The sequence below is a fragment of the Agathobaculum sp. genome, assembly GCF_022775115.1.
GTDB lineage: Bacteria > Bacillota > Clostridia > Oscillospirales > Butyricicoccaceae > Agathobaculum.
On sequence record NZ_JALFLA010000016.1, the window covers coordinates 1 to 49,878 of the forward strand.

Sequence of the window (49,878 nt, forward strand, 5' to 3'; positions counted from 1 at the left end):
GAAGTGCATTGAAAGCCTGAAAGCCAAGAAAGAAGAAGTCCTGAACCCCAAGGTTTCCCCCAAGCAGCAGTTGAAGGCTGTTCTGGCTAAGGCTGAGGAAAGTGGCCTTTCTCCTGAGGATATTGCTAAGAAGCTGGGCATTAGCCTGTAAGCTACCCTTGGGGGTATATCACCAAATCACACAATTTCACCCTACCCTATGAAGATACCGGGGGCCATCAGCCCCCGGTATCGTTTTGCAGTTGATTTTGATGTGATGATTTCAAAATGGAGTGAAATCGGCTACTCTTGGGAAAGGTCTTAAACCCTGTACCCATTGTGTCCCAAGGGTTTCAGGGCAACTCAAGGGAAAAGCACTCAAGGGAAAGGATTTTTTAGGGGTAAAATCGAAGTTTTTTCCCATGGATTTCCCTTGAGATTTTCAAAAATATGTTTTGAGAATGTGTTGAGATGACAACATTTTAGTCTTTTAGTTTCGTGTCTGAAAATTAGAAACCCCCTTGACGATGGGGTGTTTCCTATCGTCAAGGGGTTTAAAATGTTGCTATTTCAGCGAATTAGAAGTAACGCTTCAGCAGGCCAGCAAATGCCTTGCCGTGGCGAGCCTCGTCCTTAGCCATCTCATGAACGGTGTCATGGATCGCATCCAGATTGTGCTCCTTGGCGCGCTTGGCCAGATCGAACTTGCCGGCGGTAGCACCGTTCTCAGCCTCGACACGCATCTCGAGGTTCTTCTTGGTCGAGTTGGTCACGACCTCACCGAGCAGCTCAGCGAACTTGGAAGCGTGCTCAGCCTCCTCGAAAGCGGCCTTCTCCCAGTACAGGCCGATCTCCGGATAGCCCTCACGATGAGCAACGCGGGACATCGCCAGATACATGCCAACCTCGGTGCACTCGCCCTCGAAGTTCATGCGCAGATCCTTCATGATGTCCTCGGGAGCGCCCTGCGCCACACCGACAACGTGCTCGCAAGCCCAAGTTCTCTCGCCAGACTGCTCCTGGAACTTAGCCGCGGGAGCGTGGCAGATGGGGCACTCAGCCGGAGCGGAGTCGCCTTCATGTACATAACCGCAAACGGTGCAAACAAACTTCTTCATGGTTTTCTTCCTCCTAAAATAAATAGTTGAACTTATTAGTTATCAGCCGGAACAAAGCGGTCCATCGTAATGGCCATCAGCTGATCGCGCAGAGAACGGTTGATTTTGCCGAACACACGGTGAAAATCACACTCCTGCCGACTACCTACGCAAGTACATTGAAACTCATTGGACAGACAGTGATTGATTGCAATCGGTCCATCTATGCATTCAATGATCTCGCCCAGACTGATATCCGCAGGGGCACGCATAAGCTCATAACCACCTGACACACCCTTGTAGGATTTCGTGATGCCGGCCTTGGTCAGCTTGCGCAGAATCTTCAAAGCAAAGCGCAGCGTAATGCCGGTCGACTCTGAAATATCCTTTGCGCACTGTTTTTCTCCGGTCACAGCCAGATAGTATGTCACGCGAATCGCGTAATCCGCTTCGTGCGTGATTCTCACTTTGTTCCTCCCCTTCTCTAACTGGAACATCTTTAGTATAATCGTGTTCCACACAAAAGTCAATATATTTTCAGAAAAATAGATAAAAATTTTTAATTGATAACAGTTACTATTTGCATCCATGTACGACACTTTTTATGTGTACATTTTTCGCTATGCCCCGGTATATGTTACCAGTATACCACAGCCGTTTCACAAAGTCTACTCATTTTGGTTTATTTTGCCGCATTCAGTCAAAAGAATGTATCGTTCCGCTCATAGCTGCCCAGCCGCCTGCAAAATCAGCGCCAGCGCCGCGTCGATTCCCAGACGGCTGGTGCATAGCGTCAGATCGAAGCTGGTCGCGTCCGCGTAGTGGTGGCCGGTGTAGCGGGTGCAGTAGGCCTTGCGGGCTTTGTCCGCCGCGCGGATATTTGCCCGCAGCTTTTCAGGGCTGACGTCATGCATCAGGCCGCTCATCCGCTCGACGCGCCACTCAAAATCCGCGTGGATGAACACCCGCAGACAGTGGTCAAACTCCCGCAGGATATAATCCGCGTTGCGTCCGACGATCACGCAGCTCTCCCGGTCGGCGATCTCACGGATCGCCTTGACCTGCGCCTCCCACAACTTGTCGCTCAGTGGGCGGTTGTAAAAATCAAACAGGCTCTGCGTCAGGCCAAAATCCGTCGGCACACGCTCGTCCCACTGGCGCACCTGCGCGGGCGAGAGCCCGACCGAAGCCTTGGCAGTGCGCAGGATCAGATCCTTGTTATAAAACGGAATCCCCAGCGCGTCCGCGACACGCCGGCCGATCTCGCCGCCGCCCGCACCAAATTGCCGGCCGATGGTAATGATCTTTCTCATTTATTTGTCCTCCTGTTACCCTGTTTATTCATTATAACCGACTGGTGCGGCAAACGCAAGCGCAGCCACCCACCGATAGAAAGAAAGGCGGAAGCCAGCCGCCTCCGCCTCTGTCCACCGTATTGTCCTGTCACAATACCTTACTCAAAAAGTCGATCGTGCGCTGCTCACGCGGGTGGTTGATGACCTCGTCCGGCGTGCCCTCCTCCACGATATAGCCGCCCTCCATAAAAATCACGCGGCTGGCGACCTCACGGGCAAAACCGATCTCATGGGTGACGACCACCATCGTCATACCCTCCTGCGCAAGATTCTGCATGACCTGAAGCACCTCGCCGACCATCTCCGGATCGAGCGCCGAGGTCGGCTCGTCAAACAGCAGGATGTCAGGATTCATGGCCAGCGCGCGGGCGATAGCAACGCGCTGCTTCTGCCCGCCGGAGAGCTGCGCAGGAAAGGCCTCTGCCTTGTCCGACAGACCGACGCGCCGGAGCAGCCGCATCGCATTTTCCCGCGCCTCGGCCTTGGTGGCCTTTTTCAGCTCGGTGGGCGCAAGCACCATATTGCCCATCACATCCAGATTATTAAACAGGTTGAAATGCTGGAACACCATGCCCACGTTTTCCCGCACCTTGTTCATGTCGGTGTGCTTGTCGGTAATGTCATAGCCGTCGACCACGACCGTGCCGCTGGTGATATCCTCCAGCCGGTTCAGGCAGCGCAGAAAGGTTGACTTGCCACTGCCCGAGGGGCCTAAAATAACGACCACCTCGCCCTCGTAGATGTCGATGGAGACATCCTTGAGCACCTCCAGCGCACCGAAGCTTTTTTTCAAATGGGAAACATGGATCTTTGCGTTTTGCTTATTCGCGGCCACGGTTGATCCTCCTCTCCATCGCCTTGGCAAACCGGGACAGAATCGTGATAACGATCAGATACATCACGCCCACGATGAACCATACCTCAAACGAGCGCATCGTATTGGCTACCACGTTTTTTGCGGTATTGACCAGCTCGGGAAAGCCGATGATCGACAGGATAGAGGTGTCCTTGAGCGTAATGATGAACTGGTTGATGATCGAGGGGATCATGGTGCGGATGGCCTGCGGCAGCACGACCTTCTGCATGGCCTTCCAGTAAGGCAGACCCAGACTGCGTGCGGCCTCCATCTGTCCCTTGTCCACGCTCTGGATGCCGGCGCGGATGATCTCGGCCATATACGCGCCGCAGTTGAGCGCCAGCGCGATCGTACCCGCTTGCAGAGCGGAGAGCATCATGGGAATGCGCAAAATGCTGTTGAACAACTGCGGCACGCCAAAGTAAATAAAGAACGCCAGCACGATCATCGGCTCGCCGCGGATCACATCCACAAAAATGGTGGAGATCGCATTACACACGCGGCTTTTCAGCACGCTCAGCAGGCCGAAGATCAGACCCAAAATGCAGGCAAAAAACAGGCCGCACAACGCCAGCAGCAGCGTTTGACCCATTGCACGCAGCAGCAAAGACCCGTAGGTGGTGATGATTTGAACAATCACGGGGCGCAACTCCTTTCTAAAAAAACTCTGTTAGCCATGTGTGCTGATACAAATACTGTATGCTTTATTGTCGATAATACCCGCCGCAGCGGATATATTGTTTTTTTGCTATGCTGTTTTCCGCGAGCAGAAAGCCAGCCTTATCAGCACACAGCGCCAACAGAGCCTTATAAAGACAGGGGGCGCCGGAACGAACCAGTGCCCCCTGAAACCTTCTTGCTTGCTGTCAGCCCAGATACTTGGCGATGATCTCATCATACTTGCCGTTGGCCTTGATGTTGGCCAGACCGGCGTTGAACATGTCGATCAGTTCCTGATTGTCAGCGTTGAAGATGGCAAAGCCATAGGGAGCACCCTCATTCTCCGTGCCGTCCACGATCCGCAACGCCAAGCCGCCCTCCTTGATGGACGCAGCCATGATGGGCGTATCCTCAAAGCAGGCGACCGCCTGACCGCCCATCACCGCCTGATACATCGTGGGGGAGTCCTCAAAGTAGGTGATGCTGAAGCCGTATTCGTCCTTCAGGCTCTCCGCGTAGGCAGCACCCTGTGTACCGGTCTTGACGGCAACAGTCTTGCCGCTCAGGTCGGCAAAACCGGCGATATCCGAGCCTTCGGCCACGGTCATGCACTGGGTGGCGGTGTAGTAGCCGTCAGAGAAGATCCAGCCGCTCTGCTTGCGCTCCTCGGTGATGGAAGCGCCCGCGATCATGCCGTCCGCCTGACCGGCTTGGCAGGCCGCAATGGCGGCGTCCCAGCCAAGGCTTCTCATCTCATACTGAAAGCCCTGATCCTCGGCCACAGCCGCGACGATGTCCACGTCAATACCGACAAAGTTGCCCGAAGCATCGGTGTACTCAAAGGGCTTGAACACCGTATCCGAAGCGATGACCCAGACCTTGCCTCCGTCCGCTGCGCCGACGGGCGCATTGTTGCCTGCCGCCGTGCCGGAGGAGTTGTTGCCGCAGGCGGCCAGCCCCAAAGCCAGACCGGCAGCGACAAGCAGGGAAAGTGCTTTTTTCATGTTGTGATTCTCCTTACTTTCATTTGGCGGGCCGCGGCGCCGCATCCCCACGGCGGCTTCCGCACACGCGGAAAAGCGACCCTAAAACGCAACAAGCGACAGCAGTATCCAGATCACCGCCATCGCTTATGATGCCTGTTGCAATTTTAACACAGAACAGCCGCTCCGTCAAGCATTTCGCTCCACTTTTCTTTTTTGTACATAACTATTCAGATAAAGCTTTCTTTCTATGCTCCGCTATACTACCGTCAAGATGTCCGCCGCGCGGCATCTGTTTTCAAAAACGGGGTTTGCTCTCGCCCCTTGCAGCAAACCAACGATTTGCCCGCCTGCTGCATTCTCTTTCATGGCCGCAGGCGTGTCCGGCTAAAAACGGAGCGGCACCGCTGATGCTGCACCACTCCGCTTAAAACAATATATCTCCTATGCAGGGGCACCCTGTGCCGCTCACACAATTTGGGGCGGTTCATGCCGCGGATACCGCCAGAAGGCCCTTGCTTTGTGCCTGCGCAGACAAAGTACGTCAGCCCTCGCTGCGCTTGATGAATTTACTGCGCGGCGCGCGGCAGATCGGGCAGATGAAGTCGTCCGGGATATCCTCGGACAAGCGGACATAGCCGCAAACCGTGCACTTCCAACCCGCGTCCGCGTCCAACTCGTGGTAAACCGGCGCGACGGGCGGCACATCCTCGCCCCGCTTTTCAAAATCGCGCACGGTCAGGCATTCGCCGGCGGACAGCACCTCGGCGTCAAGCAGGTCGCAGATAAACAGCGTGTACGAGCCGATCGAGACCGTTTCGCTGACCTTGAAGCTCAGGCGGGAGAGCATCCCTTCCCGCAGGTAGGGGCAGCCCTTGGCGTCCGTCTCAAAGGGGAAAGCAGCGAATTTATCGACCGCACGGCCGGATTTGTAGCCAAATTCGTTGACCACGCGGTCGGGCGCATCGGAGGCCAGCAGGGTGGCGGCGCACACGCCGCTCTGCTTGAGCGCGGCGCAGGTGGCCGAATCGTTGTTCATCGACAGCGTAAAGCGCGGCGGACGGGACGAGGTGACCTGATGCAGCGAGTTGATGATGCAGCCGAAATTGCGGCCGTCGGCCACGGTGGATACGAGCGCAAGGCTGTAATTGATTTTTTTGTAAACGGCGTTGTTCATGGGTAAGCTCCTCCTCATAATGATAACAAATATCAATTGCAAATAAATATTAACATATGGAGCAGAAAAAAGCAACCGTCAAATCGCGCAAAAGCGCAGCAATTTTTTTGGCGTTTACAGCAGGTTCATGATGCTGGGCTTCTCCAGTTCGGGCAGGTGTCGCAGCTGAGAGAGCAGTTCGGCGCGGTCGACGCGCAGATCGTCCTCCAGCCCGGCGGCCTGTGCTGCACGCAGCCGCGCGAACAGCAAATTGGCCTGATCCAGCTCATCGTGCAGCAACAGCGCGCCGAATTTGCTCTGCGCGCGCATCCAAAGCGCGTAGGCTTGCTCCAGCTCATCGGCTTCCAGCGCCGCCACGACCTCATTTACCGTGCGCTCGACCGTGCTGCTGCTCCACAGGCTGCCCCAGAGCAGCAGAGCCAGCACGACGAAAGCGATCAACAGGCGCCGCATATCAGGCTCCCTCCTTTCGCTGTATGAAGGTGTTGCCGCAGTCGTCAAGCGTCATCAGAAAGACATCCCGCAGGGCGATGCTTTGGTTTTTCAGCCGGTTTTCAACAGCCTTGCCGTCCAGCCGGAGCAGGTCGAGCGAGCGCTGCACCAGCTTGCCGTCCGACACCACGACGAGCGGCAGGCCGGTGTCCTTGGGCGTCAGGCCGAGCATTTCCGCGGTGACCGGCTGCTGCGGCTGCTTGAGGATGACGGACAGCGTGCCGTCTGGCTCGATTACGCCATATTTCACATCGGACACCGAGGTGACGTTCTGCTTGCGCAGGTTTTCCACGACCTCGTCGGTCGTCAGGCGCATCTGGCGCAGCTTGCGGATATCGAGCATCCCGCCGCGGATAATAATGGCCGGCTGGCCGTTGAGCAGGCGGCGAAAGGCGCGGCTTTTGAGCGCGATATGGCTCAGCAGGATTTCCAGCGCGATCAGCGTGGCGATCGGCACAAGGCCGGCGAACATCGGAATGCCGAGATCCTGCATGGGGATGGCGGCCAGATCGGAGATCAGAATGGTAACGACCAGCTCGCCGGGGTTAAGCTCACCGATCTGCCGTTTGCCCATCAAGCGCACGGCCGCAACGACGGCGAGATACAGGATCAGCGTGCGCAGCAAAGGTACGGACATGGTTATAGCCTCTTTTCCAAGTGGAATCATCCATAGTATGGACGGGCAGCAAGGGGATTATTCCCACGGCAGGAAGAAAGCCGTCGCGGCGAGTGCGGAGAGCAGCCACCGCGCAAATGACGAAAAGCTGTTGACAACCGCGAAAGAGCGCCGTATAATAAAACAGTACACTTCCAATATCAAAACAGGCGATGACCGGAAAAGTAGCTTCCCCAATCCATGCAGAGAGCCGTCGGACGGTGCAAGACGGCGGAAGAAGGATGCGCGAAAGTCCTCCGTGAGCCGAGCGGCTGAAAAGGGATGAAACAAGGCCCTGTGTAGGTCGTTCCGCGTGATTCGCGTTACAGGATCGGGTGAGTGGCCGCGCGGCTTAGGCGTGCGGCAAAAAGAGTGGTACCGCAGAGTGTAGTCTTTGTCTCTTTGAGGGGACAGGGACTTTTTTATTTTCTGTACAAACGACAAGGAGAAGAAAGGAGGCGGTTTTCATGGTAAAGAACGGCTCGGAAATATTGGTGGATGTGCTGGTAGAGCAGGGTGTTGATACGATCTTCGGCTATCCCGGCGGCGCAGTCCTCAATATTTATGACGCGCTTTACAAAAACAGCGACCGCATTCGACATATTTTGACCGCTCATGAACAGGGCGCGTCCCACGCCGCCGACGGCTACGCGAGAGCCACCGGCAAGGTGGGCGTGTGCCTTGCAACGTCCGGCCCGGGCGCGACCAATCTGGTCACGGGCATCGCCACCGCTTATATGGACTCTATCCCGATGGTCGCCATCACGGGCAACGTCGGCACGGCGTTGATCGGCAGAGATTCTTTTCAGGAGGTCTACATCGCCGGCATTACCATGCCGATCACCAAGCACAATTTCGTCGTGCGCCGGGTGGAGGAGCTTGCGGACACCATCCGCGCTGCATTCCGCATCGCCGCAAGCGGGCGGCCCGGCCCGGTGCTGGTCGATATCCCCAAGGATGTCACCGCCGCGATGGGTGAGTATCACCCGCAGGCCAAGGTCAGCGTGACAGAGGGCTATGTCATTCCCGAGGAGCAGCTGCAAACCGTGGCTGAAATGTTGGCCAAGGCCGAGCGCCCTGTCATTTACTACGGCGGCGGCGTCGGGCTATCGGATGCCGGTGGCGATCTGCTGGCGCTGATGCACAAGGCCGGTATCCCGGCGGTGCATACACTCATGGCGATCGGCGCCGTGCCGGACGATCCGCTCGAACTGGGCTGGGTCGGTATGCACGGCAAGGTATCCAACGCTTGGGCGGTGGACAAATGCGACCTGCTGCTCTCGATCGGCGCGCGCTTTTCCGACCGCGTGGCGACCGATGCGAGCCGTTTTGCGACCGGAGCGCAGATCGTCCACGTCGATATCGACGCGGCGGAGATCAATAAAAACGTCGGCGCGACCTATTCGATCGTCAGCGATGCGCGCAGCTTTTTGCAGCAGTTTTTACCGTATGTCAAGCCGGCAAAGCACGATGCATGGCTCGAGCAGATACATCAGTGGCGGGTCAAGCTCGATTATGTGCCTAAGGATGATGAAAGCGTGCTCCGTCCGCACCAGCTGATGCAGGTGATCGACGAGCTGACCGATTCCGAGACCATCATTGCGACCGATGTCGGCCAGCACCAGATGTGGGCGGCGCAGTACAGCGGCCGCAAGCATCCGCGCCGGTTTTTGACCTCGGGCGGCCTTGGCACAATGGGCTTTGGCTATGGCGCGGCGATGGGCGCGCAGGTCGCTTTCCCGGAGCGGACAGTCGTACACATCACGGGCGATGCATCCTTCCATATGAACCTCAACGAGATTTGCACGGCGGTGTCCTACGGTCTGCCGGTCATCACAGTCATCATGAACAATCAGGTGCTGGGCATGGTGCGCCAGTGGCAGACCATGTTTTACGAAAAGCGGTATTCGCAGACCGACCCGTACCGCAAGACCGACTATGTCAAGCTGGCCGAGGCCTTTGGCGCGCGCGGCTACCGCGCGTCCAATTTGGCCGAGTTCCGAGAGGCGTTCGCCGCGGCGCTGCAGCGCACCGGTCCAGTGCTGATCGACTGCCTGATCGACAAGGATGAGCGCGTGCTGCCCATGATCCCGGCGGGCGGCGCGGTGGCCGATATGGTAGCCGAGTGACGGAAGGAGAAGAAAAATGATGAAACATATCCTTTCCGTGCTGGTACAGAATAATTCGGGCGTGCTTGCCCGCGTATCCAGCCTGTTTGGCCGCCGCGGGTTCAACATCGAATCTCTGACCGTTTCGGCCACCACCAACCCCGCCATCTCGCGTATGTCGATCATCGTCACCGGCGATGAGCCGACGCTCGAGCAGATCATCAAGCAGGTATCCAAGCTGGAGGAGACCATATGGGTGCGGCACTTACAGGAGGACGACTCCTATTGCCGCGAGCTGGTATTCGTCAAGCTGCTGACCGACAGCAGCGACGTGCGCGAGGCCATCCGCCAGATCGCTGACCTGTACGGCGCACGCATCGTCGAGTCGACCGGCAACACGATCATCGTCGAGCTGACCGAGGTGCCCAGCCGCATTGATGCCTTCCTTGACGTCATATCGAACTTCGAGGTGCTGGAAATGTGCCGCTCGGGCGTGACAGCCATTCAGAAATAAGCCCTTTGATTGCTATTAAAATTAGGAGGAAATAAAAATGGTAAAGATGTTCTATGATGCGGACTGCAACCTGTCCCTGCTGGACGGCAAGACGGTCGCGGTGCTCGGCTTCGGCTCGCAGGGTCACGCGCACGCGATGAACCTGAAGGATTCGGGCGTGCACGTTGTCGTCGGCCTGCGTCCCGGCTCTGGACACGCGGAGAAGGCCAAGTCCTACGGTCTTGAGGTGCTGACCCCGGCCGAGGCCGCCGCCGCGGGCGACATCATCATGATGCTCGTGCCCGACGAGAAGCAGGCCGACATCTACAAGGAGGTAGTCGAGCCCAACCTCAAGCCCGGCAATGTGCTGGCCTTCGCGCATGGCTTCAACATCCACTACAAGCAGATCGTCCCGCCGACTGATGTGGACGTTATCATGGTCGCGCCCAAGGGGCCGGGTCACACCGTCCGTTCGCAGTTTGTCGAGGGCGCAGGCGTGCCCGATCTGGTCTGCGTACATCAGGACGCTTCCGGCAAGGCGCTGGATATCGCGCTGGCTTACGCTGCGGGCATCGGCGGCGGCCGTGCGGGCATTCTGGAGTCTACCTTCAAAACCGAGACCGAGACCGACCTGTTCGGCGAGCAGGCCGTGCTCTGCGGCGGTGTGTGCGAGTTGATGAAGGCCGGCTTTGAGACGCTGGTCGAGGCCGGTTATGCGCCCGAGAACGCCTATTTCGAGTGTGTGCATGAGATGAAACTGATTGTTGACCTGATCAACGAGGGCGGCTTCGCCAAGATGCGCTACTCGATCTCCGATACTGCTGAGTACGGTGATTACCGCACCGGCAAGCGCATCATCACCGAGGAGACCCGCAAGGAGATGAAGAAGATCCTGCGCGAGATTCAGGACGGTACCTTCGCGTCTGAGTGGATTCAGGAGAACCGCGCGGGCGGCCGCGCGCACTTCCTCGCCTCCCGCGCGCTCGAGGCCGACACCCAGCTCGAGGAGACCGGCAAGAAGCTGCGCAGCATGATGAGCTGGCTGAAAAAATAAACGATTTGAACCGTACAGGTTCAAATGAGATGGACGCGCCGCGCTTTGCGCGGACACGTCTGGGACTGCGAAAAGTTCCGACAAGCGAAACTTTTCTCCGTTCTTGTATCAAAAGCACGAGTAAAGCCCGCACTTTTGATGGATATAAACCATAATATAACATCGCGCCCGGTGCGGCGCGACGAGTGAAACAAGCGCACAGGCGGGCGGGCTTCCGTCCGCCTGCTTTGCAAAAGGAGGAAAAGCTGTGCCCAAAAGAAGCGACAATATCACCGCGGGCGCGGAGCGGATGCCCAACCGTTCGCTGCTGCGCGCCTGCGGCTTGACCGAGGAGGAGATGAAACGCCCGCTCATCGGCGTTGTCTCGGCCTATACCGAGATCATCCCGGGACATATCAACCTTGACAAGATCACCGACGCAGCCAAGGCAGGCGTGCGCATCGCAGGCGGCACGCCGGTGATGGTGCCCGCCATCGGCGTGTGCGACGGCATTGCCATGGGTCATATCGGCATGAAGTATTCGCTGCCCAGCCGCGAGCTGATCGCGGACAGCGTGGAAACGCTGGCGCAGGCGCACCAGTTCGACGGCCTTGTGCTGATCCCAAACTGCGACAAGATCGTACCCGGCATGATGATGGCGGCGGCACGGATCAACATTCCGTCGATCGTCATCTCCGGCGGGCCGATGCTGGCTGGCAAGTACGACGGCGAGGAGATATCGCTCTCCAAAACCTTTGAGACGGTCGGCGCATACAAGGCCGGCCTGATTGACGACGAGAAGCTGCTCGAGTGCGAGTGCGGCTCGTGCCCGGGGTGCGGCTCGTGCTCGGGTATGTACACCGCAAATTCGATGAACTGCCTGTCCGAGGCCATCGGTATGGCGCTGCCCGGCAATGGCACCATTCCGGCCGTGCACGCGGCGCGTATCCATCTGGCAAAGCGCGCCGGTATGCAGATCATGGAGCTGGTCGCGCGCGATATCAAGCCGCGCGATATCCTGACGCCTGCGGCCTTCCGCAACGCGCTGACCTGCGAAATGGCCATCGGCTGCTCGACCAACTCGGTGCTGCACCTGCTGGCGCTGGCCAATGAAGCGGGCGTACCGCTCGACCTGCAAATGCTCAATGAGCTGTCCGCCAAGGTGCCCAATCTCTGCCATCTGGCGCCCGCAGGGCCGCACCATATCGAGGAGCTGGATCTGGCGGGCGGCGTGCCTGCCATCATGAAGGAGTTGACGGGGCGTGACCTGCTCGACCTGTCGCTCATCACCGTGACCGGCAGAACGGTCGGCGAAAATCTGGCGGGTGTGGTCAACCAGAATCCCGAGATCATTCGCCCGATTGAAGAGCCGTACTCCGAGACTGGCGGCATCGCCGTGCTGTGGGGCAACATCGCAAAGGATGGCTGCGTGGTCAAGCGCAGCGCGGTCGCGCCCGAAATGATGGTGCACGAGGGGCCGGCGCGCGTGTTTGATTCCGAGGATGAGGCGATCGCGGCCATCTATGCGGGCAAGATCAACAAGGGTGACGTGGTGGTCATCCGCTACGAAGGCCCGAAGGGCGGACCCGGCATGCGCGAGATGCTCAATCCCACCTCAGCGCTGGCGGGTATGCAGCTCGACCGGGATTGCGCGCTCATCACCGACGGGCGTTTTTCCGGCGCGTCGCGCGGCGCGTCCATCGGCCATGTTTCGCCCGAGGCGGCTGCGGGCGGCGCGATCGCGCTGGTGCAGGAGGGCGATATCATTTCGATTGATATCCCGGCCAGCCGGGTCAACGTCAAGCTGTCCGACGAGGAGCTGCAAGCCCGCCGCGCGCGCTTCACGCCCCGCGAGCCGAATATCAAAAGCGGATGGCTGGCGCGCTACGCGCGGCTCGTCACCTCAGCCGATCAGGGCGCAGTACTCCGGTAAAAACCGTCCCGGGAAAGTCCGGCAAGGCGCATTACAATGAAAGCACCCCCTGCGCAGGAAAACAAGCCTGCACAGGGGGTGTTACGCTATCTTCTTAAATAATAAACCCCACCCTGCCGATGCGACCCGATTAGTAACCTGCACAACTATGCAGGTGGGTTTTCTGTTCGATACGTCTGCGCTTCCAACATCCGTGTATACCCGGGAGGCCTGCTGCTCGGTATCGAAACCTGTCGAAATCCCGTACTAAAAATGTGGGTTAAAAAGGGGTCGCTGTCGCACAGGGCAGGGATCATTCGCGTTTGGGACGGGGATTATTCGTCCTCCTCGGCCTCGGCGCGCTCCATCACCATGTTGAATACCGCATCCGCGATATCATCGTCCTCGACGGCTTCGAGCATCTCCTCGCCGTCCTCCGAAACGATTTGCATGATGACGACCTCAGCCTCCTCTTCGATGGAAAGCTCGGCCGGAATAAAGGCCAGATAGGTCGTGCCCTGATATTCCACGGTGTCGATATGCTCAAACTCAACCTCGTTGCCGTCCTCGTCAATCAGGGTCACGAAATCGTTGCCGTATGCTTCGCTCATCGCTCCGGCACCTCCTTATTTTTGTTGATTGCGGTTGCAGCGGGGATATCCTCCCCTCGTCCTGTATTAAGCATAGCAAATTACGCGCCATTTGTAAAGCGAAAATATTGACGGCCATACCGTTAAATAGTATGCAGCAGCCGACAAAATATCATTCCGCAAAAAAGAAAATTTCAGAGACCGCATAGAACAAGCAGTTGGAACAGCGGTTATGGACATCAAACGGCTTGTTGAAGCCCGCGCAGCGCCGATGCCATTTTGACGCGACGCTTCATATGCTTCGGACGACAAGCAGTCTCCCCGGCGTATGGCTGCGGTTTATTGCGCGAACTTACTATAGAAGTTCATCAGCATCTGCGCCGCTTCCGCGCGGGTGGCGTTGCCCTGCGGGTCGAGGATACCCTCACCCTTACCGTTCACAATGCTGTTTTCATTGGCCCATGCCAGCGCTGTCTGCGCGTAGCCGCTGATCTGCTCCGCGTCGGTAAAATGACCCAGGCTGTGGCTGCTTGACGGACTGCCTGCATAGCGCCAGGGGATGGCCGCAAGCTGCTCGCGCGTGATGCGGTCGTCGGGGCCGTACAAGCCGCCGCCGTAGCCTTCCGCGATGGCGTTCTCATTAGCCCGGATAATAGCGTCTGTATACCAGACTCCTTTGGCAACATCGGAAAAGATGCTTTCGCCGCTCACGGCGGGTCGCCCTGCTTTGTCGTACAGGATCTGGCACAGCATGGCGCGGGACATACGGCCGTCCGGATCGAACAAGCCGCGGCCAACGCCGTGCATCAGGTTATTGCCAATCACGAAATTGACAGCGTCGTGATACCACTTGCCGTCATCCAGATCGGTAAAGGCGCGGGATGGACATGTATCGTCGCCGCTGCAAGCCTCGGGTTTGTATCCTTCAGAGACAAAAGCCGCCTTGACGGTTACATCGGAAGCAGGCATAGTGAACGTGTACCTACCGCCGCCCTGCCCGGTCAGCGAAAGCTTCTCTCCGCTCCTGTCGGTGACGGTCGCATCTGCTATGACGAAGCCCCCGTTGGGCGTGGCGGTGATCGTGATGGTCGCGCCCCGGAGCGCGCTTCTGCGGCTGACGGTCACAGAGCCGTTCACAGCAGCCTGTACCGTGACAGCATAGGGGTGAACCGCTCGAACCATCCGAGCCACCAGAGCCGCCATCAAGAGCAGCAGGCTGCTGGAGGGTCAGCTGACCGCCCGAGCCGGTCAGTGTTCCGCTGTCCAGTGTCAATGCTGCGCCTACCGGTGCAATGGTGACGGCATACTGGCCATTCGCCTCATCAATAACCCGCTGCATGGCATAGCCGCCGGACAGATAATTGACGGCAGGACGAGGAATTGTCCTATATCCGCATCGTTTATCTCGGTGGTATAGGTAAATACCATGACATTAAAATGATTGCAGTTGCCAGTAAATTTGCCGCCGTTTTCCAGCTTGAATGCATCGGTAAAAACGATATTGCCGCCTAAAGGTCTTACGCCGTTGACCCGAACGCCCTTGTCACCCGAGACGGTCAGTGCGCCCGTGCTCCCTATCGTCACTTTGCCCGCGTAGAGGGCGTAGTTGTCCGAGCCGCCATTTGAGGTCAGCATTCCGTTTGCTGTGATCGAGGAATCCACACCACCGGAGGCGCCTACCTCGATAGCGCTCAAAGCACGAAGCGCCGCGCCTGCTTCGATGGTGAGTTCGGTTGACTGATAGTCGGAAATTTTTTGCTGGACGGTCAGCGGTGCTGTACCGGAAAAGAGCACGTTAGAAGAATAGCTGAATGGAAATTCGATGCGATCGACATAGCTCTCGTCCTCGGTGACAACCCGCATAGGACTGACATCCGGCAGCTTCAGACTGCCGGTGATGGAAATACCGTGCAAGGTCAAGGTCTTGCCAGCCGCGTCCCAATGATAGCCGTCGGCGGTCAGCTCGACGATGCCGTTATTTTTGAGCTTGCCGTTTTCATTTACCGTAATACTGTTGTTGTCGTTTATCAGCCGCGCCCCGGTATCGAGGGTAAGCGTATAATCATCGGCGATGGTCAGCGGCCGACTCTCGGTGACAGTCACCGTCAGGCCCTTGGGGACGGTGACATTTCCCTTCATGTCCCACGCACTGCCGTTGGGGTAAAGATAGCCGCCGGCCGAGCCGGGTGCAAGAGAGAGTCTTTGACCACCGATGCCGGTTCCGATTGAGCCGCCGGTGACCACCACGCTGGCGCTGTCCGTGACCACCATGCTGCCGTTGTCCGCAACCACGATGCCGGTGCCAGTGGAGCCGGACATCACCTCACCGCCGGTGCCGGTATCGGTGACCGTCAAGCTGCCGCCGATGACAAGGATCACACTACTATCCATTGCGCCTTTGAGGTTGTTGCTGTTCAAATCCAGTGTCCAGTCTCCGCTTTGGAATTCCACCGGACTGTCCAAATAGATAGCTCCGGTCAACGCTGACTGCGGCCTTGTTGTCAAAGATGGCGATAATTTCCGCCGGCGTGCTGGCTGCCGTAATCGTTCCGCCGTCAGCCGCCCTGACCCGTGCCCTTCGATCCGCGCGTTCGATGCGTTTTCACAAGCGCGCAAACCAGTTACGGTTCAATAATGTTGAACGCAGCGGGCCCGGAGACCGGGACTTGATTCAGATTCTCTGCCAGCAGCGTCACCAGCTCCGCGTTGCCCTCGACCCGCACAGCCTTTGCCACCTCCTCCTGATCGTTTGTAATGAGATAGAACAGCGCGTTCTTCGGGCAGGTAATGGAAACCTCTGCCGTGTCTGACTGCGCGTTTTCGTACACCAGCACAACGCCGTTTTTGATACGCAGCATATGCTGCTCACCAACGTCGGGCAGGGTCACGTTCATGGTGAAATCATGGTCTGCCAGCGCCTGCTTATCGAGCAGGATGCCCATGTAATCAAACATCATCGAGGCGGTCATTTCCAGCACCATAGCGCCGGTGTTTTTTGCTGTTTTTTCCACCTGTGCGCTGTTGCCGTTTCGCAGCTCCAGCGCGGCGGTGAGGTACGCATTGCGCCATGGGCCGGATTCCGCCTGATAACCAAGCTGCTCCAGCGCGTCGGCGCACAGCAGGCGTGCGTCCTCATTCTCGGGATCAGCAAAGACAATGGTGTTAGTGACCTCGGCCACCCACTGATATTCGCCCGCCTCGTAATCCGCCTTGGCCATGCGCAGCACCTCATCCACATCGCCCAGATATTCCACCCACTTCTTTGCGCTGTCCGTGGGCGTGAGCGGGTTCAGATTGACCGGGTTGGCATCGTACCAGCCCATGTACTTCTGGTACACAGCCTTCGCGTTATGCGCCACCGTGCCGTAGTACTGGCGGGTGTACCAGACCTTTTCCAATGCCTCGGGCAGCTGGATCATATTGGATATCTCATCAGATGTATACCCCTGATTGATATAGGTCAGCGTCTGGTCGTTGATGAACTTATACACCGCAGCGGTGTTCACCAAATACTCACCCACCACTTCGTTGCCCCAATGCGGCCAGTTGTGGGACTGGAAGGTAAGCTCGACCTCCCCACCGTAACGGGTGATGGCTTCGGTGATATAGCTTGCCCACGCCGCGCCGTCGCGCACCTGCGCGCCGCGCAGGGTATACAGATTGTGCAGCGTGCCGGTGCAGTTTTCCGCCACCCACAGCGCTTTGAACTGCGGAAACCATGTGTTCATTTCCGCCGGAGCCTCAGTGCCCGGGGTCATTTGGAACTCCATTTCAACGCCGTCAATGGTGATGACCTCACCGGTCTCTTTGACCTCATAGGTGGGTGCAAAGTAGGACACCGTACCGGCCGACTGCCCCATGCCGATGCCCTGCGCCAGCTTACCGCTCACGCCCGGCTCGAGCAGCACACCGTATTGATAATTGGCGCGCCGCCCCATTGCCTTACCGGCGTAAACGTTTTCCGCAATGGCGTGCGCGGCAAAGCCCTCCGGAACAATGATAGGTATCTTGCCGCCGGCAAGCTGATCCGCAAGAGGCAGGCCGGCGTCCGCCGCATCATCCGCGCGCATCACGCCGAGAATGCCGCCAAAGTGGTCGACATGGGGATGGGAAATGATGACCGCCTTGATAGGATAGCTGCCCAAATTCTTCTCGATCAGCTGCATAGCCGCCTGACTGCATTCCACGCTCATCAGAGGGTCGAACAAAATCCAGCCCGTGTCGCCCTTTACCACCGTCAGGTTGGCCATATCGTAGCCGCGCACCTGATAGATACCCTCGCGCACTTCAAACAGGCCGTAGGCGTGGTTATTCTTGGTGTTTTCCCACAGGCTGGGATTGACGGTCTCCGGCGCCTGTTCATAATCATCAAGAAAGCTGTACGCTGCCTGACTCCAGATCACGTTGCCGTCCGCGTCGGTCAGCTCCAGTGTTTCCGGTGCGTCGATCAGTCCGCGCACGGCAAATTCCGCCTCCTGCTTGTCATTAAAATCCAGCAGGGCGTACATCGCGGCATTCGCCTGCGCGGTATGTACGCTGGCCGGCTTAGGCTCTGCGGTCAAGTCCGCGTCCACGGCTTGCTCCCCGCGCTCCGACGGCGCGCAAGAGCCAAAGGATAGCGCCAGCATGGCGGCAAGCAATATTGAGAGAATGCGTTTCATAGAGATATCTCCTTTACCATCATAAAGTCCGGCTGCCGCGCGCTGTCAGAGCATCTCTTGTCGGCCTCGGCAGGGCTGCTATCATGCGATAACACGGATCACGGGCGGCTGCCAGTTCTCAAGAGCGGCCATATCCGGGGTGTAAATACGCATGTACAGATGAAATGCATCGCCGGAAACGGGTAGCCAATTGGATATATCCTCAGGCTGGTCCTTGGCGAGGATGATATCGAGCGTGCCATCCTCGTTGAGCATGAAATTCGAGCGGTCATTGACGCAATAGCGGTCGATGGGATTGTCGATGAGAAAATCATCGCTGCCGTAGGCCGTTACCGACCAGAAGCCGCCCTCCATGGTGGGAGGCAAGGTGTCAAAGTGCATCACATAGGCCTTTTCCCCGGTCAGCACAGCGCCGGTATCATCCACATTGGTCTTAGGGTAAACCGCCACGTCGATGGTATTTGCGCCCAGCCCGGCCAGCGCCACCATAGCGCGGTAGGCGTATTCCGTGCCGAAATCACCGATGGGCGCGTCGTAGTATACCCATTGCCCGAGCTGCACGGTATAGCCGGCGCTTGCGGCCACCAACGTCTCGCGTATCTGCCGCAGCATATCTGTCCAGCTTGCGGCAGTATCCCCGGTGAAAACGCCTGTGTCAAACTCCATGCCGGGGCCTACGTTGAGCGCGGCGAATTTCTCCAGCACCTCTGCATCGGCCGCGGCCGGGGGATTGGCCAGCATCAGCGCATTGGCTGTGTCAAAGAAGGTCTTTGGATCCATGGAAAGCACTTTTTCCACGGGAACGAAGTCATTTTCTGCGTCATAAGTACCCTTGGGCGCTGTGTATTCGCCGCCCTGCTCATAGGCCGACAGAGGCATCAGCTTCATCTCTTGCTGAATGGCATACACATTGGGAAGATCCTCCTGCCCGGACAGCACGATGCGGGCGATGAACCACGCCATAGCCGTGGGTACATCTACCCGGGTCACGCCGTCGGGCAATGCTCCCTCCCAATCCGAAAGGGTAAAAGCGTAAACGCCCGCCCGGTCAAGCACGGCAACGGTATTGGTCCATGCATCCAGAATCTGTACGTTGAAGAAGCGGTCGGTCTCCGGCATGACATACACCATAGGCTCGGCGCTTATATCAAGCCACGCCTGCGTATAGACGGTATCGACATTGGGCGTTACGACGGTGCGGAACTGCGCATCCGCCAGCTTTTGCGCATGGATAAACTGATTAACGGGTGCGCGGCTGGTGACAGGCGTCTCAGTGTTGGTCGATACAGTCTTTGTGGCATCCATGATGACAAGCGGGAAAGCATAGGTATACGCCTCGCTGACCAGCGCCCAGACATCGTCAGGCTTCGCGCCCGTCTCGTCCCTGCCACAGGATGACAGCAGCATGATTGCCGTTATCAAAAGAGCGAAACATCTTTTCATATTGACCTCCCTGTGTTCTATTGGCAATTGCTTTTTCGGGATAGATGCCCGCCGCATACTGAAAATACCGCCAAACACGCGATTGATGCACGGAGCAGCCACCTTTTTATTTATTATACATATCGATGATTTGCATGTCAATAAACTGTGTCTAAAACAACAGTAAAGCGGTGCGAAACAACAAACGAGCCGGTCAAAAGCGCGCACGAATGGTCTCAGCGAGCCGCGCGGCGTTTTTTGCAAATAAAAAGAGATTAGGAAAAAACTCCTAATCTCTCAGTTGAGATAGCGCGTACCCGGCGTAAAGCCCCGCGCCCAGCACGAGCGCCTGCTCGTCAATGTCAAAACCGCCGTTGTGGCTGGACAGCAGCGTGGCCGGGATGTCGGGATTGCTCGTACCCACATATGCATAAGCGCCCGGGGCATGCAGCAGAAATTCGGCAAAGTTGTCCCCGCTCATGGACAGCTCGCGGTCGGTCACGACCCGTCCACCACCCCATAGCGCTTCGGCGACCGCAGCTACCTCACCGCACACCTGCCCGTCGTTGATGAGCGGCGCCGTAAAGTCCGTCCACATAACCTCGACCGTACCGCCATACGTCTCAGCGATGTGCCGGGCAGTGCTTGTGACTTGCTCGCGCAGCGCCTGCCGCCGCTCCTGCGAGACTGTGCGGATCGTTCCCTCCATCTCGGCGAACGCAGCCACCGCGTTATAAGCCGTGCCCGCGTTCAGCTTGCCCACGCCGAGGATGACCGGCTCGGTCGGCGCGGTCAGCCGGGATACCAGCGCCTGCAAGGCCACCACGATATGGCTTGCGATATACAAAGCATCCACCCCAAGCTGCGGCGCAGCGACATGCGCCGATTTGCCCTTGACCGAGAGCGCAAAATGGTCAACCGAGGCATTATTCAAGCCGGGTGTCAGGCCGACCGTGCCGATGGACAAATCGGGCGCGACATGCAGCCCGAAAACCCGCTTCACGCCGTCGAGCGCCCCGGCCTCGACAAAGGGCTTGGCGCCCTGCCCGATCTCCTCGGCGGGTTGGAAGATCAGCCGCACCTCACCCCCGAACTCCGCCCGGTGCGCCGCCAGCAGGCGCGCCGCGCCCAGCAGACAGGCCGTGTGTACATCGTGGCCGCAGGCGTGCATCACGCCCGGATTGACCGAGCAATAGGCCGCCTCCCCCGTCTCCTGAATAGGCAGCGCGTCGATATCCGCCCGCAGGGCGACCACGCCCTGCCCCGCGCCGCTGCCCCGCAGCGTACCCAGTACACCGGTCTCACCCACGCGGGTATGCGGGATGCCGGCGCGGTCAAGCTCCTCCTCGATCCGCGCCGCCGTCCTGAACTCGCGCAGCCCCAGCTCAGGATGCCGGTGGAACTCCCTGCGCAACGCGGTCAGGTACGACCGCTCCCGCTCGCATTCCTCTTTGATGTTCAACATGGCTTTTTTACCTCCATCTGCGTTTACCGCGCCCAGTGGTCAATCCAGCGCGCCGTCCCGCGCTGTGATATACGATTTCTGATCGTTCAGAATGTGCAGCGGGTCAAGTGCGTCCTTGATGCGGTTCATCACCATGATATTTTCCGCCGGTGTTTCCCGCAACAGATACGGCCGCTTGGCAAGGCCGATGCCGTGCTCGCCCGAAGCCACGCCGCCCATCTGATACGCCTTGGCGTAAGCTATCTCCATATTTTTGCGCAGCTCCCGCTCCCAAGTCTGCTCGTCCCGGTCGCCGCGCAGCATACACAGGTGAACGTTGCCGTCTCCCGCATGGCCGAAGCTGAGCATCCGCATACCCGAGGACTGCTCGAGCGCGTTGATAAAGCCGATAAATGCCGCAGTCTGGCTGATCGGCACGACGATATCGACCGGCTCCTGCTCAGACACCGCCTCAACCGCCTTGACCAGCGCGCCGCGCACCCGCCAGATATCCGCTGCCTGCCCGGGGTCGCTCAGCACGATGTAGTCAGCCGCGCCGCCCGCCAGCGCGAGCTTGCGCACCCGCTCGACGTTGTCATCGACCTCGCCGCGGTGGCCGTCAAAGGTCAGCAGGATGTATGAGCCAGCCGCGGGGCAGGGATAGCGCACGCCGGAGAATTCCTCGCCCAGCGCGACGATCTTGCGCTCCATAAACTCAACGGCAGTCGGGTTGGCATCCGCCCGCAGGATGGTCAGCACGCTGCGGATGCCGGTATCCAGATCGGGATAGGGCACAAGCACGCTGACGGAAGTCTCCGGCTTCGGCAGCAGCCGCAGCAGGCATTGGGTGATGACCGCGAGCGTGCCCTCCGAGCCGATCAGCAGCTGCTTTAAGGGCAGGCCGCTGGCGTCCTTGACCTGCTTGCCGCCCACGCGCAGCACCGTGCCGTCGGCCAGCACGACCTCCAGCCCCCGCACATAGTCCCGGGTGACGCCGTATTTGACCGCCCGCATCCCGCCGGCGTTGGTGCTGATGTTGCCGCCGATCGTCGATGCCTTCTCGCCCGGATCAGGCGGGTAAAAAAATCCCTCCCCCTCCACATAGGCCTGCACATCCTGCAAAAGCACCCCCGGCTCGACCGTGATGGTCATGGTGTTGCGGTCGAGCGCGAGGATGCGGTTCATCCGCGAAAGGTCAAGAATGATACCGCCATGCACCGGCACGGTCGAGCCGACCAGATTGGTGCCCGCGCCCCGCGGCGTGACCGGGATGCGGTTTATACTCGCGTAGCGCAGCACAGCGCTGACCTCCTCGGTGGACAGCGCGAACACCAGCGCCTCTGCGTCACCCCGCAGCCGCCCCAGCGCGTCGCTGCCGTATTCGACGGGGATAGCGCTGTCAAAAAGCAGGCGGCTCTCGTCGGTGATGATGCGGCGCAGCGCCTGTCTGTCCATTCCCATGGTACACTCCTCCTTATCAGGCGAGCCGCCGACGCTCCCCGCCATGGGGAACGGCCGGCGGCTCAGTTCACATATTTCCGATTACTTGGCCAGCAGGTTCTGGTCCCAGCCTACCTTGATGAAATAGCCGCCGTAGGTCTCATTGAACACCTTCTCAGTCTCCGGGGACTGGAAGGCTTTGACTACTTTCTCATAGACCGCAGCCTTGTTCGCGTCCTGCAGATCAGCCGAGCGCGCGGCGACCAGATTCCAGTATTCCTCCACATCGAGCACGGTGTCCTTGTAAATCGCCTCCTCGGTCTTCAGGCCGAAGTCGAGCGCGTAGTTGCCGTTTACCACAGCGGCGGTCACGTCCGCCAGCGTCGAGGGGATGACATTGGCCTTGAGCTCCTCGATCTTAATGCCGACGTTGTAGGTCTCGATGTCGTCCAACGTCGGGTTGAAAGCCGCGCCCTCGCGCAGCGTGATCAGACCCGCGGCCTCAAGCACCTTGAGCGCACGGCCGCCGTTGGTCAGATCGTCCGGGATGGCCACGGTGTCGCCGTCCTTCAGCTCCTCGACCGACCCGACCTTACTCGAATAGAGGTTGAGCGGGATGATGAAGGTGTTGCCGATGTTTTCGATCGCATAACCGTAGTTTTCGATCTCGCTTTCCAGATAGATGCGGTGCTGGAAGGCGTTGAGGTCGATCTCGCCGTTGGCCAGCGCGTTATTCGGCGTTACATAGTCCGAAAACTGCACGATCTGGAGGTCAACGCCCTCATCCTTCAGCGCCTGCTGCGCGGGCGCCCACAGCTCCTCATAAATGCTGCCCACCACGCCGAGCTTGACGGTGACGGTCTCGCCAGCCGGTGCACCAGACTCAGCGGGCGCACCGTTCGTGCCGGCATTTGTGCCGCCATTCGAGCCGCAGGCGGAAAGCGCCAGCGTCAGCGCGGTCGCGGACAGGGCAAACGGGATAATTTTCCTCAGCTTCATGATAACATTCCTCCAAATTATTGTTTATAAGGTGAGTGATAACTGATAATTTTCGTTCATCGTTTTGCAGGAAGCGTCAAACTGCGCCTGCTCCGTGGGAGTCAGCTGCAATTCGATGATATCGGCAACGCCGTTTCGGTTCAGCAGGGCCGGTACGCTGGCGTACACGTCCTGCCAGCCGTATGCGCCGTCCAGCCGGACAGACACCGGCAGCACACGGTTTTCATCGTGGAAAATAGCGCGCACCACCTCGGCGATCGATGCGCCGATACCGAACTCAGTCGATCCCTTGCCGCCCAGAATGACCCAGCCGCCGCGCCGTCCCTCATCCGCGAGGGCTTGCAGGTCAAGGCTGCCGTAGGTATCCGGCCGCTCCGCCTGCAGCTGGGACAGCGGCTTGCCGCCGATGGTGACGGCCGACCACGCGACCATCTGGCTTTCGCCATGCTCGCCCAGCGCATAGGCCGAGATGGATTTCTGGTCAACGCCGGTCGCCTCGGCTATCGCGCGGCGCAGGCGGGCGGAGTCCAGCGTGGTGCTGGTGGACAGGATGCGCCGGGGCGGCCAGTTCAGCCGATGCTGGATGTAATGCGTGACCACGTCGGCGGGATTGGATATGTTCAAAATAATGCCGGCAAAGCCGGACATTCGGATGCCCTCGGTCACGTCCTTCATGATGGCGATGGTCTGCCGGAGGGTGTCCATCCGGGTCTGCCCCTTACTCATATCGGGCAGCGGCCCCGCAGCCACGATCAACAGCTGGGCATCATCCGCGTCGCTGTATGAGCCTGCCCATACCTTTGCCCGGCTGGGCAGGTAATTGGTGGCGTCGGCAAGGTCAAGCGCCTGCGCCTTTGCCTTATCACGGTCAACATCAATATAGACGATCTCCTCGGCCAAGCCCTGTGAGAGAAGGGCATATCCGGCATGTGAGCCTACATGCCCTGCCCCGATGATGACGATTTTACGGTTTTGCAGTTCCATATTTGTGCGCGCTCCTCAATGCGTATTTTTCTTGACCACTTGGCTGCCGATCCACTCCATGATGCACACGAGGATGACCAGCACGAATACCGTTACATTGGTCACGTCGGTCATGTTGCGGTCATGCCCGTAGCGGATGGCAAAATCGCCCAGACCGCCCGCGCCCACCACGCCCGCCATGGCGGTCAGGTTGAGTAGGCTGATCGCCGTGATCGTCGTGCCCCGGGCGATGGCCGCCACGCTTTCCTTTAAGTAAACGCGGAAGATGATCTCCATCGGGCTTGAGCCCATGGACAGCGCCGCTTCGACCAAGCCGGGGTCAAGCTCGGCCAGCGCGCTCTCCACCTGCCGGGTGAAGAAAGGCGCCGCGCCGAACACCAGCGGGACGATCGCGCCCCGGACATAGATGGCCGTGCCCATGATAGCGCGGGACACCGGCATGACCCAAGTCAGCAGAATAATGAACGGAATCGAGCGAAACAAGCTGATAAGGATATCCAGTGCCCGGTAAACTACCCGGTTTTCCAGAATAGCACCCGGCCGGGTGACAGTGATGAGCACGCCCAGTATCAAGCCTAGAACAAAGGAGATGATGCCCGACCACACCACCATGAGCAGCGTATCACCGATGGCGGCATAAAAGTCCGGCAGCTTGGCCATGACGTTGGGAAACCAGTTAGTAAGCAGCTCTTGCATCTTTTATCACCTCCACGCCTACGTTTTTTTCGATCAGATATTCCATTGCCTTTGTGATTTGCTGCCGCTCGCCGCTAATAATAGCCACCGTGCCGCCGATCGGTGCGTCCTGCACAATGGCGACATCCGCGAAGATGATATCCAGCGTGATGTTGAACTTTTGCGACACGGTCGAAATCAGCGGCTCGGAGACGTTACGCTGCACATAGGACAGCCGAACGATCAGCTCGCCGGGCTGCAGCCGCACCACGGGTGAATCCTCCGCAATCAGCTCCTCAATTTTTTGGAGGTTGGAGGTCGTATGGATGAAGTTTCTGGTGATCTCCTGCCGGGGGTCGGCAAACACGCTGAACACCTCGCCCTGCTCGACCACCCGGCCGTGCTCCATCACGGCCACGCGGTTGCAGACCTCCTTGACGACCGCCATCTCATGGGTGATGATGACGATGGTGATGCCAAGCTCCTCATTGAGCCGCTTGAGCAACCGCAGGATAGCCTTTGTCGTCTGGGGATCGAGCGCCGAGGTCGCCTCGTCGCACAGCAGCACGCTGGGGTCGTTGGCCAGCGCCCGCGCGATAGCGACGCGCTGCTTCTGCCCACCGGAAAGCTGGCTGGGGTAGAAGGCCGCCTTGTCGCCAATATCGACCAGCTCGAGCAGCTTGTGCACCTTGTCGGCAATCTCCTGCTTGCTCAGCCCGCTGCCGCGCAGCGGATAGGCCACGTTGCTGAACACCGTGCGGGAGGGCATCAGATTGAAGTGCTGGAAGATCATGCCGATCTTTTTGCGCGCCTGCCGCAGCTCCTTGGGCGCGAGGGCGGTCATTTCTTTGCCGTCGACCGTCACAGTGCCCGCGGTGGGCCGCTCGAGCAGATTGATGCACCGCACGAGCGTGGACTTTCCGGCTCCTGAAAAGCCGATGATCCCAAATATCTCTCCCTTTTCGATCGAGAGCGAAACATCGCGGACGGCGTGGACCTGTCGCTGTCCGGTTCCAAAGGTTTTGGACACCTGTGCAAGTTCGATCAAAGCAATTCCTCCTTCAAACGCAAAAAAGCGGAAAGCCCACGGCTTCCCGCTTCAGGATGGTCGGCATTTTGAGATGGCGCGCAGCGTCAGGTCAAATTGGTGCGTATCCGTTCCTGTATTTACCGGGTAGGCGACAAGTGAGCATGAAAAAACATGGGCATCATCATGTCCATACAACCCAGCATTCGATAATCGAGAGAATACATGTCACCTGCTCCTTTCCGTTAACACTCTTTTCATATGGGTATAATACCATTCTATTTTCCCTGTGTCAACAAATAATTACAAAGCTCGACAACTCTTGTCAGCTTACCCAAAAGCTGTAAGTCTGCATTCCGCGTTTTGAAACAATTTGTTGCAGCCGCGTCTATTTCCCCGGCCATATTGGCGGTAGCCAGCCTGACAAGCCAAAGCGACCGCTCTCCTCTCCCCCCTGCTGCTAGGCGCACCTGCGCTGCCATAATGCGGACAAATAAACCGCCCCGACTTGTACAGCCAGTACAGGTCGGGGCGGCACGGTTTACCAAACGGCAGCCGTTATGTATGCACTTATTTCAGCACGACCTCGCCGCCAAGGCCGGTGTGCGCAGTGATGTACTCGCGTCCCATCTTGGCGTACTCGTACGGATTGGCCTTGGCCGGGTCCTGCTCGGCCTCGACCATGATCCAGCCGGTGTAACCGGCCTTGTCCAGCAGGTCGAACACCTTGTCAAACTCGACGCAGCCATCCGGGTCACCCGGCACGGTGAACGCGCCCTCGCGCACGGCCTTGAGGAACGACCAGTCCTCGGCCTTTACCTTGTCGACGATCGGCATACGCATGTTCTTCAGATGCACATGGCCGACGCGGTCGGCAAACTTCTCCAGCATAGCGACCGGGTCTTCGCCCGCAAAGGTGAAGTGACCGGTGTCAAAGCACAGGAACACATACTTGGGGTCGGTGTTCTCCATCAGGCGGGTGGTTTCCTCCACCGTCTGGCAGACTGTGCCCATATGGTGGTGGAAGCAGGTGCGGATGCCGTACTTCTCCAGCGACAGCTTGCCCAGCTTGTTCATGCCGTCGCAGAAGCGCGTCCACTCCTCATCGGTCAGCACGCGCTTATCCTTGAGGATACGCTTGTCAAGCATACCCTGGATCGAGCCGGACTGCTCAGATACGTTGATCGCGGTCGCGCCGACATAGGAGAGGTAGTCCAGCTCCTTGATAAATTCGGCCTCGACCTCCTCATACGGCTTATCTACAAGGAACGAGGAGAACCATTTGGACGCGATGGTCATGTTGCGCACATCGAGCATGTGCTTGAGGACTTTCTTGTCCTCCGGGTATTTGTGGCCGACCTCGCAGCCGTCAAAGCCGGCCAGCTTCATCTCTGAGATACACTGCTGGAAAGTGTTCTCGTCACCCAGATCCCACATATCGTCGTTGGACCAGCCAATGGGGCAGATGCCCAGTCTTACTTTCTTCGGATCTAACATCATTCGTTCCCTCCGTTTTGTTCTCTTTCACGCTATATCAAGCGTGCTGCTGCTTTTATTGTACTCAAACGAAGCGTAAAAGTCAAATCTCATTTTGCACAGAAAAATGCTGTGCAAAACGCCAAAACCGCATTTTGCACAGCCGTTCCGCACGCAAAACCGTGCTTTTTTTGCGCACCTTGCCAAAGGCTCTGCGGTGGGCGGCAGACAGCGTCCGCCACGCCCTCAAAGTCGCGCCACGCCCGAATCGCGCGCGGCCTGCGCGACCGCCTCCGCGACCGCGCGGACGACCCTTTTGTCAAACGCCACCGGCATGATGTACGCCGCGTCCAGCTCCTCGTCGGACACGCAGGCCGCGATCGCCTTGGCGGCAGCGAGCTTCATCGCCTCGTTGATGTCGCTCGCGCGCACGTCCAGCGCGCCGCGGAAGATGCCCGGAAAGGCAAGCACGTTGTTTATCTGGTTGGGATAGTCCGAACGGCCGGTGCCGACGACCGCCGCACCGCCCTTTTTCGCGTCCTCCGGCCAAATCTCAGGCACAGGATTGGCCATGGCGAACACCATCGGATCACGCGCCATGGTGGCGACCATCTCGCTTGTCAGCACCTGCGGAGCACTCATACCAAAGAACACATCCGCGCCCTTGACGGCGTCGGCCAGCGTGCCGGTCATGCGGCCGGGGTTGGTACACTGCGCCATCTCCTCCTGCGCAGAATTAAGGCGCTCGTCGCCCGCGCACACGATGCCGAAGCGCTCGACCATGATGATATCCCGCACGCCGAGCAGCATCAGGAACTTGGTCACCGCGATCGCCGCCGCGCCGCAGCCGTTTACGACCAGCTTAATGTCCTCCACCCTGCGCCCGGTCAGGCGGCAGGCGTTGAGCAGCGCCGCGCCGCAGCAGACGGCAGTGCCGTGCTGGTCGTCATGGAACACCGGGATATCACAGACCTCTTTCAAGCGGCGCTCGATCTCAAAACAGCGCGGCGCGGCGATATCCTCCAGATTGATGCCGCCGAACGAGCCTGCGAGCAGCGAGATGGTGCGCACGATCTCATCGACATTCTTGGAGCGAATGCACAGCGGAAAGGCGTCAACATCGGCAAACGCCTTAAACAGCGCGCACTTGCCCTCCATCACCGGCATACCGGCCTCGGGGCCGATATCGCCCAGCCCCAGCACGGCCGTGCCATCCGTAACGACCGCGACCAGATTGTGGCGGCGGGTGTAGCGGTAGCTCAGGCTCGGGTCGTCCCGAATCTGCAGGCACGGCTCGGCCACGCCGGGCGTGTAGGCGATCGACAGCTCCTCCTTGCTGCCGACCTCACAGCGCGCGATGACCTCGATCTTACCGCCCCACTGCTCATGCGCCCGAAGCGCGCGTTCTTTCAGCTCCATCCGTTCTTCCTCCATCGGTATAAATTCTATCAACAGTATACCGCAAAACGCCGCGCTTGCAAAGGGCAAAAAACACCGAAAGCTGTCCTGCCACCCTTACGGATGGAAAAAGACCGCCCTCCGAAAAGAGAGCGGTCTATCAGCCGTTTTTCGCGTGTTTTCGTGTGCGGCAGGCTATTTACTTGCGGGCGATGGCCTTCTTGGCCGCCGCGACGATATCGGCGGCGGTCAGGTTGTACTCCTCGCGCAGGAAGGACTCCGCGCCCACCTGACCAAAGCGGTCGAGCACGCCCACCATCTCCACCGGTACCGGGTGCGTCTTGACCAGACAATTGGCAACAACGCTGCCCAAACCGCAGCCGACCTGATGGTTCTCCGCCGTGACGACACAGCCGCACGCGGCCGCGCAGGACTTGACCAACTCCTCATCCAGCGGCTTCCATGTAAACATATCCACGACCGTCGCCGCGATGCCCTCCGCGCGGAGCGCCTCCTCGGCCTTGAGCGCCTCGTCCACCATGATGCCCGAAGCGATGATGGCAACGTCCTTACCCTCGCGCAGCGTAACACCCTTGCCGATCTCGAAATCCGAGCCGTCCGCATAAACCGGGGTAAAGCCCTTGCGGATCAGGCGGGTATAGGAGAACTGCTCCGACGCGGCCAGCTTATGGGTCAGGCAGCTGAGCATGGCGTAGTCGGTCGGGTCGATAACGACCGCGCCCGGGATGGACAGATACAGCGCCATATCCTCAAACGGCATATGGGTGCCGCCGTTATACGCGGCGCACACGCCGGGGTCAGAGCCGATAACATGCACCGGCAGCTTGGCGTAAGCGGCCGACATAAAGGCCTGATCGAACGCGCGGCGGGAGGCGAACGGACCGAACGAGTGCATGAATACGGTCTTGCCGGTGGCGCACAGGCCGGCGGCAACGCCCATGGCGTTGGCCTCGGCGATACCGGCGTTGAAAACGTTATGCGGGAACTCCTTTGCCAGCTTGCCGACATTGCTGCAGCCCTCAAGGTCGCAGTCGATATGGATAACAGGCTGACCCGCGGCCATCATATCACGCAGCGCGTTCACATACGCGTCGCGCATCGCGCGGGAATCCTTTTCGTGTTTGCCAATCACAGTAACGCTCATTTGCATACCCTCCCTTACTTTGCCTGCACGGCGGCAAGCGCCGCCTCGGCGGCTTTGATCGCTTCATCCCACTGCTCGGCAGTCGGCTGCGACGAGTGTGCACCCGAGGGCTCCGCAAAGGTCGCGCCCTTGCCCTTAACGGTGTTCAAAACGATGCAGGTAGGGCTGCCGGTGTTGGCATAGGCCGCCTGAACAGCATCATAGATCTGCTCCACATCGTTGCCGTCGGCCACGTCGATCACGTTCCAGCCGAACGCATCGAACTTGGCGGCAAGCCCCTTGCCGTGGCTCATTACTTCCTCACAGGTGCCGTCGAGCTGACGCTTGTTGAAGTCGACAAAGCAAATCAGGTGGTCAAGCTTATAGTGCGCGGCAAACTGCGCCGCCTCCCAGACCTGTCCCTCGTCGGCCTCGCCGTCGCCGCAGAAGACAAAAACATGGTTGTCGCGGCCGTCGAGCTTGTTGCCGAGCGCGGCGCCGGTGGCAGTAGACATGCCCTGACCGAGCGAGCCGGTGGTCAGGTCGACGCCGGGGGTCTGCAGCCGGTCGGTGTGGGAGGGGAAATGGGTGTGCGGCTTATTGAGGGTATACGCCTGCTCCAACGGGTAAAAGCCCTTCAGGCCAAGGGTGGCGTACATCGCCGGGCCTGCGTGTCCCTTGGACATGACGCACCAGTCGCGCTCCGCCCAGCGGGGGTTCTTCGGATCGACCTTCATCACATCGCCGTAGAGCACTGCCAGCGCCTCCACGACAGACATCGAGCCACCCACATGGCCAAATCCCAGCGAGCCGATCGTCTTGAGCGTTTCAAGACGGATCTGTGCTGCGAAAACGCGAAGCTCGTGCATTTTTTCTGCTTTCTGCATTTGCATACACCTGCCTAAATCAAAAATATTTTCTTTCCACGGAACAGGTTCCGGCGCACGTCGGCTGCCGGCTGCTGTTTTCGAATACAGTGTACCACCAAACCACCCAGATTTCAACCAATATTCATGCATTTGTTAACAAAAATTTGCCTGTCGATTTGGCTCTTCCGGAAAAGTCAACAAAAAAACCAGTATGAAAGCAGAAAAATTGTTTGTTATGTCTTGGTTTCTTTTTTGTTGTTTTATGGTGCATTTCACCTTGCCGTGCCGCCGGAACACCGCCCGCGCCCCGCGACTCCGCCAATATTTTTTCAAGCGCATTTCAAAACCATCTTTTTTTCGCCGCATAAATCCTTCTCTCTGTGCGATACCACCGATATCCGCAACTTTTCCTTCGGCGGAGAGGCATTTTCAATATTTCCGGACAGTAGACAATCCTGCTGAAATTTGCTAAAATAACAAAAAACCATTGCCCAACGCACGCAATGCGCCTTGAGCACAGAGGATATGAGAAGATGAAAGTCAGCCGTTTGAATTCGATCGAACAATATGTCATCTCGCGCGAGACCGTCAGCATCGACGAGCTGTGCGAGGTTTTTGGTGTCTCAAAAAATACTATCCGCCGTGACCTGAACGAGCTGGAGATGCGCGGCCACATCACCAAGGTATACGGCGGTGTGACCGCCTCCGTGCCCACCGGCGCGGTGCCGACGCCCATCCGTTCCGGCCTAAACCCCGCGGACAAATCGGTCATCGGTCGCATGGCTGCCGAATTTGTCGACAACGGCGACACCATTTTCATCGACTCCGGCACGACCACACTGTGCCTGCTGCGCTATCTGGCCGCGAAAAAGCGCATCACCATCATCACACATTCGCTCGGCGCGCTGTCCGAATCGGCCAAATACGAAAACCTCAACCTGATCTCGCTCGGCGGCATTTACAGCCCGACGACCGACTCCTTTGTCGGCCTGTCAACCATTGAGGCCCTCTCGTCCATGCGGATCAACAAGGCCTTTATGGGCGCGACCGGCGTTTCGCTTACCGCGGGCATGACCAACACCACCTTTTTAGAGGCCGAGATCAAGCGCGCGGTCGTCCATCGGGCCGACAACATCTACGGCATGGCGGACTCCTCCAAGATCGGCAAGGAGGCCATCGTCACTTTCTGCCACCTCAAGGATCTGACCGGCTTTATCACCGACCGCGAGCCGCCGCGGGAGTACGTTGACCTGTGCCATAAGGAGCATGTGCTGCTGCGCTTTTAATGAATACCGTCTGCACTGGGAAACCGCGGTTTTTCAGCGTACTGCAAGGGCTTCCTTTTTGGGAAGCCCTTTTTCCGCTATGCAATGCCCGCCTTGCGGTAATGGGAGGGCGAAACGCCGTATACCGCGCGAAAGCGCTTGATAAAGTAGCTGAAATTGTCAAAGCCGACGCTAAAGCCGACCTCCATCACCGGCAGGTCGCTCTCCCGCAGCAGGCGCGCGGCCTGCTCAATGCGCAGCGAATTGATATGCTGCACCAGCGTGCGGCCAAAATTCTCCCGAAAGAAGCTGCTGAAATACTGCGGCGACAGGCCGAACCGTGCGGCCACGCCCGGCAGCGTGAGCGGCTCGGCAAAATGCTCGCTCAGATAGGCGACGATCTCCTTGAGTTGGCGCGCCTTGTAGTCCGCGCCCGGACGCGCCTTGCGCCCCTCCAGCAAGCCGTGCTCGGCACACACCGCAACGATGCCGAGCAGCGCGGCCTTGACCGCCAGCTGATAGCCGGGTGCGCGCGCAAGACAGGCACGCATGATCTGCGCGAGCAGCGCGCGCACCTCAGCCTGCCCCGGCCGGCCGACACGCAGGGCGGTAGCAAAGCGAAGCCGCCCCGCCGCAAGCGGCGCAAGCAGCTCGCTCTCAGCCTGATCGGCGCGGGCGAACTGCAGGAAATCCGCCGCGAACACAAAGGAGTGGAACTGGTTTTCCCGCCCGGCAGCGCGGATCTCGTGCAGCTCCTCGGCTGCGGCAAAGAATACATCGCCATGCACCCCCTCGTACACCTGATCGGCAATGGTGATCCCGACCCGGCCCGCATCGACCGTGATGATCTCCATCTCGGGATGCCAGTGATACGGGATGAAGTCACTGTCGTCCGCCTCGCTGCCGTCCAACGCCGGGTATATCTGAAAGGGAAACGCCGAGGTGCCGTGCTCGCGCCTTTCCCGCCGTGCAGCATCCATGTCCCATCCTCCATTTTCCTTAAAATCGTGTTATTGTTCATGAAGATATTGCAAGCATTCTTACGTTTATATGATATAATTATAGTGCGATTAGGCAAATGCTGCAAGTACAAAAGTGAAAAATATCGTATTTTTGTTGTATCATTTGCCCCAAAGCGCGGATCGGTTTTTGTGTAATATGCCAGCCTTTACTGCGCGCCGCGCAAAAAAATCTACCAGCGGAGGGAAACAGTATGTACATGGATAAGCAGGTCGTGCGCGGATACAACGAATATATCCGTCTCGACCAAGGCATTGGCAAGGATGCCATGATGGACGTTGCGCTCCTTGTGATGGAGTCCGGCGACACCTACACCATCAACGAGGCCGAAAAGGAGGTCGCCGTCCTCGTGTTCGACGGCAAGTGCACCCTGAAGTGGGAGGATGACTCTTACGAGGTCGACCGTCCCAATCCGTTCGATTACAATCCGTCCTGCCTGCACGTCTGCAAGGGTGTGCGGATCGAGATCACCGCGCACGGCCCCTGCAACATTTTCGTGCAGAAAACCGTAAACGACAAGACCTTCGCCAGCAAGATGCACACGCCCGAGGAGACCGACACGTGGGCGCGCGGCAGCAACGGCGAGCTGATGGGCTGCATCAAGCGCGATGTGCGCACCTGCTTCGATTTGGACAATGCGCCCGAATCCAACATGGTGCTGGGCGAGGTCGTCATGCTGCCGGGCAAGTGGTCGTCCTATCCGCCGCACCACCACCCCCAGCCCGAGGTCTACTTCTTCCGCTATGACCGGCCGCAGGGCTTCGGCGCAGGCTGGGCCAACGGCGAGATATATGAGACCCGCCACAACGGCCTTGCAATCATCACCGACAAGATGCACGCGCAGGTCGCGGCGCCGGGCTATGCCTGCTGCTACGCTTGGGGCATCCGTCACCTGCCGGGCGACCCGTGGGACAAGACCCGCATCGACGATGAGGAGCACGAGTGGCTGCTGGCGGATGACGCTAACGACCACATCTGGCACTGCCCGACCGGCAACTGACCGCCGCTCCCCCTATTATGCAGAAAAGCGCCGCGACCGCCCTGCCCCGCCCGTGCGGGCGCGAAGGCGCGCGTCCGGCGCACCGTAAGAGAAACCATCTGTGATTTTGGAGGTATGCTTTCTATGAAACACATGGAAACCGTTCGCCTGACGGCTTCGCAGGCACTCGTCCGCTTCCTTGAGAACCAGTATGTCAGCTACATCGACATGGACGGCAACGAGGTAGAGCAAAAATTCGTCAAGGGCATCTTCATGCTGCCCGGCCACGGCAATGTTGTCGGCTTTTGCAACGGCATTGAGCAGGAGCTGAAGGACATGGTCGTCTATCAGGGCAAGAACGAGCAGGGTATGGCGCTGGCCGCGGTCGGCTTTGCCAAGCAGATGCGCCGCAAGCAGATCTTTGCCGCCACCTCGTCCGTCGGCCCCGGCGCGTGCAACATGGTCACCGCCGCCGCGACCGCGACCGCCAACAACATCCCCGTGCTGATCCTGCCGGGCGACATTTACGCCTCCCGCCAGCCCGACCCGGTGCTCCAGCAGATGGAGCAGCCGCACAACCTGTCCATCTCGGCGCACGACGCATTCCAAGCCGTCACCAAGTACTGGGGACGCATCAACCGCCCGGAGCAGATCATGACCGACATGATCTCGGCCATGCGTGTGCTGACCGATACCGCCAACACCGGCGCGGTCGCTATTTCGCTGCCGCAAGACGTGCAGGCCGAGGCGTATGACTATCCGGTCGACTTCTTCCAGAAGCGTGTTTGGCGCATCGACCGCCGCCCGGCGACCAAGTACGCCGTTGAAAAAGCGGTCGAGGTCATCAAAAACGCCAAGAAGCCGCTCCTCATCTGCGGTGGCGGCGTGCGCTACGCCGAGGCGCATAAGGTCTTCCGGCAGTTTGCCGAGGATTTCGGTATCGCCTTTGGCGAGACGCAGGCGGGCAAGAGCGCCATCGAGTGGACGCACCCGCTCAACCTCGGCGGTCTGGGTACGACGGGCGGCATCGCTGCCAACAAGCTCGCGCATGAGGCCGATGTTGTCATCGGTGTCGGCACACGCTATACCGACTTTACCACCGCCTCGAAGTGGCTGTACCGCACGGATGCCAAGTTTGTCAACATCAACCCCTCCGAGTTCCAAGCGTACAAGATGGATGCCACCCCGGTCGTGGCTGACGCCAACGAGGCGCTCTCCGCCATTGCGGATGAGCTGAAAAAGTGCGGCTACCACACGGATGACGCTTATGCCGCCTCGGTTGCCGCCTACCGCAAGGAGTGGTGGAGCGAGGTCGAGCGTCTGGACAACTGCAAGTATACCGGCGCGGACTCCTTTACACCCGAGGTAAACGATGCCAACCGCGCGTGTGTGGAAAAGTTCATCGCGGACACCGGCTGCGACCTGTGCCAGACGACCGTGCTGGGCTGCATCAACCACGAGATCGACGATGATGCGATCGTGTGTGCAGCGGCCGGCTCGCTGCCGGGCGATATGCAGAGTCTGTGGCGCGCCCGCAAGATCAACACCTACCACATGGAGTACGGTTACTCCTGCATGGGTTACGAGATCGCTTCCGCGCTCGGTGCCAAGCTCGCTTGCCCAGAGCAAGAGGTATATGCAATGTGCGGCGATGGCTCGTTCGACATGCTGCACTCCGAGCTGATCACCTCGGTGCAGATCGGCAAGAAGATCAACGTCATGCTGTTTGACAACGCCTCCTTCGGCTGCATCAACAATCTGGAGGTCGGTCAGGGCAATGCCTGCATCTGCACGGAAAAGAATATGCTCGCAGAGGGTGTGACCAACGGCATCCACACGGGCAAGGTCATGCTGATCGACTACGCTGCCGTCGGCGCAGCCTATGGCTGCAAGACCTACACGGTCAAGACCATCGACGAGCTGAAGGCTGCCATCGCGGACGCGAAAAAGCAGACCGTTTCGACGCTGATCGACATTAAGGTCATGCCCAAGACCATGTCCAAGGGCTATGAAAACTGGTGGCGCGTCGGCGTGGCCGAGGTATCGACCAAGCCCGAGGTGCAGGCTGCCCGCAAGGCGATCGAGGAGCACCTGTACGAAGCACGCCACTATTGATCCTGTCGGCTTCAACCGCATAATGATCCAGCAAAACAGCAAAGCATCCGTATGGTCACGACCATACGGATGCTTTTTTTATGTACAGCCACCCCCGGCAGGCACACAGAAGTGTGGCTGTTCGCTCTTAAAGCTTTTCTCACTTGCCCCGGTCAACGGAGAATCTTTTGCTGTTAACCTTTTGTTGTAAACGTCTATATTGCAGTATAGCAAGCATGAGGAATGCAATAAACCCAACCTAAAATCTGGAATACCAAATATTCTCGAATCCGATTCCTGGGAGCAAATCAAAAATGTGTAATACGAATGCACCGCACAAAGCTAATACAATGAGAAGCAGCACCCCCAGCGCAATGTATTTCCCTCCAATTTTTCGCTCTGCTTACCGCCCTGCTATTCATGATTCACCATAGCACGGTGTGCATACAGCGGTGAGTCACGCCTGCCCGTCTGCCTCCGCCGCGCGGGTGACCGCAATGGACAGTTCATCGAGCTGCTTGTCATCCACCGTGTCCGGGCAAGACATCATCAGGTCGCTTGCGTTTTGCACCTTGGGGAAAGCGATCACATCGCGGATGGAATCCAGCCCGGCCAGCAGCATGCACAGCCGGTCGAGGCCGTAGGCAAGGCCGCCATGCGGGGGCGCGCCGTAGGAAAACGCGGTGATGAGGTGGCCGAATTGCTCCTTGGCCTGCTCCTCGGTGAAACCGAGCGCGCGGAACATGCGCGTCTGCAAAGCAGGGTCGTGGATACGGATCGAGCCGCCGCCCAGCTCACAGCCATTGAGGATGATATCATACGCCTTAGCGCGCACCTTCTGCGGCTCGCTCTCAAGCAGCGCGATATCCTCGTCCATCGGCGCGGTAAAGGGATGGTGCTTGGCGACCAGTCGGTCCTCCTCCTCGCTGTACTCAAACTGAGGGAACTCGGTCACCCACAGCAGGCGAAAATCGTCCTTTTTAGCAAGGCCGAGCCGCTTGGCCATCTCACAGCGCAGCGCGCCGAGCGATTGCAGCACCACGCCCTCAGATGCATCCGCCACGACGAACAGCACATCGTTCTCCTGCATACCGGTGCGCGCCTTGATAGCCGCAAGCTCCTCGTCGGTCAGAAACTTGGCAAAGGAGGAGGTCATCGTGCCGTCCTCTGCAAGCTTCATCCATGCAAGCCCCTTGGCACGGTAGGTCTTGACGAAATCGGCCAGCTTGTCGATCTCCTTACGGGGGAACCGGTCGGCATAGCCGTTAATGTTGATGCAGCGCACCGTGCCGCCAGCCTCGACCGCGCCCTTGAACACACCAAAGCCGCAGTTCGCCGCGATATCCGAAATATCGCACAGCTCAAAGCCAAAGCGCACGTCCGGCTTGTCCGAGCCGAAGCGATCCATCGCCTCGCGCCAAGTCAGGCGCGGCAGCGGCAGCGGCACGTCGATATCGAGCACTTCCTTGAACACGCGCTGCAAAAAGCCCTCATTGACAGCAATCACGTCATCCTGCTCGACAAAGGACATCTCAAGGTCGATTTGGGTGAACTCCGGCTGGCGGTCGGCGCGCAGATCTTCATCGCGGAAGCAGCGGGTGATCTGGATATAGCGGTCAAGGCCGGCCAGCATCAGCAACTGCTTATACTGCTGCGGAGACTGCGGCAGCGCGTAAAACTTGCCCGGATGCACGCGGCTGGGCACCAGATAGTCGCGCGCGCCCTCGGGCGTGGACTTGGTCAGCATGGGTGTTTCGATCTCCAAAAAGCCGTGCTCGTCAAAATAGTTGCGCGCGATCTGGGTGACGCGATGGCGTAGCATCAGGTTGCGCTGCATGGACGGGCGGCGCAGGTCGAGGTAGCGGTATTTCAGGCGAATCTGGTCGCCGACCTCCTTGCCGTCGTCTATTTCAAAGGGGGTGGTCTCTGCCTTGGAGAGAATGCGGAGTTCCTCGGCCACGATCTCGACCTCACCCGTCGGCATCTTGCTGTTGACTGCCGCCGCGTCGCGCGCGGTCAGGCGGCCACGCACAGCCACCACGAACTCCGTGCGGCAGGTGAATGCGATATCGAACAGCGCCTTGTTGACCGACTTGTCAAAGGTACATTGCACGATGCCCGCGCGGTCGCGCACAAGCAGAAAAAGCACGCCGCCATTGTCGCGCACGCGGTCGACCCAGCCGTTTACCGTCACCGTTTTGCCCGCATCGGCCAGCCGCAGCTCGCCGCATAAATGCGAGCGCTTCATGCCCGCGATAGAGGTGTTATTCATCATTGATCCGTCCTTATTTCGAGTTTTTATATCCATATTGCCGCATTCGCGGCGCCTTTGCCCGCACCGGGGCGGTCTTACTGCCGGTCGACGATGACCTTGCCCGCATTCGCGGCGGCAAGTCCGCTGCGTATCTGCTCGACCGCCTGCTCGAAGGAAACCTTGACCTGTTCGCCGCTCCGCATATCCTTGACGGCCAACAGTCCCTCCTTTATCTCGTCTTCGCCGAGGAAAACAACATAGGGGATGCCGAGCTTGTCGGCATAGCCGATCTTGTGCTTAAACTTTTTCTGCTCGCTGTAAAGCTGGGTGCGGATGCCCGCGCCGCGCAGGCCTGTGGCCAACGCGATCGCTTGACCGATATCCTCAGTCATCGGCAGGATGAGCACATCGGCGGGCGCTTTGTTCATCTGCTCGTTCAGATAGCCCTGCTCGCCCAACACATAGAACAGGCGCGTCAGGCCGATCGAGATGCCGACGCCCGGCAGCTGTTTATCGGTATAATATGCAGCCAGATTGTCATACCGACCGCCTGAACAGATCGAGCCGATCTCCGGGTGGTCGAGCATCGTGGTCTCATACACCGTGCCGGTGTAATAGTCAAGGCCGCGCGCGATGGTCAAATCGATCACAAAATGGCTGGCCGGCACGCCGAACGCCTGCATATACCGCGCCACGGTCGCAAGCTCATCCGCGCCCTGATCGAAGGTCTCGTTGCGCCCCTTGTAGCGCTCGAGCGCGGCCAGCACGCCCGCTGCGCCGCCCGGCGCGGTGAGGAAGGTAAGCAGCTCGTCGGCTGCCTCCGACGGGACGCCGCAATCCCCGGTCAGCACAGTTCTGACCTTATCCGCGCCGATTTTTTCCAGCTTGTCTATCGTGCGCATCACCTCGCCCGCCTTGTCCGCCAGCCCGAGGATGGCGAACAGGCCGCTGAGCACCTTGCGGTTGTTGATGCGTATCTGAAAGCGCGCAAGCCCGAGCGCGGTGAACAGCTTGTAGATGATGCTCGGCACCTCGGCTTCATTGATGATATCGAGCTTGCCGTCACCGATCACGTCGATATCGGCCTGATAGAACTCGCGGAAGCGGCCGCGCTGCGCGCGCTCGCCGCGGTAGACCTTGCCGATCTGGTAGCGGCGGAACGGAAACGTCAGTGCGCTGTAATGCTGCGCGACGTACTTGGCCAGCGGCACGGTCAGGTCAAAACGGAGGGACAGGTCGCTGTCCCCCTTCATAAAGCGGTATATCTGCTTCTCAGTCTCGCCGCCTCCCTTAGCCAGCAGCACCTCGGAGGACTCGATCAGCGGGGTGTCCAGCGGATAAAAGCCGTACAGTGCGTAGGTCTCGCGCAGCGTCTGCATGATGCGCTCCATCTGCATCTGCGGCGCGGGCAACAGCTCCATAAAGCCGGACAGCGTTCTCGGTTTGACGTTTTTCATACTTCTACTCCTCAAGACAGACGATTGCACCGAACGGGCGGCGCGGCCCATCCGGTGCATGTTCGTTTGTATTACTTTTTTCCGTTTTTGGGGTTAACGATGTTGCGCCAGTCCAGATCGCCGCGATCAAGACCGAGCACGAGCATTTCAGCCGTTGCCGAGTTGGTTGCGATTGGGATGTTGTGCATATCGCACAGGCGCGCGATCGCATGCAGATCAGGCTCATACTGGGAATTGGACATCGGATCGCGGAAAAACAGCACAAGGTCGATCTCGTTATACGCCACGCGCGCGGAGATCTGCTCCTCGCCGCCCTGCATCCCGGCCAGACACTTGTCGATCTTCAGGCCGGTCGCGTCCTCCACCAGTTTGCCGGTCGTGCCGGTTGCGCAGATGTCATGCTTTGCCAGAATGCCGCAGTAAGCCATGCAAAACTGCACCATCAGCTCTTTTTTGCGGTCGTGCGCGATCAAAGCTATGTTCATTTCTTCTGTCACATCCCCTTCCAAGTCCACCACACAAGCTGCCTGCCCCATCCGCACGCAAGCGTGCGTTACAGCCGGACCAACGGTACCCGCTCGCCCTCCAGCCGGCGGGCGATACTGCAAAACGCACGCGATGCACCCGTCTGCTTGACTGCCAGTATGCTTTTGCCGCTGTTTCCGCAGGAGATCAGGTCTTCATCCTCCGGTACGATGCCGAGCAGCGGCAGCCCGGCCTCGTCCATCGCATCGTCAATATTGCCCGAGCGGCCGCGCGTTATCATGCGCGGCCTGACACGGTTGAGCACCATGCGGATGCGGGAAATGCAGTATTCTTCCTCCAGCTTACGCGCGCAGCGCTCCGCGCCGCGAATGCAGGCGCGGTCGGTCGCGGTGACGACGACGGCCTGCGTTGCAATGTGCGCCAGAAAGGACAGCTCGGCCGGCAGGCCGGCAGGGCCGTCCAGCAGCAGATAGTCGAAGCCAGCCTCTTCGGCCTGCGCGACCAGCTGCTCCATGCCGCGCTCGCTCAGCGCGGGCAGCGCCACGGGCGCGGTAAGTAGGTACAGCGACTCACAGTCCGGGTGGCGCGCCATGGCGTCGGCCAGCGGCACAGCGCCGCCGGCAACATCAGCAAAGGAGTATACCACGCGATCGGACATGCCCAGCACAATGTCGAGGTTGCGAAGGCCGCAGTCACCGTCAATCAGCAGCACGCGGCGGCCGAGCTGCGCCAGCGCCATGCCCACACCCGCCGCAAAGGAGGTTTTTCCCGTGCCGCCTTTGCCGGACGCTATTAAGATGACCTTCAACATACCGCCTCCGAAATTCATAAAACTCTACCGATACATTATAATCCATTGGGGGCAAATTTACAAGCGCCTGTGTAAATTTTTTAACACACCTTGGCAGGTTCAGGGGACAAGAGTGTTTTCCTGCTGCACCGTTTTGACATTATCGTCCGGTTCGGCCTTGAAATAGGCGTCGAAAATATCCCGCACCACGGGCGCGACGGACGAGCCGTGCTCGGCGCCCTCGCCCACGACGCACACCACGATTTGCGGATCGTCAAACGGAGCAAAGGCAACGAACAGGCCGTTATTATACTTGGTGACCACGCCGTTTTTATCGCTTTCAAACATTTCCGCCGTGCCGGTCTTGCCGCCCACCTTGACCGGATAGTCCGCGAACACGGTCGCCGCGGTACCGCCCTCGGCGGTAACCTCGCCCATACCGGTCATCACGAGGCGGCGCGTCGCGTCGGAAAATTCGATCGTGCCGATCACCTCGGGCTGCTCGCTGCGCACGACACTGCCGTAGTCATAGCTTTTGATATTACGCACCAGCGTCGGCTTGTACAGTGTGCCGCCGTTTACGACCGCCGCGACATAGTTTGCCATCTGCAGCGGGGTAAAGCCATTGTCCGACTGGCCGATGGCCGCGTTGACGTCATCGCCGCCCTGCCATTCGCGCAGCGCCGGGTCGGCCTCGATCATCAGCTTGCGGTAGCTCGGCCCCGCCGCGTGCCCGGCCGATTCGCCCACCTCAATACCGGTCACCCGGCCAAGGCCAAAGCGGTCGCACCATTTTTCCATCCGCTCGCCCTGCAATTCCTTGCCGACATTGTAAAAGAACACGTTGCACGAATACTTGATCGCCTGCGTCACGTCGAGCGTCATGGGCTGTGGGTGGTTGTTGCAGCGGAAGGTCTGGCCGCCGTACTCGAACGTGCCCTCGCATTTATAGGTCGTGCCCGCGTTGATCACACCCTCCTCGAGCGCAGCGATCGCGGTCAGCACCTTGAAGGTCGAGCCGGGCGGATAAACACCCTGCGTGGCGCGGTTGTATTCGGGCGAACGGGAATCGTTCAGGCGCGCGTTGACCTCGTCCTCGTCATAGTAGTTCTCCAGGTCGTAGGTCGGATAGGACGCCATAGCCAGCACCTCGCCGGAGTTGACCGCCAGCGCGACCGCCGCCGCGCCGCGCCGGTACTGCGCCATATTCTCCGCGAGCGACTGCTCGGCCACCTGCTGCAAATCCAGGTCAATGGTGGTGATCACGTTGTCGCCCGGCTCAGGGGCATAGCCGGTCGTCTGCTCGCTGACGGTCTTGCCGCCGAGCGTGGTGTCCACCGTGCGCGAGCCGGCTGTGCCGTGCAGATAGTCTTCCAGCGCACTTTCGAGGCCGCTTTTGCCGATCGAGTCATTCTGGTTATAACCGGACTTGTCCTTGTATGGGCCGCCGTTTTTGTTTTCGTACCATTCCTCGTAGTACATCGGGCCGACCGTACCCAGCAGGTGCGCAGCCAGCTGCGTATCATACCGGCGGACGGCCTCCGTATCGACCTCAACGCCGCGATATTGCTGATGATGCTCCTTGATATAGGCGATCAGGTCGATCGAGATATCCTCGGCCATGGTGAAGTTGACGCGGGTGCCAAAGCCGATCTGCCGCATACTGTAATACAGCCCAATCAGCGTGCGCGCGTCGGCCTCGTTCAGTCCGGCGGGCAGTCCCTTGCTGCGCTCCAGATAGCCCCGCATCACCCGGATAAACTCATCCGCACTGACGTACTGCGTCGCGTCGAGCGCGTCCACCTCGTCGATCACGTTGCCGTTCGCGTCATGGCGCGGCCGCTCCTGCTGGCGGGTCTGCGCATCGGTCACGGCCTGCTGCAGCGCGGTCAGGCCGAGGGTATTACGGCTGTCCTTGAGATAGGTGGACAGGCTGGTCATCTTGCTGTCTCCCGCCGCGGCGGTATAGGTGTACGGCGCGGATGTGCTGATGGGCAGCGTGTCACACAGAGTGCCGCCGTCCGCGCGCACCCGCGCGGCCAGATCGAGCAGGCGCTCGTACTGTCCCTCGGTCTCCCACGCGGAGTGCACCAGCACCAGCGAAAAGGCCGTTTTGTTGGTCACCATCGCGCGACCGTAGCGGTCGAGCAGCTCGCCGCGCGCGGCGGACACGGTCGAGGTCGTGGTCAGGTACACGGCGGCGCGCTTGACATAGTCCTCGCCATCCACCATTTGCAGGCGGATCAGCTGCGCCCCGGCGGTTCCCGCGCAGAGCAGCAGCAGGCAGCCCATCACCAGCAGGCGGCGCAGCAGTTGATTTTTATTTATCATGGTTTTTCTCTCCTCCGGCGGAAAAGGGGGAACTCAGTGTGTGCCAAAGCGGCGGCTGATCCGCCCAACCGGCCAATAGACGATAAAGCACAGCAGGCAGGACAGCAGCGTGCCGCCCACCACCTGCTGCAGCACCAGCGAAAAGGATGCGCCCTTCTGCGGCAGCAGATAGACCAAATAGCGCATCAGGCCCAGCAGCACCATCTCGCATGCGTTCATCATCAGCATGGAGACATAGCTGCGGCTGAGCGCCAACCGGCTCAACGCGCCCGCCACCAGGCCGAACAGCAGAAAAAACAGCGGATACAAGCCGTCTATCCCGATAAAGCCGAGGTCGTAAAACACGCCGACGATAATGCCTGTCACCGCGCCCTCCATCGGCCCGTCCCACAGCGCGGCAGCGGCCACAAAGGCAGGCAGCAGATCCAGATGATAGCCCCGGAACGACCACGCGCCCAAAAGGCTTGTCTGCACCACATACACTGCCAGCACGAGCAGCGCGTAGCACAGCAGCTTGGGTATGGATAATTGTTCTCTCTGCATGGCGTTACTCCATGGTATCCGTAAAGGCGGTGACGATCGAAACGCTCGATACCGTGTCCACATCGACAAAGGGCTTGATGACCGCGTAATAGGAAATGCCGTTCTCCTCGGGCAGCACGCTTTCGACCGTGCCGATCATCACGCCCTTGGGGAACACGCCGCCCGCGCCCGAGGTCTCCACCGTGTCGCCGATAACGACCGAAGCGTCCTCCTTTAAGTAAGACAAGCGCAGATTGCCCTCGGCCATCAGGTCATAGTTGCCCTCAGCGATCGCGCTCTCGCGCGTGCGGGTGATGAGCGCGCCGCACTGCATCTCTATGTCTATCACACTGGTCACCTCGCAGTAGTTAGGCGCGACCGCGCTGATATAGCCGGCCACGCCGTCCTCGGTGATGACCAGATCACCCTTCTCCACGCCGTGGGACGAGCCTTTATCCAGCGTCAGTGTGGTCGCCCAGTCGCCCGGGTTGCGGGCGATGACCTCAGCGGGCAGCGTGGTCAGGTCACGCGTGCGCTCGGGCATACCTGCGTCACGGCGCAGACGGTCGTTTTCCTCAAGCGCAAGGCGCGCGTCGCGCACCTCCTGCTCCATGCCGCGTATCTGCTTTTTCAGCTGCTCATTTTCGGCCTTGAGCGCGTCAAATTCAGTGAAATAGGACAAGCCCTTGCCGAAAAACCTGCTCACGCCGGTGGCCAGCCGCTGCACCGGCGCGGTCACCACGCCGACCAGCCGGGTCACCGGCGAGGGGTTGCCGCTCACGCCGCTGTACAGCGCGCCCAGCACACATATCACGATCACCACGATCACGCCCACAAAGAAGCGCGAGCTGATGTTCCTTCTCCTTCGCAAAATTATCCTCCCATCCGTCGCAGGCGCGTCACACCGCGCCCAGCTCTCTCAGGATCACATACAGACCGGCAACGGGCAGCCCCATCACGCTGTAATAGTCGCCCTCTATCCCCTCGACCAGCAGCGCGCCGCGCCCTTGGATGCCGTATGCACCCGCCTTGTCCAGCGGCTCGCCCGTGGCGAGGTAGGCGGCAAGCTCGTCCTCCGCGAAGTCACGGAAGCGGACGTGCGTGCGGGTGAGCAGCGTGCGCGCCGCACCCTCGGGCGGCAGCACGGCAAGGCCGGTGAGCACCTCATGTGTGCGGCCGCACAGGCGGCGCAGCATTCCCGCAGCCTGCGCTTCATTTTCCGGTTTGCCGAGCGGCAGGCCGTCGATCGTTACCATCGTGTCCGACCCGATGCAGACCGCCTGCGGATGCATCTGCCGCGCGGCGTTCGCCTTGCTCACGCTCAGCCGCACGACCTCCTCGTCCAGCGGCGCGCCGGGGCGCAGCGTTTCGTCCGCGTCCACCGGACAGACCGAAAAACGCGCGGTGATCAAGCCCATCAGCTCGCGCCTGCGCGGCGAGCCGGAGGCCAAAACCAACTCCATCTTCACAGCTTCCTCCTCTTTCCGCCGCCGCGCGGAACACGGCGCTGCCCCTCTTGCGCAACCCTCGGCGAACGCGCTCATTCCACGCCCCGCTTGTACAGTCCGCTTGTAAATTCCCCTTCGAGGGGCGCACCGGCAAGAAATGCCCGCGCGATATGCGCGCACTCCTCGGGTGTTTCAATGGTGAACAGCAGACGCGCGGTATGCACGCCCAGCCGCGCGAAATCCTCCCGCAGACAGAGCGGACGGTTGCCCAGCAGCGTGTTGCGGCAGCCGTATTCGGGCAGCAGCGGAAAACGCTCCTTTTTGCGGTCGGTCAAGTAAGTCACGCCGTCCTCACAGCGGCATTTGCCGCCGTGCCGCCCGCGGATAGCGCAGTTTTCAAAAATCATCAGCGGCAGGCGGCCGTAGACGATGAGCTCACTCTCAAGCGGCCCGGCCATGTCGCGCACCTGCGCCAGCCGCGCCTCAAACGACAGCGTCTGCCGCTTGACGCCCAGCTCGGCCAGCGCTTCGAGCGTCTGGCAGTTGAAGGCATTCAGGCCGAAGTCCCCGTGTACGGTCACGCCCATACGGCGCGCCAGCATGGCCTGCCCGATGTTGCCGATCAGCACGGTATCCGTGCCCCGGCTCATCGCCTTGCCGAGCAGCATCTCGATCTCGGGCTGCTCGGTATCTGAAAACACGCGCGGCAGCGTGGCCGGCAGGCCGGTTTCGGCCGCAACCGTGACCGGCGCGTAGATAGTCTCCAGCCCCAGCCCGGCAAGCGCTTCGGCCTGCGCCGCCGTGCGCACCGAGGCTGTAAAGCCGCGAAAGCCGTGCGCCAGCCGCACCAGGCCGTTCTCGTCCGGCGCGGCCTCGTCCACCCAATCGCGCGCGGGCGGCGCGGCGCGCCTTGCCAGCAGCAGCGCAAGCGCGTCGCGCCGCATACTGTTGATCGCCGCCGCCGGGAGCATCAGCCCGTCCTCCAGCTCAATGCGCAGCCTGTCCGTCCAAAAGGGTGTGCCGCCCGTCTTGCGCAGCGATTTTTCCACCATTTCGGACGTGAGCGCACGCTTTTGCGCATCCTCGACCGGTGCGGCGGACGAAACGCCGTCCACGCTCAGCACCGCGCCGGTGTCCCGCCGCGCGGTGAAATGCATATATACCGGCACGAGCGGCGCTTCCTTGCCCGGCTCAAAGCGGCGGGCGGCCTCGTGGTAAAGCGCCTGCACCTCGGAGAGCGGCAGGTCGGTCTTGATGCCGAACATCTCCGCCCCCTTGCGGCCGGTGTAGTAACCGTCGGTAAAGCCGTCCCGCGAGAAGACGCGACGCAGCGTGTCCTTTTCCTCCTCGGTCGGGCCGCGCCGCTCGCGCAGCAGATCGGCGTATATTTTGGTGACGATAGCCGTGTACTCCGGCCGTTTCATGCGCCCCTCTATTTTGAGCGAAGACACGCCCATATCGGCCAGCGCGGCCACATGCCCGGCCAGCGCCAGATCCTTGAGCGAGAGCGGATAGCCCCCGTCATACGGCAGGCGGCAGGGCTGCGCGCACAGGCCGCGGTTGCCCGAGCGCCGCCCGATCACCGCGGACAGGTAGCACTGCCCCGAATAGCACATGCACAGCGCGCCGTGCACAAACACCTCGGTCTCGATCCCGGCCTCGGCCGTGATCCGGCGCACCGCCTCAGCCGGGCACTCACGGCTGAGCACCACGCGGGAAAAGCCCATTTCCTTGGCCTGCCGCGCGCCGTCGAGCGTATGCACAGTCATTTGGGTCGAGGCGTGCAGCGCAAAATCAGGCGCGTGGGCATGGATCAGCCGCGCAAGGCCGAGATCCTGTACGATCAGCGCGTCCGCGCCCGCCTCATACAGAAATTTCGCATCCTCCACGGCAGCGTCGAGCTCACGGTCGCCCGCAAGGATGTTGAGCGTGATATTGCTTTTTACGCCGCGCGCGCGGCAATAGGCGATGGCTTCGGCCATCTCATCGGCGGTAAAACCCTTCGCGCCCCGGCGCGCGTTGAACGAGCCAAACCCCATATATACCGCCCCCGCGCCCGATTGCACGGCGGCGCGCACCCCTTCGGGTGAGCCTGCCGGGGCAAGCAGTTCTACTGTATTATTCTTCATCGGCGCTTGTGCCCCTGCTGCTGGCTGCCGTTTTTCTGCGCCTGACCGCGCAGCGCTTCGTTCTCCGTCTCAAGCGCACGGCACTTAGCCTCAGCGCTCTCGGCTGCCTTTTTCGCCTTGATATATTCGTCCGCCAGCGTCACGACCGACAGCGCCAGCGCGCGCGTCGATGCAAACGCCGACGAGCCGCCGCAGGCGGCGATGGTCTGCTGTGCCAGCTCGGCCACTTCGTTCATATATTCCTCGGATTCCTCCGCCAGCATCGTATATTGCTGGCCCGCAAGCTGGATAACCATACGGTTTGGCATGAGAGATCCCTTCCCTTCGCAAAATCAATCAAAAGGCACGACCCGCGCGTCGGCGCGGTCCGCCTGTCCGCTTTTCTGTTTTGACGCGGCATAAGCCAACGGCGCGGTGTTCTTTATAGTATACCACAACGTCTCCGGCAAGTGAATACAAAAATACGCGCGTCTGCGCGCCCCTTCTCGCCTTTTTGACAAAAAGGACCGGCTGCCGCCCCGGCAGCGGTGCAGGGGTATGCCCGTCGGGCGGCGCAAGGCCGAAAAAAGTTGCGCCGGACGCACCGATATGATACACTAAAGGCCGACGAAATATATGATAAAAAGGATAGATTTAGATATGGAAATCAACGGACAGCCGGCCCATGGCGCGGTCGGGTACGACACGCTCGGCCTTTCCCCGGAAATCATGCGCGCGCTCGACAAAAAGGGCTACCAGATCGCCACCCCGGTGCAGGGCGGCGCGATCCCCTATCTGATGGACTGGCGCGACATCATCGCCAAAGCGCCGACCGGCACAGGCAAAACCTTCGCCTTCGGCATCCCGATGGTCGAGCATGCCGAGCCGGAGAACGAGGCTGTGCAGGCGCTCGTCCTCGCGCCGACACGCGAGCTGGCGCTCCAAATCGAAAGCGAGCTGCGTACCCTGTGCGAGTTCAAGCCGGGCGTGCGCGTGGCTTGCCTGTACGGCGGCGCATCAATGGACAAGCAGGTGCGCGCGCTGGCAAAAAAGCCGCAGATCGTCGTGGCGACGCCCGGCCGGCTGGCCGACCACCTCGGGCGCAAGACGCTCCGGCTCGACCGGGTGCGCACCGTCGTGCTGGATGAGGCCGATCGTATGCTTGACATGGGCTTTATCGAGGACGTGACCCGCATTCTGGACAAAATGCCCCACCGCCGCAACCTTGGCATGTTCTCGGCCACCCTCTCGATCGAGGTGATGGATATTTCTTGGGTATATCAGCGCGACCCGGTCGAGATCACCGTGCAGGCCGTCAAGGAAGACCGCCCCGACATCCAGCAATACCGCATCGAGCTGGACTGGCGCGACAAGACCGACCTGACCGGCAAGCTGATCGAGGCGGGCGGCTACGAACGCGCTATCGTCTTTTGCAACACCAAGGCCATGGCCGACCGGCTGGCCGCCCTGCTGCGCGCGCAGGGGCTTGACGCCGGCTGCATCCACGGCGATATCCGCCAGAGCATCCGCGAGCGCACACTCACCCGCTTCCGCCGGGGCAAGCTGCGCGTGCTGGTCGCCACCGATGTGGCCGCGCGCGGACTGGATATCGACGATGTGGACGCCGTCATCAATTATGATATCCCCGAAGAAGGGGAATACTATGTCCACCGCATCGGCCGCACCGGCCGGGCCAAGAACCAGGGCGCGGCCTACAACCTGCTCTCCTCCGTCACCGAGGAGATCCGGCTGGACGCCATCGTCCGCAACAACCAGTACGAGATTGAGACCATTACTTTATGATATCTTTTGAACCACCCAGTCTCTCCGACCGCTGCTGGGCCACCGCCCTGGCAGCGCTGGAAGGCCCCCCCCTCTGCGACTACAGCTTTCCCGTCCTCTTCTGCTGGCAGCAGACCTATGGCTTTCAGATCGCCCGGCTGGACCGGCGGATGCTGGTTCGGCTGGAATCCTCCCGGGGGCCGGCCTACCTATGGCCCGTGGGAGACGGCGACCCCACCCCGGCTCTGGAGGCCCTGACCCGGGAGGCCCACAGCCAGGGCCACCCTCTGCGGCTGATCTGCCTGGGCCAGTACCACAAAAACTGGCTGGCCGACCGGTACCCCGGCCGCTTTGCCTTTGCCGAGGTCCGGGACAGCTTTGACTACCTCTACTCCGTGGACCGCCTGGCCGAT

Annotated in this window: 44 protein-coding genes, 1 other RNA gene and 1 other annotated feature; of the genes, 9 read left to right on the forward strand and 36 right to left on the reverse strand. The window is 59.7% G+C overall.

Annotation, left to right across the window (positions count from 1 at the left end):
- Positions 1-557: 557 nt before the first annotated feature.
- From MR935_RS01970 to MR935_RS02010, 9 genes are all read right to left on the reverse strand, one after another.
- Positions 558-1,097, reverse strand: coding sequence for an NADH peroxidase (locus tag MR935_RS01970; protein WP_290570571.1), 540 nt, complete (start codon positions 1,095-1,097; stop codon positions 558-560).
- A gap of 35 nt (positions 1,098-1,132) precedes the next feature.
- Positions 1,133-1,543: an RrF2 family transcriptional regulator gene (locus MR935_RS01975; RefSeq protein WP_290570572.1), complete on the reverse strand. Its 411-nt coding sequence runs from the start codon at positions 1,541-1,543 to the stop codon at positions 1,133-1,135.
- Between the two features lie 255 nt (positions 1,544-1,798).
- Complete coding sequence (locus MR935_RS01980; RefSeq protein WP_290570573.1) at positions 1,799-2,389, reverse strand: AAA family ATPase; 591 nt, start codon at positions 2,387-2,389, stop codon at positions 1,799-1,801.
- 130 nt (positions 2,390-2,519) lie between these two features.
- Positions 2,520-3,266: an amino acid ABC transporter ATP-binding protein gene (locus MR935_RS01985; protein WP_290570575.1), complete on the reverse strand. Its 747-nt coding sequence runs from the start codon at positions 3,264-3,266 to the stop codon at positions 2,520-2,522.
- A complete protein-coding gene (locus MR935_RS01990; protein WP_320766974.1) occupies positions 3,253-3,927 on the reverse strand; it encodes an amino acid ABC transporter permease in 675 nt (224 codons plus the stop codon). The genes MR935_RS01985 and MR935_RS01990 overlap by 14 nt, the downstream gene beginning before the upstream one ends.
- A 226-nt stretch (positions 3,928-4,153) precedes the next feature.
- Positions 4,154-4,951 (reverse strand): transporter substrate-binding domain-containing protein, encoded by a 798-nt coding sequence (locus tag MR935_RS01995; RefSeq protein ID WP_290570577.1) that lies wholly within the window; start codon positions 4,949-4,951, stop codon positions 4,154-4,156.
- 523 nt (positions 4,952-5,474) lie between these two features.
- Entirely contained in the window at positions 5,475-6,107 is a 633-nt protein-coding gene (locus MR935_RS02000; protein ID WP_290570579.1) for a flavin reductase, read from the reverse strand.
- A gap of 114 nt (positions 6,108-6,221) precedes the next feature.
- Positions 6,222-6,560 (reverse strand): DUF4363 family protein, encoded by a 339-nt coding sequence (locus tag MR935_RS02005; RefSeq protein ID WP_290570580.1) that lies wholly within the window; start codon positions 6,558-6,560, stop codon positions 6,222-6,224.
- A gap of 1 nt (position 6,561) precedes the next feature.
- Entirely contained in the window at positions 6,562-7,236 is a 675-nt protein-coding gene (locus MR935_RS02010; RefSeq protein ID WP_290570581.1) for a DUF421 domain-containing protein, read from the reverse strand.
- Positions 7,237-7,418: 182 nt separating this feature from the next.
- Positions 7,419-7,659 (forward strand) — a binding site (T-box leader).
- 62 nt (positions 7,660-7,721) lie between these two features.
- Between MR935_RS02010 and ilvB the strand changes: the two genes are divergently transcribed.
- The 4 genes from ilvB to ilvD all read left to right on the forward strand — a co-directional run bounded on the left by ilvB (position 7,722) and on the right by ilvD (position 12,821).
- On the forward strand, positions 7,722-9,383 hold the full coding sequence (gene ilvB / locus MR935_RS02015) for a biosynthetic-type acetolactate synthase large subunit (protein ID WP_290570583.1): 1,662 nt from the start codon (positions 7,722-7,724) through the stop codon (positions 9,381-9,383).
- Positions 9,384-9,399: 16 nt separating this feature from the next.
- Complete coding sequence (gene ilvN / locus MR935_RS02020) at positions 9,400-9,876, forward strand: acetolactate synthase small subunit (RefSeq protein WP_290570585.1); 477 nt, start codon at positions 9,400-9,402, stop codon at positions 9,874-9,876.
- Between the two features lie 37 nt (positions 9,877-9,913).
- Complete coding sequence (gene ilvC, locus MR935_RS02025; protein WP_290570587.1) at positions 9,914-10,909, forward strand: ketol-acid reductoisomerase; 996 nt, start codon at positions 9,914-9,916, stop codon at positions 10,907-10,909.
- Between the two features lie 289 nt (positions 10,910-11,198).
- Positions 11,199-12,821, forward strand: coding sequence for a dihydroxy-acid dehydratase (gene ilvD / locus MR935_RS02030; protein WP_442863002.1), 1,623 nt, complete (start codon positions 11,199-11,201; stop codon positions 12,819-12,821).
- A gap of 101 nt (positions 12,822-12,922) precedes the next feature.
- Here the strand turns inward: ilvD and ssrS are convergent.
- The 16 genes from ssrS to MR935_RS02110 all read right to left on the reverse strand — a co-directional run bounded on the left by ssrS (position 12,923) and on the right by MR935_RS02110 (position 30,947).
- A non-coding RNA gene (gene ssrS, locus MR935_RS02035) (6S RNA) lies at positions 12,923-13,116 on the reverse strand.
- A gap of 19 nt (positions 13,117-13,135) precedes the next feature.
- Positions 13,136-13,411: a DUF1292 domain-containing protein gene (locus MR935_RS02040; RefSeq protein ID WP_290570591.1), complete on the reverse strand. Its 276-nt coding sequence runs from the start codon at positions 13,409-13,411 to the stop codon at positions 13,136-13,138.
- Between the two features lie 318 nt (positions 13,412-13,729).
- Positions 13,730-14,572, reverse strand: a complete 843-nt coding sequence (locus tag MR935_RS02045) for an S-layer homology domain-containing protein (RefSeq protein WP_290570593.1) — start codon at positions 14,570-14,572, stop codon at positions 13,730-13,732.
- A gap of 99 nt (positions 14,573-14,671) precedes the next feature.
- Entirely contained in the window at positions 14,672-15,853 is a 1,182-nt protein-coding gene (locus MR935_RS02050; protein ID WP_290570595.1) for a hypothetical protein, read from the reverse strand.
- 158 nt (positions 15,854-16,011) lie between these two features.
- Entirely contained in the window at positions 16,012-18,051 is a 2,040-nt protein-coding gene (locus tag MR935_RS02055; RefSeq protein ID WP_290570597.1) for an alkyl/aryl-sulfatase, read from the reverse strand.
- An 81-nt stretch (positions 18,052-18,132) separates the two neighbouring features.
- Positions 18,133-19,494, reverse strand: a complete 1,362-nt coding sequence (locus MR935_RS02060; protein ID WP_290570599.1) for a DUF1254 domain-containing protein — start codon at positions 19,492-19,494, stop codon at positions 18,133-18,135.
- Positions 19,495-19,762: 268 nt separating this feature from the next.
- Positions 19,763-20,938: a M20 metallopeptidase family protein gene (locus MR935_RS02065; protein ID WP_290570600.1), complete on the reverse strand. Its 1,176-nt coding sequence runs from the start codon at positions 20,936-20,938 to the stop codon at positions 19,763-19,765.
- Between the two features lie 39 nt (positions 20,939-20,977).
- A complete protein-coding gene (locus tag MR935_RS02070; protein ID WP_320766979.1) occupies positions 20,978-22,378 on the reverse strand; it encodes an FAD-binding oxidoreductase in 1,401 nt (466 codons plus the stop codon).
- 81 nt (positions 22,379-22,459) lie between these two features.
- Entirely contained in the window at positions 22,460-23,356 is an 897-nt protein-coding gene (locus MR935_RS02075; protein WP_290570602.1) for a MetQ/NlpA family ABC transporter substrate-binding protein, read from the reverse strand.
- A 24-nt stretch (positions 23,357-23,380) separates the two neighbouring features.
- Positions 23,381-24,340, reverse strand: a complete 960-nt coding sequence (locus MR935_RS02080) for an L-lactate dehydrogenase (RefSeq protein ID WP_290570603.1) — start codon at positions 24,338-24,340, stop codon at positions 23,381-23,383.
- Positions 24,341-24,355: 15 nt separating this feature from the next.
- On the reverse strand, positions 24,356-25,036 hold the full coding sequence (locus tag MR935_RS02085; protein WP_290570605.1) for a methionine ABC transporter permease: 681 nt from the start codon (positions 25,034-25,036) through the stop codon (positions 24,356-24,358).
- The gene (locus MR935_RS02090) at positions 25,017-26,063 is read right to left on the reverse strand and encodes a methionine ABC transporter ATP-binding protein (RefSeq protein ID WP_290570607.1); all 1,047 of its coding nucleotides are present in this window, start codon (positions 26,061-26,063) and stop codon (positions 25,017-25,019) included. The genes MR935_RS02085 and MR935_RS02090 overlap by 20 nt, the downstream gene beginning before the upstream one ends.
- Before the next feature lie 549 nt (positions 26,064-26,612).
- Positions 26,613-27,539, reverse strand: coding sequence for a myo-inosose-2 dehydratase (gene iolE, locus MR935_RS02095; protein WP_290570644.1), 927 nt, complete (start codon positions 27,537-27,539; stop codon positions 26,613-26,615).
- Between the two features lie 225 nt (positions 27,540-27,764).
- Entirely contained in the window at positions 27,765-28,937 is a 1,173-nt protein-coding gene (locus MR935_RS02100) for an NAD(P)-dependent malic enzyme (RefSeq protein ID WP_290570609.1), read from the reverse strand.
- Positions 28,938-29,115: 178 nt separating this feature from the next.
- Entirely contained in the window at positions 29,116-30,081 is a 966-nt protein-coding gene (locus tag MR935_RS02105) for a transketolase family protein (protein ID WP_290570611.1), read from the reverse strand.
- Positions 30,082-30,095: 14 nt separating this feature from the next.
- Positions 30,096-30,947, reverse strand: a complete 852-nt coding sequence (locus MR935_RS02110) for a transketolase (protein WP_290570613.1) — start codon at positions 30,945-30,947, stop codon at positions 30,096-30,098.
- A gap of 515 nt (positions 30,948-31,462) precedes the next feature.
- Here MR935_RS02110 and MR935_RS02115 point away from each other — a divergent pair.
- The gene (locus MR935_RS02115; RefSeq protein ID WP_290570614.1) at positions 31,463-32,215 is read left to right on the forward strand and encodes a DeoR/GlpR family DNA-binding transcription regulator; all 753 of its coding nucleotides are present in this window, start codon (positions 31,463-31,465) and stop codon (positions 32,213-32,215) included.
- A 77-nt stretch (positions 32,216-32,292) separates the two neighbouring features.
- On the opposite strand, the gene MR935_RS02120 is transcribed toward MR935_RS02115, so the two are convergent.
- A complete protein-coding gene (locus tag MR935_RS02120; RefSeq protein ID WP_290570615.1) occupies positions 32,293-33,174 on the reverse strand; it encodes a helix-turn-helix transcriptional regulator in 882 nt (293 codons plus the stop codon).
- A 233-nt stretch (positions 33,175-33,407) separates the two neighbouring features.
- Here MR935_RS02120 and MR935_RS02125 point away from each other — a divergent pair, with 233 nt between their 5' ends.
- Complete coding sequence (locus tag MR935_RS02125; protein WP_290570617.1) at positions 33,408-34,214, forward strand: 5-deoxy-glucuronate isomerase; 807 nt, start codon at positions 33,408-33,410, stop codon at positions 34,212-34,214.
- 132 nt (positions 34,215-34,346) lie between these two features.
- Positions 34,347-36,308, forward strand: a complete 1,962-nt coding sequence (gene iolD / locus MR935_RS02130; protein ID WP_290570645.1) for a 3D-(3,5/4)-trihydroxycyclohexane-1,2-dione acylhydrolase (decyclizing) — start codon at positions 34,347-34,349, stop codon at positions 36,306-36,308.
- 436 nt (positions 36,309-36,744) lie between these two features.
- Here the strand turns inward: iolD and aspS are convergent, their stop codons facing one another.
- The 10 genes from aspS to MR935_RS02180 all read right to left on the reverse strand — a co-directional run bounded on the left by aspS (position 36,745) and on the right by MR935_RS02180 (position 48,012).
- A complete protein-coding gene (gene aspS, locus MR935_RS02135) occupies positions 36,745-38,559 on the reverse strand; it encodes an aspartate--tRNA ligase (protein WP_290570619.1) in 1,815 nt (604 codons plus the stop codon).
- 77 nt (positions 38,560-38,636) lie between these two features.
- Positions 38,637-39,998, reverse strand: a complete 1,362-nt coding sequence (hisS, locus tag MR935_RS02140) for a histidine--tRNA ligase (RefSeq protein WP_290570621.1) — start codon at positions 39,996-39,998, stop codon at positions 38,637-38,639.
- Positions 39,999-40,069: 71 nt separating this feature from the next.
- Positions 40,070-40,483 carry a methylglyoxal synthase gene (locus tag MR935_RS02145; protein WP_290570622.1) on the reverse strand — a complete coding sequence of 138 codons (414 nt, stop codon included), beginning with the start codon at positions 40,481-40,483 and terminating at the stop codon, positions 40,070-40,072.
- Between the two features lie 68 nt (positions 40,484-40,551).
- Positions 40,552-41,295 carry a nucleotide-binding protein gene (locus MR935_RS02150; RefSeq protein WP_290570624.1) on the reverse strand — a complete coding sequence of 248 codons (744 nt, stop codon included), beginning with the start codon at positions 41,293-41,295 and terminating at the stop codon, positions 40,552-40,554.
- Positions 41,296-41,394: 99 nt separating this feature from the next.
- Entirely contained in the window at positions 41,395-43,605 is a 2,211-nt protein-coding gene (locus MR935_RS02155; RefSeq protein ID WP_290570626.1) for a peptidoglycan D,D-transpeptidase FtsI family protein, read from the reverse strand.
- Positions 43,606-43,638: 33 nt separating this feature from the next.
- Positions 43,639-44,148, reverse strand: coding sequence for a hypothetical protein (locus MR935_RS02160; protein WP_290570628.1), 510 nt, complete (start codon positions 44,146-44,148; stop codon positions 43,639-43,641).
- Positions 44,149-44,152: 4 nt separating this feature from the next.
- A complete protein-coding gene (mreC, locus tag MR935_RS02165) occupies positions 44,153-44,998 on the reverse strand; it encodes a rod shape-determining protein MreC (RefSeq protein ID WP_290570630.1) in 846 nt (281 codons plus the stop codon).
- Positions 44,999-45,026: 28 nt separating this feature from the next.
- Complete coding sequence (locus MR935_RS02170) at positions 45,027-45,590, reverse strand: Maf family protein (protein ID WP_290570632.1); 564 nt, start codon at positions 45,588-45,590, stop codon at positions 45,027-45,029.
- A 77-nt stretch (positions 45,591-45,667) separates the two neighbouring features.
- Complete coding sequence (locus MR935_RS02175) at positions 45,668-47,704, reverse strand: U32 family peptidase (RefSeq protein WP_290570634.1); 2,037 nt, start codon at positions 47,702-47,704, stop codon at positions 45,668-45,670.
- Positions 47,701-48,012, reverse strand: a complete 312-nt coding sequence (locus MR935_RS02180) for a cell division protein ZapA (RefSeq protein ID WP_290570636.1) — start codon at positions 48,010-48,012, stop codon at positions 47,701-47,703. Before MR935_RS02180 ends, MR935_RS02175 begins: the two co-directional genes overlap by 4 nt.
- Positions 48,013-48,343: 331 nt before the next feature.
- Between MR935_RS02180 and MR935_RS02185 the strand changes: the two genes are divergently transcribed.
- Positions 48,344-49,486: a DEAD/DEAH box helicase gene (locus MR935_RS02185; RefSeq protein ID WP_290570638.1), complete on the forward strand. Its 1,143-nt coding sequence runs from the start codon at positions 48,344-48,346 to the stop codon at positions 49,484-49,486.
- Positions 49,483-49,878, forward strand: a 396-nt coding sequence (locus MR935_RS02190) for a phosphatidylglycerol lysyltransferase domain-containing protein (protein ID WP_290570640.1), incomplete at its 3' end; no start/stop codon positions are given. The genes MR935_RS02185 and MR935_RS02190, both read left to right, overlap by 4 nt.

What these genes read in the sequence shown, in the direction of transcription:
- hisS (WP_290570621.1), bottom strand. Translation starts at nt 39,998, where the DNA reads ATGAAAAACGTCAAACCGAGAACGCTGTCCGGCTTTATGGAGCTGTTG.
- MR935_RS02170 (WP_290570632.1), bottom strand. Translation starts at nt 45,590, where the DNA reads ATGGAGTTGGTTTTGGCCTCCGGCTCGCCGCGCAGGCGCGAGCTGATG.
- ilvD (WP_442863002.1), top strand. Translation starts at nt 11,199, where the DNA reads ATGCCCAACCGTTCGCTGCTGCGCGCCTGCGGCTTGACCGAGGAGGAG.
- MR935_RS02075 (WP_290570602.1), bottom strand. Translation starts at nt 23,356, where the DNA reads ATGAAGCTGAGGAAAATTATCCCGTTTGCCCTGTCCGCGACCGCGCTG.
- MR935_RS02175 (WP_290570634.1), bottom strand. Translation starts at nt 47,704, where the DNA reads ATGAAGAATAATACAGTAGAACTGCTTGCCCCGGCAGGCTCACCCGAA.
- MR935_RS02000 (WP_290570579.1), bottom strand. Translation starts at nt 6,107, where the DNA reads ATGAACAACGCCGTTTACAAAAAAATCAATTACAGCCTTGCGCTCGTA.
- MR935_RS02070 (WP_320766979.1), bottom strand. Translation starts at nt 22,378, where the DNA reads ATGGGAATGGACAGACAGGCGCTGCGCCGCATCATCACCGACGAGAGC.
- ilvN (WP_290570585.1), top strand. Translation starts at nt 9,400, where the DNA reads ATGATGAAACATATCCTTTCCGTGCTGGTACAGAATAATTCGGGCGTG.
- MR935_RS02105 (WP_290570611.1), bottom strand. Translation starts at nt 30,081, where the DNA reads ATGAGCGTTACTGTGATTGGCAAACACGAAAAGGATTCCCGCGCGATG.
- MR935_RS02060 (WP_290570599.1), bottom strand. Translation starts at nt 19,494, where the DNA reads ATGAAAAGATGTTTCGCTCTTTTGATAACGGCAATCATGCTGCTGTCA.
- ilvB (WP_290570583.1), top strand. Translation starts at nt 7,722, where the DNA reads ATGGTAAAGAACGGCTCGGAAATATTGGTGGATGTGCTGGTAGAGCAG.
- MR935_RS02145 (WP_290570622.1), bottom strand. Translation starts at nt 40,483, where the DNA reads ATGAACATAGCTTTGATCGCGCACGACCGCAAAAAAGAGCTGATGGTG.
- MR935_RS01980 (WP_290570573.1), bottom strand. Translation starts at nt 2,389, where the DNA reads ATGAGAAAGATCATTACCATCGGCCGGCAATTTGGTGCGGGCGGCGGC.
- MR935_RS02185 (WP_290570638.1), top strand. Translation starts at nt 48,344, where the DNA reads ATGGAAATCAACGGACAGCCGGCCCATGGCGCGGTCGGGTACGACACG.
- MR935_RS02110 (WP_290570613.1), bottom strand. Translation starts at nt 30,947, where the DNA reads ATGCAGAAAGCAGAAAAAATGCACGAGCTTCGCGTTTTCGCAGCACAG.
- MR935_RS02005 (WP_290570580.1), bottom strand. Translation starts at nt 6,560, where the DNA reads ATGCGGCGCCTGTTGATCGCTTTCGTCGTGCTGGCTCTGCTGCTCTGG.
- MR935_RS01995 (WP_290570577.1), bottom strand. Translation starts at nt 4,951, where the DNA reads ATGAAAAAAGCACTTTCCCTGCTTGTCGCTGCCGGTCTGGCTTTGGGG.
- iolD (WP_290570645.1), top strand. Translation starts at nt 34,347, where the DNA reads ATGGAAACCGTTCGCCTGACGGCTTCGCAGGCACTCGTCCGCTTCCTT.
- iolE (WP_290570644.1), bottom strand. Translation starts at nt 27,539, where the DNA reads ATGTTAGATCCGAAGAAAGTAAGACTGGGCATCTGCCCCATTGGCTGG.
- MR935_RS02055 (WP_290570597.1), bottom strand. Translation starts at nt 18,051, where the DNA reads ATGAAACGCATTCTCTCAATATTGCTTGCCGCCATGCTGGCGCTATCC.
- MR935_RS02150 (WP_290570624.1), bottom strand. Translation starts at nt 41,295, where the DNA reads ATGTTGAAGGTCATCTTAATAGCGTCCGGCAAAGGCGGCACGGGAAAA.
- MR935_RS02080 (WP_290570603.1), bottom strand. Translation starts at nt 24,340, where the DNA reads ATGGAACTGCAAAACCGTAAAATCGTCATCATCGGGGCAGGGCATGTA.
- MR935_RS02160 (WP_290570628.1), bottom strand. Translation starts at nt 44,148, where the DNA reads ATGCAGAGAGAACAATTATCCATACCCAAGCTGCTGTGCTACGCGCTG.
- MR935_RS02065 (WP_290570600.1), bottom strand. Translation starts at nt 20,938, where the DNA reads ATGTTGAACATCAAAGAGGAATGCGAGCGGGAGCGGTCGTACCTGACC.
- MR935_RS02100 (WP_290570609.1), bottom strand. Translation starts at nt 28,937, where the DNA reads ATGGAGCTGAAAGAACGCGCGCTTCGGGCGCATGAGCAGTGGGGCGGT.
- MR935_RS02180 (WP_290570636.1), bottom strand. Translation starts at nt 48,012, where the DNA reads ATGCCAAACCGTATGGTTATCCAGCTTGCGGGCCAGCAATATACGATG.
- MR935_RS02040 (WP_290570591.1), bottom strand. Translation starts at nt 13,411, where the DNA reads ATGAGCGAAGCATACGGCAACGATTTCGTGACCCTGATTGACGAGGAC.
- MR935_RS02010 (WP_290570581.1), bottom strand. Translation starts at nt 7,236, where the DNA reads ATGTCCGTACCTTTGCTGCGCACGCTGATCCTGTATCTCGCCGTCGTT.
- MR935_RS01970 (WP_290570571.1), bottom strand. Translation starts at nt 1,097, where the DNA reads ATGAAGAAGTTTGTTTGCACCGTTTGCGGTTATGTACATGAAGGCGAC.
- MR935_RS02125 (WP_290570617.1), top strand. Translation starts at nt 33,408, where the DNA reads ATGTACATGGATAAGCAGGTCGTGCGCGGATACAACGAATATATCCGT.
- MR935_RS02155 (WP_290570626.1), bottom strand. Translation starts at nt 43,605, where the DNA reads ATGATAAATAAAAATCAACTGCTGCGCCGCCTGCTGGTGATGGGCTGC.
- MR935_RS02085 (WP_290570605.1), bottom strand. Translation starts at nt 25,036, where the DNA reads ATGCAAGAGCTGCTTACTAACTGGTTTCCCAACGTCATGGCCAAGCTG.
- MR935_RS02120 (WP_290570615.1), bottom strand. Translation starts at nt 33,174, where the DNA reads ATGGATGCTGCACGGCGGGAAAGGCGCGAGCACGGCACCTCGGCGTTT.
- aspS (WP_290570619.1), bottom strand. Translation starts at nt 38,559, where the DNA reads ATGAATAACACCTCTATCGCGGGCATGAAGCGCTCGCATTTATGCGGC.
- MR935_RS02115 (WP_290570614.1), top strand. Translation starts at nt 31,463, where the DNA reads ATGAAAGTCAGCCGTTTGAATTCGATCGAACAATATGTCATCTCGCGC.
- ilvC (WP_290570587.1), top strand. Translation starts at nt 9,914, where the DNA reads ATGGTAAAGATGTTCTATGATGCGGACTGCAACCTGTCCCTGCTGGAC.
- MR935_RS02045 (WP_290570593.1), bottom strand. Translation starts at nt 14,572, where the DNA reads ATGGTTCGAGCGGTTCACCCCTATGCTGTCACGGTACAGGCTGCTGTG.